Annotated in this window: 54 protein-coding genes and 2 pseudogenes (1 of these 56 running past the window's edge); 17 read left to right on the top strand and 39 right to left on the bottom strand. The window is 36.5% G+C overall.

What is annotated here, in order from left to right; translation table 11 throughout:
* From GX497_02735 to GX497_02720, 4 genes are all read left to right on the top strand, one after another.
* Positions 1 to 98, top strand: the 3' end of a protein-coding gene (locus GX497_02735; protein ID HHY72144.1) for an undecaprenyl-diphosphatase. It extends 502 nt beyond the left edge of the window; the window shows 98 of its 600 coding nt (coding positions 503–600); the start codon falls outside the window, past its left edge; its stop codon occupies positions 96 to 98.
* Between the two features lie 126 nt (positions 99 to 224).
* A complete protein-coding gene (locus GX497_02730) occupies positions 225 to 1,127 on the top strand; it encodes a sulfite exporter TauE/SafE family protein (GenBank protein ID HHY72143.1) in 903 nt (300 codons plus the stop codon).
* 70 nt (positions 1,128 to 1,197) lie between these two features.
* Positions 1,198 to 2,529: a selenium metabolism membrane protein YedE/FdhT gene (gene yedE, locus GX497_02725; GenBank protein ID HHY72142.1), complete on the top strand. Its 1,332-nt coding sequence runs from the start codon at positions 1,198 to 1,200 to the stop codon at positions 2,527 to 2,529.
* 92 nt (positions 2,530 to 2,621) lie between these two features.
* The gene (locus GX497_02720) at positions 2,622 to 2,801 is read left to right on the top strand and encodes a hypothetical protein (GenBank protein ID HHY72141.1); all 180 of its coding nucleotides are present in this window, start codon (positions 2,622 to 2,624) and stop codon (positions 2,799 to 2,801) included.
* Positions 2,802 to 2,901: 100 nt separating this feature from the next.
* On the opposite strand, the gene GX497_02715 is transcribed toward GX497_02720, so the two are convergent.
* From GX497_02715 to GX497_02705, 3 genes are all read right to left on the bottom strand, one after another.
* Positions 2,902 to 5,328: an AAA family ATPase gene (locus tag GX497_02715; protein HHY72140.1), complete on the bottom strand. Its 2,427-nt coding sequence runs from the start codon at positions 5,326 to 5,328 to the stop codon at positions 2,902 to 2,904.
* A 119-nt stretch (positions 5,329 to 5,447) separates the two neighbouring features.
* Positions 5,448 to 5,858, bottom strand: a complete 411-nt coding sequence (locus GX497_02710; protein ID HHY72139.1) for a transcriptional regulator Spx — start codon at positions 5,856 to 5,858, stop codon at positions 5,448 to 5,450.
* Between the two features lie 20 nt (positions 5,859 to 5,878).
* Positions 5,879 to 6,493, bottom strand: a complete 615-nt coding sequence (locus GX497_02705; GenBank protein HHY72138.1) for a TetR/AcrR family transcriptional regulator — start codon at positions 6,491 to 6,493, stop codon at positions 5,879 to 5,881.
* 235 nt (positions 6,494 to 6,728) lie between these two features.
* Between GX497_02705 and GX497_02700 the strand changes: the two genes are divergently transcribed.
* The 3 genes from GX497_02700 to GX497_02690 all read left to right on the top strand — a co-directional run bounded on the left by GX497_02700 (position 6,729) and on the right by GX497_02690 (position 9,706).
* On the top strand, positions 6,729 to 8,294 hold the full coding sequence (locus tag GX497_02700) for a GGDEF domain-containing protein (protein ID HHY72137.1): 1,566 nt from the start codon (positions 6,729 to 6,731) through the stop codon (positions 8,292 to 8,294).
* A 6-nt stretch (positions 8,295 to 8,300) separates the two neighbouring features.
* Positions 8,301 to 9,182 carry a LysR family transcriptional regulator gene (locus GX497_02695; protein HHY72136.1) on the top strand — a complete coding sequence of 294 codons (882 nt, stop codon included), beginning with the start codon at positions 8,301 to 8,303 and terminating at the stop codon, positions 9,180 to 9,182.
* Positions 9,183 to 9,334: 152 nt separating this feature from the next.
* Complete coding sequence (locus GX497_02690; GenBank protein HHY72135.1) at positions 9,335 to 9,706, top strand: hypothetical protein; 372 nt, start codon at positions 9,335 to 9,337, stop codon at positions 9,704 to 9,706.
* 30 nt (positions 9,707 to 9,736) lie between these two features.
* On the opposite strand, the gene GX497_02685 is transcribed toward GX497_02690, so the two are convergent.
* A complete protein-coding gene (locus GX497_02685; protein ID HHY72134.1) occupies positions 9,737 to 10,660 on the bottom strand; it encodes a DEAD/DEAH box helicase in 924 nt (307 codons plus the stop codon).
* 18 nt (positions 10,661 to 10,678) lie between these two features.
* Here GX497_02685 and GX497_02680 point away from each other — a divergent pair.
* Positions 10,679 to 10,820 (top strand): annotated as a pseudogene (locus GX497_02680) (branched-chain amino acid transport system II carrier protein).
* A gap of 122 nt (positions 10,821 to 10,942) precedes the next feature.
* On the opposite strand, the gene GX497_02675 reads toward GX497_02680, so the two are convergent.
* The 7 genes from GX497_02675 to GX497_02645 form a co-directional block, all read right to left on the bottom strand.
* Positions 10,943 to 12,784 (bottom strand): SLC13 family permease, encoded by a 1,842-nt coding sequence (locus tag GX497_02675; GenBank protein HHY72133.1) that lies wholly within the window; start codon positions 12,782 to 12,784, stop codon positions 10,943 to 10,945.
* Between the two features lie 601 nt (positions 12,785 to 13,385).
* Complete coding sequence (locus GX497_02670) at positions 13,386 to 14,126, bottom strand: amino acid ABC transporter ATP-binding protein (protein HHY72132.1); 741 nt, start codon at positions 14,124 to 14,126, stop codon at positions 13,386 to 13,388.
* Positions 14,127 to 14,143: 17 nt separating this feature from the next.
* Positions 14,144 to 14,926: an amino acid ABC transporter permease gene (locus GX497_02665; protein ID HHY72131.1), complete on the bottom strand. Its 783-nt coding sequence runs from the start codon at positions 14,924 to 14,926 to the stop codon at positions 14,144 to 14,146.
* An 81-nt stretch (positions 14,927 to 15,007) separates the two neighbouring features.
* Positions 15,008 to 15,862: a transporter substrate-binding domain-containing protein gene (locus GX497_02660; protein HHY72130.1), complete on the bottom strand. Its 855-nt coding sequence runs from the start codon at positions 15,860 to 15,862 to the stop codon at positions 15,008 to 15,010.
* A gap of 325 nt (positions 15,863 to 16,187) precedes the next feature.
* Positions 16,188 to 17,465, bottom strand: coding sequence for a cation:dicarboxylase symporter family transporter (locus GX497_02655; GenBank protein ID HHY72129.1), 1,278 nt, complete (start codon positions 17,463 to 17,465; stop codon positions 16,188 to 16,190).
* Between the two features lie 173 nt (positions 17,466 to 17,638).
* Positions 17,639 to 18,526 carry a response regulator gene (locus tag GX497_02650; GenBank protein ID HHY72128.1) on the bottom strand — a complete coding sequence of 296 codons (888 nt, stop codon included), beginning with the start codon at positions 18,524 to 18,526 and terminating at the stop codon, positions 17,639 to 17,641.
* A 2-nt stretch (positions 18,527 to 18,528) separates the two neighbouring features.
* Positions 18,529 to 19,821 (bottom strand): ATP-binding protein, encoded by a 1,293-nt coding sequence (locus GX497_02645; GenBank protein ID HHY72127.1) that lies wholly within the window; start codon positions 19,819 to 19,821, stop codon positions 18,529 to 18,531.
* A gap of 177 nt (positions 19,822 to 19,998) precedes the next feature.
* On the opposite strand from GX497_02645, the gene GX497_02640 reads away from it, so the two are divergent.
* Complete coding sequence (locus GX497_02640) at positions 19,999 to 20,697, top strand: Crp/Fnr family transcriptional regulator (GenBank protein HHY72126.1); 699 nt, start codon at positions 19,999 to 20,001, stop codon at positions 20,695 to 20,697.
* A 47-nt stretch (positions 20,698 to 20,744) separates the two neighbouring features.
* On the opposite strand, the gene GX497_02635 is transcribed toward GX497_02640, so the two are convergent.
* The 3 genes from GX497_02635 to GX497_02625 form a co-directional block, all read right to left on the bottom strand.
* Entirely contained in the window at positions 20,745 to 21,068 is a 324-nt protein-coding gene (locus GX497_02635) for a hypothetical protein (protein HHY72125.1), read from the bottom strand.
* A gap of 130 nt (positions 21,069 to 21,198) precedes the next feature.
* Positions 21,199 to 22,134, bottom strand: coding sequence for an HPr kinase/phosphorylase (locus GX497_02630; protein ID HHY72124.1), 936 nt, complete (start codon positions 22,132 to 22,134; stop codon positions 21,199 to 21,201).
* Positions 22,135 to 22,136: 2 nt separating this feature from the next.
* Positions 22,137 to 23,030: a radical SAM protein gene (locus tag GX497_02625; protein ID HHY72123.1), complete on the bottom strand. Its 894-nt coding sequence runs from the start codon at positions 23,028 to 23,030 to the stop codon at positions 22,137 to 22,139.
* Between the two features lie 145 nt (positions 23,031 to 23,175).
* Between GX497_02625 and GX497_02620 the strand changes: the two genes are divergently transcribed.
* Positions 23,176 to 24,534, top strand: coding sequence for a diguanylate cyclase (locus tag GX497_02620; GenBank protein ID HHY72122.1), 1,359 nt, complete (start codon positions 23,176 to 23,178; stop codon positions 24,532 to 24,534).
* A 14-nt stretch (positions 24,535 to 24,548) separates the two neighbouring features.
* Here the strand turns inward: GX497_02620 and GX497_02615 are convergent, their stop codons facing one another.
* On the bottom strand, positions 24,549 to 25,370 hold the full coding sequence (locus GX497_02615; protein ID HHY72121.1) for an alpha/beta hydrolase: 822 nt from the start codon (positions 25,368 to 25,370) through the stop codon (positions 24,549 to 24,551).
* Positions 25,371 to 25,603: 233 nt separating this feature from the next.
* Here GX497_02615 and thiS point away from each other — a divergent pair, with 233 nt between their 5' ends.
* The 4 genes from thiS (at position 25,604) to GX497_02595 (ending at position 28,415) form a co-directional block, all read left to right on the top strand.
* The gene (thiS, locus tag GX497_02610) at positions 25,604 to 25,807 is read left to right on the top strand and encodes a sulfur carrier protein ThiS (GenBank protein ID HHY72120.1); all 204 of its coding nucleotides are present in this window, start codon (positions 25,604 to 25,606) and stop codon (positions 25,805 to 25,807) included.
* A gap of 66 nt (positions 25,808 to 25,873) precedes the next feature.
* Positions 25,874 to 26,641 (top strand): thiazole synthase, encoded by a 768-nt coding sequence (locus tag GX497_02605; protein HHY72119.1) that lies wholly within the window; start codon positions 25,874 to 25,876, stop codon positions 26,639 to 26,641.
* Position 26,642: 1 nt separating this feature from the next.
* Complete coding sequence (gene thiH, locus GX497_02600) at positions 26,643 to 27,797, top strand: 2-iminoacetate synthase ThiH (GenBank protein HHY72118.1); 1,155 nt, start codon at positions 26,643 to 26,645, stop codon at positions 27,795 to 27,797.
* A 33-nt stretch (positions 27,798 to 27,830) separates the two neighbouring features.
* Positions 27,831 to 28,415: a thiamine phosphate synthase gene (locus GX497_02595; GenBank protein ID HHY72117.1), complete on the top strand. Its 585-nt coding sequence runs from the start codon at positions 27,831 to 27,833 to the stop codon at positions 28,413 to 28,415.
* Position 28,416: 1 nt separating this feature from the next.
* Here GX497_02595 and GX497_02590 read toward each other — a convergent pair whose 3' ends face one another.
* The 10 genes from GX497_02590 to GX497_02545 all read right to left on the bottom strand — a co-directional run bounded on the left by GX497_02590 (position 28,417) and on the right by GX497_02545 (position 42,058).
* The gene (locus GX497_02590) at positions 28,417 to 29,814 is read right to left on the bottom strand and encodes an amino acid permease (GenBank protein ID HHY72116.1); all 1,398 of its coding nucleotides are present in this window, start codon (positions 29,812 to 29,814) and stop codon (positions 28,417 to 28,419) included.
* 174 nt (positions 29,815 to 29,988) lie between these two features.
* Positions 29,989 to 30,672 (bottom strand): respiratory nitrate reductase subunit gamma, encoded by a 684-nt coding sequence (gene narI / locus GX497_02585; GenBank protein HHY72115.1) that lies wholly within the window; start codon positions 30,670 to 30,672, stop codon positions 29,989 to 29,991.
* A complete protein-coding gene (narJ, locus tag GX497_02580; GenBank protein ID HHY72114.1) occupies positions 30,665 to 31,243 on the bottom strand; it encodes a nitrate reductase molybdenum cofactor assembly chaperone in 579 nt (192 codons plus the stop codon). Before narJ ends, narI begins: the two co-directional genes overlap by 8 nt.
* Positions 31,203 to 32,720, bottom strand: coding sequence for a nitrate reductase subunit beta (gene narH, locus GX497_02575; protein HHY72113.1), 1,518 nt, complete (start codon positions 32,718 to 32,720; stop codon positions 31,203 to 31,205). The genes narJ and narH overlap by 41 nt, the downstream gene beginning before the upstream one ends.
* Positions 32,710 to 36,396, bottom strand: a complete 3,687-nt coding sequence (locus tag GX497_02570; GenBank protein ID HHY72112.1) for a nitrate reductase subunit alpha — start codon at positions 36,394 to 36,396, stop codon at positions 32,710 to 32,712. The genes narH and GX497_02570 overlap by 11 nt, the downstream gene beginning before the upstream one ends.
* Before the next feature lie 25 nt (positions 36,397 to 36,421).
* The gene (locus tag GX497_02565) at positions 36,422 to 37,645 is read right to left on the bottom strand and encodes a NarK/NasA family nitrate transporter (GenBank protein ID HHY72111.1); all 1,224 of its coding nucleotides are present in this window, start codon (positions 37,643 to 37,645) and stop codon (positions 36,422 to 36,424) included.
* Positions 37,646 to 37,690: 45 nt separating this feature from the next.
* Positions 37,691 to 39,040 (bottom strand): NarK family nitrate/nitrite MFS transporter, encoded by a 1,350-nt coding sequence (locus tag GX497_02560; GenBank protein ID HHY72110.1) that lies wholly within the window; start codon positions 39,038 to 39,040, stop codon positions 37,691 to 37,693.
* A 215-nt stretch (positions 39,041 to 39,255) separates the two neighbouring features.
* Complete coding sequence (locus GX497_02555) at positions 39,256 to 40,149, bottom strand: GAF domain-containing protein (protein ID HHY72109.1); 894 nt, start codon at positions 40,147 to 40,149, stop codon at positions 39,256 to 39,258.
* Positions 40,150 to 40,158: 9 nt separating this feature from the next.
* Positions 40,159 to 40,815 carry a response regulator transcription factor gene (locus GX497_02550; protein HHY72108.1) on the bottom strand — a complete coding sequence of 219 codons (657 nt, stop codon included), beginning with the start codon at positions 40,813 to 40,815 and terminating at the stop codon, positions 40,159 to 40,161.
* Positions 40,816 to 40,825: 10 nt separating this feature from the next.
* The gene (locus GX497_02545; protein HHY72107.1) at positions 40,826 to 42,058 is read right to left on the bottom strand and encodes a sensor histidine kinase; all 1,233 of its coding nucleotides are present in this window, start codon (positions 42,056 to 42,058) and stop codon (positions 40,826 to 40,828) included.
* Between the two features lie 245 nt (positions 42,059 to 42,303).
* Between GX497_02545 and GX497_02540 the strand changes: the two genes are divergently transcribed.
* Entirely contained in the window at positions 42,304 to 44,493 is a 2,190-nt protein-coding gene (locus tag GX497_02540; protein HHY72106.1) for an EAL domain-containing protein, read from the top strand.
* Positions 44,494 to 44,573: 80 nt separating this feature from the next.
* Here the strand turns inward: GX497_02540 and GX497_02535 are convergent, their stop codons facing one another.
* The 7 genes from GX497_02535 to GX497_02505 form a co-directional block, all read right to left on the bottom strand.
* Positions 44,574 to 45,401: a hypothetical protein gene (locus tag GX497_02535; protein HHY72105.1), complete on the bottom strand. Its 828-nt coding sequence runs from the start codon at positions 45,399 to 45,401 to the stop codon at positions 44,574 to 44,576.
* Positions 45,402 to 45,414: 13 nt separating this feature from the next.
* Positions 45,415 to 46,113 carry an ABC transporter ATP-binding protein gene (locus tag GX497_02530; protein HHY72104.1) on the bottom strand — a complete coding sequence of 233 codons (699 nt, stop codon included), beginning with the start codon at positions 46,111 to 46,113 and terminating at the stop codon, positions 45,415 to 45,417.
* Positions 46,110 to 46,475 carry a GntR family transcriptional regulator gene (locus GX497_02525; protein ID HHY72103.1) on the bottom strand — a complete coding sequence of 122 codons (366 nt, stop codon included), beginning with the start codon at positions 46,473 to 46,475 and terminating at the stop codon, positions 46,110 to 46,112. The genes GX497_02530 and GX497_02525 overlap by 4 nt, the downstream gene beginning before the upstream one ends.
* A gap of 403 nt (positions 46,476 to 46,878) precedes the next feature.
* Positions 46,879 to 48,624, bottom strand: coding sequence for a two-component sensor histidine kinase (locus GX497_02520; protein ID HHY72102.1), 1,746 nt, complete (start codon positions 48,622 to 48,624; stop codon positions 46,879 to 46,881).
* A 92-nt stretch (positions 48,625 to 48,716) separates the two neighbouring features.
* The gene (locus tag GX497_02515; GenBank protein ID HHY72101.1) at positions 48,717 to 49,211 is read right to left on the bottom strand and encodes a hypothetical protein; all 495 of its coding nucleotides are present in this window, start codon (positions 49,209 to 49,211) and stop codon (positions 48,717 to 48,719) included.
* Positions 49,212 to 49,320: 109 nt separating this feature from the next.
* Positions 49,321 to 49,503 (bottom strand): hypothetical protein, encoded by a 183-nt coding sequence (locus tag GX497_02510; protein ID HHY72100.1) that lies wholly within the window; start codon positions 49,501 to 49,503, stop codon positions 49,321 to 49,323.
* Positions 49,504 to 49,610: 107 nt separating this feature from the next.
* A complete protein-coding gene (locus GX497_02505; GenBank protein ID HHY72099.1) occupies positions 49,611 to 50,990 on the bottom strand; it encodes an MFS transporter in 1,380 nt (459 codons plus the stop codon).
* A 626-nt stretch (positions 50,991 to 51,616) separates the two neighbouring features.
* Here GX497_02505 and GX497_02500 point away from each other — a divergent pair.
* Both GX497_02500 and GX497_02495 read left to right on the top strand, forming a co-directional pair.
* The gene (locus tag GX497_02500; GenBank protein ID HHY72098.1) at positions 51,617 to 51,718 is read left to right on the top strand and encodes a YjcZ family sporulation protein; all 102 of its coding nucleotides are present in this window, start codon (positions 51,617 to 51,619) and stop codon (positions 51,716 to 51,718) included.
* Positions 51,719 to 51,957: 239 nt separating this feature from the next.
* On the top strand, positions 51,958 to 52,074 hold the full coding sequence (locus GX497_02495) for a YjcZ family sporulation protein (GenBank protein HHY72097.1): 117 nt from the start codon (positions 51,958 to 51,960) through the stop codon (positions 52,072 to 52,074).
* 795 nt (positions 52,075 to 52,869) lie between these two features.
* Here GX497_02495 and GX497_02490 read toward each other — a convergent pair.
* From GX497_02490 to GX497_02460, 7 genes and pseudogenes are all read right to left on the bottom strand, one after another.
* Positions 52,870 to 53,271, bottom strand: coding sequence for an arsenate reductase ArsC (locus tag GX497_02490; protein HHY72096.1), 402 nt, complete (start codon positions 53,269 to 53,271; stop codon positions 52,870 to 52,872).
* 17 nt (positions 53,272 to 53,288) lie between these two features.
* Positions 53,289 to 54,341 (bottom strand): ACR3 family arsenite efflux transporter, encoded by a 1,053-nt coding sequence (gene arsB / locus GX497_02485; protein HHY72095.1) that lies wholly within the window; start codon positions 54,339 to 54,341, stop codon positions 53,289 to 53,291.
* A 5-nt stretch (positions 54,342 to 54,346) separates the two neighbouring features.
* A pseudogene (locus tag GX497_02480) lies at positions 54,347 to 54,876 on the bottom strand (DUF2703 domain-containing protein).
* The gene (gene arsA, locus GX497_02475; GenBank protein HHY72094.1) at positions 54,869 to 56,641 is read right to left on the bottom strand and encodes an arsenical pump-driving ATPase; all 1,773 of its coding nucleotides are present in this window, start codon (positions 56,639 to 56,641) and stop codon (positions 54,869 to 54,871) included. The pseudogene GX497_02480 and the gene arsA overlap by 8 nt, the downstream one beginning before the upstream one ends.
* A gap of 1 nt (position 56,642) precedes the next feature.
* Positions 56,643 to 57,002, bottom strand: a complete 360-nt coding sequence (gene arsD / locus GX497_02470) for an arsenite efflux transporter metallochaperone ArsD (GenBank protein HHY72093.1) — start codon at positions 57,000 to 57,002, stop codon at positions 56,643 to 56,645.
* Between the two features lie 13 nt (positions 57,003 to 57,015).
* Entirely contained in the window at positions 57,016 to 57,351 is a 336-nt protein-coding gene (locus GX497_02465; protein HHY72092.1) for a winged helix-turn-helix transcriptional regulator, read from the bottom strand.
* A gap of 169 nt (positions 57,352 to 57,520) precedes the next feature.
* Complete coding sequence (locus GX497_02460) at positions 57,521 to 57,667, bottom strand: integrase (protein ID HHY72091.1); 147 nt, start codon at positions 57,665 to 57,667, stop codon at positions 57,521 to 57,523.
* Positions 57,668 to 57,671: the final 4 nt, after the last annotated feature.

The raw sequence follows: 57,671 nt of genomic DNA, 5'->3' as shown, positions 1-57,671 counted from the left end.
TCGTACCTAATTTAGAAATTACAAAAAAAGCACTTGCACTATATGAAAAAGGTGAAAGCTTTATCCTGCCAACAAAGGATAAGGCTAGGGATTTATAAAGGCTGACTCCTTGAGTCGGCCTTTTTCCATGAGCCATGATAACAGCCCTTTTTAGTTAAGACAATGAACCCACCCATGGGTATTAACATAATTTAATTTATATACTTTAAAGGGGAGAGGTAATTTTGAGACGGTTGGTTATCCTTGCTTTCATTGGCCTGGTGGCACAGTTAGTTGATGGTTCTTTAGGTATGGCATATGGAGTAACATCTTCTTCATTATTACTAATGTTCGGAATCGCACCAGCTGTTGTCTCAGCATCCGTTCATATGGCTGAAGTATTTACAACAGCTGCATCAGGTGTAGCACATATACGCTTCGGAAATGTCGATAAGCAAGTTGTCTATAAATTAATCATCCCCGGTTCAATTGGAGCTTTTTTAGGCGCCTGCTTTTTAAGCAGTATTCCAGGTGACATCATTAAACCATATGTATCTTTTTTCCTATTATTATTAGGGGTTTTTGTAATCTACCGCTTTCTTTTTAAATTTAACCAACCAAAGCAGTTCTCAAAAACTGCGACAATGTCAAAAAAACAATTCATCCCACTTGGCTTTATAGCTGGTTTTTTTGACGCTACTGGCGGGGGCGGTTGGGGGCCCATTTCCACTCCAGTATTATTAACGAGCAACAAGATGGAGCCAAGAAAAGTAATCGGATCTGTTGATACAAGTGAATTTGCTATTGCCGTTTCTTCTACGTTAGGATTTCTTTTAACATTAGGATGGTCCCAAATAAATGTCCAATGGGTTTTAGCTTTAATCATTGGTGGTGTTATTGCCGCTCCAATTGCAGCGTGGTTAGTCAAAATCATTCCAACAAACTTATTAGGCACTCTTGTAGGTGGGCTTATTATTATCACAAATATCCGGACTTTATTAAATGTATTAGACGTTTCTTTTACAGCAAGCCTATATACTTATGTCGCGCTAACAGTATTATGGATAATTGCTGTTGGAAATGTAATTTGGAAACTGAGAAAAAGCAGCAATACTCACCAACAAGTGGCTAACTCAAAAGGGCTCTGACTCCCACAGTGATTATTATCGGGGAGTCTAGCCCTTTTTTATTTGAGTCATTTTTGTCGACAAATAAAAAATGTTTATTATAATTATAACAATAGTTTATACTGTATATATTGTATTAGTTACAAAATATCTCGACAGAAGGGGGACACAAGAGGTGATTAAAACAATATATAAAAAAATATTCGGTGATTATTGGAACCCGTATCTTGCAGTGGGCCTTGCTGGAGTGCTTAGTGCTTTTTATTTTGCACTAACGGGAACTGTTTGGGCAGTTACAGGTGAGTTTACCCGGTTTGGAGGGCATTTTCTTCAACTTTTCGGTATTGATATTTCAGATTGGGCTTATTTTAATCTTGTAAAAATGGATGGAACAACATTCACCCGTACAGATGGGTGGATTATTATTGGAATGTTTGCTGGGGCGCTAATTACTGTTTTACTCGGGAAAAATTTCAAAATTCGTATTCCGCAGCAAAGGAGACGCCTTGTGCAAGCCTTCATTGGTGGTATTATTGCTGGTTTTGGAGCGCGGTTAGCATTAGGCTGTAATTTAGCAGCCTTTTTTACAGGAATCCCGCAATTTTCATTCCATTCTTGGATTTTTATGGTTACAACAGCTATCGGGACATACTTAGGAGTTAAAATTATTAATACCGCTTGGTGGCGTGGGAAGCCTAATTTACAAAGGAAAATTTCTATAGCGAAGCCAGCGCAAAAAGTAGTCAAAAATAAAAATAGCAATCTACAAATATACTTAGGCGTTATCTTAGCCATAGTTTTTGCTATTATTCTTGCAAGCTATGTGTTAGACGGCAAAACCATCCTTGCCGCTGCTGCTTTGTTCGGCGTCGGCTTCGGTATCCTTATTGAAAGAGGACAAATCTGTTTTACATCTGCTTTCCGTGATTTATGGGTTAGTGGACGTGCTGTCATGACAAAGGCTTTAGCAGTTGGTGTCGGTATTAGTGTTGTTTTAACATTTATCTTCCTTCAATCTGGAATGGAGGCTGTTATTAAACCCGCTGCCCCAAGTACATTTATTGGCGGACTTTTATTCGGTCTTGGAATCGTTCTTGCTGGAGGCTGTGAAACTGGATGGATGTACCGGGCGATGGAAGGACAAGTGCTTTTTTGGGTAGTTGGTATCGGCAATATTATTGGTGCAACCGTTTTGGCTTACGCTTGGGATCACCTCGGCTTTTACAGTGCTTTAACAGAAGGCTGGCCGAAATTAAATCTTATTGATGCTTGGGGGCCATATCCTGCCCTAATTGGCACAATTGTAATGTTAACAGCATGGTTTTTCTTGTCTGATTGGTGGGAGAAACATTATCGCTATGGCAAAGGATTAAAAGTGGAAATGAAGGAAACGCTTATACTAAAACAGCAATCTGCTAAATAACAATAATATTCGTTTGAAGGTGAAACAAGATGATGGAAGAACATATTGATTTTATCCTTGATATTCGTGGTGAACCTTGACCATACCCTGTTATGTATGCGCTGGATGCGTTACAAACAATGAAAAAAGGCGAGACATTGCAAGTGATTGCCGACTGTCCGCAATCATTCAGAAGTGTTCCGGAGGAAGTTGTCAAACATGGCTATGAATTAATGAAGGAGCCGGAAAAGCAAGGCCCCGATTTATACTTTTTTATTCGTGTTCCAAAATAGGGATGGGAAATAATGAACGTCTTACAGTTGATACGGACATCATTATGTTGTTAATGCAATCGGCGGATCAAATGCGACCCGCCGATTTCGTTATGGAATCTTATGATTTTTCTACTTTTTTTGCTGACTCATACATTTTCGTAAAACGATCCTCAACTTTGGCAAATATTGTATTTTCTGGATATTTACCATGTTCGTTACGAATATTCCCGGCACTAACGCCTGTCAAAATTTCAATCCCTTCCGCAATATGGCCGATGGCCCAAATATGAAAACGTCCTTGTTTGACTGCTTCAACCACTTCATCCTCAAGCATTAAGTTCTGTACATTTTGTTTCGGAATAATCACACCTTGTTTGCCCGTTAAGCCTCGTTCATTACAAATATGGAAAAAGCCTTCAATCTTTTCATTCACGCCGCCAATCGGTTGAATTTCTCCCCATTGATTGACTGAGCCGGTAACAGCAATTCCTTGGTTAATTGACACTTCGGCAAGAGATGAAAGCAAGACATATAACTCAGTGCTTGATGCACTATCACCATCAATCTGTGAATAGGTTTGCTCAAACGTTATACTGGCAGACAATGGAATTGGGCGATTTTTTGCAAATTCACCAGAAAGAAAACCGGTTAAAATCATCATCCCTTTATTGTGGATTTGTCCACTTAAGGCCGCTTCTCTTTCAATATTCATAATGCCGCTTTTCCCAACAAAAGTTTGGGCGGTAATTTTTGTTGGGATACCAAAGACTGCATCCCGTGTACCCAAAACAGCTAAACCGTTGATTTGACCAACACGAAAACCATCTGTCTCAACCATTATCGTGCCATTATTAATCATTTCCCGGTATTGTTCTGTTACATGATTGGAGCGTTGATTTTTTTCCGAAATTGCTTTTGCTACATGCTGCGCATCAACAACAGATTGGTTGTCAACTTTAGCCCAATAGCTTGATTCTACTAAAACTTTAGTAATCTCATGAAAATCCGTTGATAGCTTTGCTTGTTCATCAACTAAACGAGAGCTATAATCAATGATTTTCGCTACTGCTTGACGATGGAATGGCAGCAAGCCTTCTTGGTCTACAAATTTTTTCACGAAGCGAGCCATTTTCCACCTGTTTTCTTCATCCTTGTCCATCACCGTGACAAATTCAACCTTTACTTTAAAAAGCTTATGAAAATCTTCATCTAATTCTGAAAGTAAATCGTATAAATAGTAGGAACCGATAATAATAATTTTAATATTTAACGGGATTGGCTCTGGTTTAATTCCACTTGTTGGAATCACTCCATTATCCTCATAAGAATTCTCGATTTGAATACTTTCCGTTTGCAATGCTCTTTTCAAGCGATTCCAAGCATGTGGTTGCTGCAGTAGCTCTGTAGCCTGTAAAATTAAGTAGCCGCCATTTGCCAAATGAAGTGCTCCTGGTTTTACTAAAGTGAAATCAGTAACCCAACTTCCTAACGCACCATGATATTCTACTTTTCCAAACAAATTTTGATACGTTGGATTTGTTTCATAAATAACAGGAGCACCCTCCAAGTTTCGGTGGCTGACAAATAAATTAACAGTATAACGATGAAGATACTGTTCCTTTGAACCTATCAATGCATTCATTATATTTTGCTGTTCATCATTTTCATCCTCAATAAAAAAAGAATAATGTGTAACAACATCATGAAAATAAGCTTCTAAATATTCGATAACTTTCTTGTTCTCTTCGTAAGATTCACGAAGCGGTTGAAAAAGTCCTTCAATAGAATTAGCAACTGTCTCCATCATAAATTGACTGACGCCTTTTCTAAGCTGATCCTCTATTTTTAAAATCTGATAGATTGTTTCATCAATCTTATTTTCTACTAAGTTTTCCCGTTCTCTAACTAGTTTTTTATTTGCATCTGGAAGCTGTTCGAACTCTTTTATTTCCATCGGTCTACCAAAAAACAATGGTATTGTCTCTATTCCTGCTTGTGTCCGTTCAATTTTGATTTGATTTTCCAATGCATAGGCATCTGTTTTTCCCCAAAGTTCTTCTATTTCTGCCCGAAAGTTATCAAGGATTTTCCGCTTTTCCTTCTCAAAAACTTCGCTTGTTAAAGCTGAGCGAATTTGTCTTTCGATATCTATTAATAAAACTTCTATTTCACGTTGGAACTTTTGTCCCTTTCCAGCAGGAAAAGGGATAACCAATGGCATGTCAGAATCATCAAAATTATGGACGTAGCACCAGTCATTGGGAACAGCACGTTGTTTAGCCACATTCATTACGCTATCTTGGGCGTATGTCATTCTCCCAGTACCTGCCGGGCCAACGACAAACAAGTTATAGCCTTTTTGCTCAACGGCTAAACCAAAATTCATTGCTTTCTCAGCGCGTTTCTGCCCAATCATTTCATTTGGCAGCTTTTCAAGATCATCTGTTGTTTCAAAAGTCAATTCTTTCGCATCAAATTCTGAGCGCAGCTGTGAAGCAGGTACTCGGTAAATCGATAAAACATTCTCATATTCTTCAAAATTCATAGTCAAATCCCTCCCTTTCCTTTCCCTTTTCCAAATTCTATCATAATTTCATATATTTATTTAGACAAAAGTGCTTAGGAAAATATTCCATCAATAAAAAACGGATGGCCAACATCAAGTTAACCATCCACCATTGAAATACGCTCCAAATGAAATTGCAACCATTGGCGCTTTCGCACCTTTCTAGGAAGAAATTTACGGATATCATCCTCATTATAGCCAATGACCATCTTTTTATTATCGATAATGATTGGATTTCGCAATAACCCAGGGTGTTTCTCAATTAAATGGAGCAATTCGAATAAAGATAGATTATCAAAATCTAAATCAAGACCTTTATATATATTAGACCTTGTAGCAATAATTTCATCTGTCCCTTCAGCAGTTAAAGCAAGAACCTCTTGGAGTTCATGAACTGTTAATGGGTTTTTAAAAATATTTCTCTCAATATAAGCAATTTTATGCTTTTCAAACCATTCTTTTGTTTTACGGAATGACTCACTTGGGGATCCATAAATCGTTGCGGTCATTAACACACTCCCTTTCCCATTCAATTTTTTTGCAAGCCCTTTTTTAGCAACCCCATTTCAATCGTATAACCGTTCATCGCTTCGTCTACTGTTAAATTTTGCGCTAATTTTTCAGCTAAATTGCGAAATGTTACAGTAATGACAATTTTCATAAGGTGGAATAATTCTTTATCACTCGTGATGTTCAAATTACTTTTATCAATGAGCAAACTAATGTTACGAAACTGTTCAACACCTCCACTAGCATTAAAAATATCATTGAATTTACTCTCAATTTCATGGTTCATATTCAAAAATGTATTTTTCAAGAAGTTAATATTTTCATCTTTCGATAATTCCTTAATTGTTAATGCAAACATAGCAATCATGGCAGCAAACAAATCGCCATTATGTATTTGTAAGCATAAAACAAATTTTTCTTTATGATTTTTAATCTGCTCCTGTAATAAAAAGAAATAAGCATCCTCTTTATCATCAAAATATTGGTAAAAGCTGCCGCGTGGAATATTAGCAAATTTAACGATATTTGCAATTGATGCATCATATAATGGTACTCTTGAAAATTCTTTTTCAAGCGCTTTTATCAATATTTCTCTCTTATCATTTGCTAAATTAAAAAATGTGACCTTTGGCAACCTTTTCCTCCTATCACTTTTCTATTATTTACATTATGACAACATGTCATACGCCTTACGTTTTATATTAGATGACACTATGTCATATGTCAAGAAGCAAGATGACTTTCCTATGTTTATCTTTCTAATATTCTGTCACAATTATCATTTATTCATACTATTAATCTTTGCTTTCTCTTGGTAAAATTATACTTATAATATAAAAATAATCGTTATCGCAAAAGGAGATAAACAAATGTTTAATAAAGGAATAAAGCTAAAATTTGCGATAAGTATTTTAGTTGTTTTTGCAGTTTGCGCCACAACAACAATCAACTGGTATTTATCAAATCATGCATTAAAAAATACGTTAACGGTAAATCATCTTGAGGATAACTATCGTTACGCAAAGAAAATTTCTTTAAGTACGAACGATTTGCTTGAAAATACGCAACAAAATCTAAGTACTTTGGCAAAAATAATCGGGAACCAACCATTTACTCAAGCGGATTTAGACAATTGGAGAGCTGGCAATAGTGGCTATTTTAATTCCCTATTCACTACCGATGCAAACGGTGTTGTCCAGCTAATAAGTCCACAAGTCGTTCCCAATAATAAAGGTGGGGTGCAACCAGGAACGAAAATAAAGTCAAAGCTGATGGAAGAAGCTTTAAAAAATAAAAAACCGTTTATTTCCGATCCCTATTTAGCACAAACGGGAAACCTTGTCGTCCTTATATCAAACCCTATTTTTGATGATAAAGGAACGTATAAGGGTGTTATTGATGGCACTATCTATTTGCAAAGTGATAATTCTCTCAAAAGGATACTAGAGCAACATGAATTTTTAGATGAATCATCTGTTTTTGTTGTTGACCGTTCAGGCCAAATCATTTATCATCCAGATTCTAGCCGAATCAACGAATCGCTCGCAAATCATCCACTTGTAAAAAATGTGATGCAAGGAAAAAGCGGCTCCGCGCAAATCATCAATAACGAAGGCATTGAATATTTCGCAGGTTATGCCTTTGTCGAGCAAACAGGTTGGGGCATTATCACGCAAACACCTACATCAGTAATAAAAGAGCCGCTTCGCGCTCTAACAGTAAAAACAATGATCCAATCGCTCCCTTTATTACTACTTATTTTGGCGCTTGCTTGGATATTTACTAATCCTATTACGAAGCCAATTAATAGATTGGCAAAGTTTTCAGAAGAGGCCATTCTTCCAAAAAACGAGGCCCTATCGATACAACGATTAGAAATGAAGTCTTATATATACGAAGTTCGCCAATTATACAAACATATTCAACAATATTTCCAGCTGTTAACGTATCAAATTCAAAGGGATGGCTTAACAGGACTTGCCAATCGAAGGGCGTTTGATATAGAGATTGAAAAATGGGTAAAAAAGAAAGTCCATTTTTCTTTGATTATGGCTGACATTGATCGATTTAAAAAAGTGAATGACGAATATGGACATTTAGTAGGAGATGAAGTGTTAAAATTTCTTGCAAAAACGATGCATGATGTTATTCGTGAAGATGACTTATGTTTTCGCTATGGTGGTGAAGAGTTTGTGATTCTTTTAAAAGATAAGAATGAGGCAGATGCGTTTGCACTCGCAGAACGGTTGAGAATAAAAGTAGCGGAAACAATAAGTCCTACGGGGAAACCCATTACAATTTCTTTAGGCATCTCCTCTTTTCAAAAGAAAGACCAGTTACCCGAAATGGTCATTAAGAGAGCCGATGCTGCTCTCTATCAATCAAAAAATGAAGGAAGAAATAGAACTACCGTTTACAAAAATGACTACAGGTGAAGCAAATTGGATATTAAACATTTACTGTATTTTATCGAGGTTGCCAAAGCGAAAAGTTTTTCGCGCGCAGCTGAGAACTTATATATTACCCAGCCAACAATTAGCAAAATGATAAAAAACCTTGAAGATGAATTAGGTGTTGCTCTTTTTGACCGTTCAAGAAAGCAATTAGTGTTAACAGATGCTGGAAAGATTATTCTTGAACAAGCAAAGCTTATTGATTTTGCCTTTCATAATTTAGAAACAGAATTGGACCAGCTTCTAGGATTAAAAAGGGGGCATATTCGGATTGGATTGCCCCCGATTTTTGATGCTCATATATTTCTCAAGATCGTTAGTGATTTTCATGAAAAATATCCTGGAGTTACCTTCCAACTCGTTGAAGAAGGCTCGAAAAAAATTTCAGAAAATGTTGGCAACAATCTTCTTGATGTAGGGGTCATCGTTCTACCGACGAATGATGAACTATTTGAACATTTCGCATTTCTAGTAGAAGACCTTAGGCTAATTCTGCATGCCTCCCATCCGTTAGCAGAACGACAGGAAGTAGAGTTAAAAGAATTGGCAAATGAGGCCTTTATCTTGTTTAATAAAGACTTTGTATTAAATGATCGAATCATTGATTCTTGTATAAGTGTCGGTTTTAATCCAACAATCATCGCTGAAAGCTCACAACGGTCTTTTATCGAAGAAATGGTTGCCTGGAAACTTGGCGTTGCCCTTTTGCCAGAGGGAGCATGCAAGCATTTAAATAATCAAATCAAGTCGATTAAAGTAGTAAATCCTACTATTGCATGGAAGCTCGCAGTAATCTGGAGCAAAAATCAATACCTTTCCTATGCAGCAAAGGAATGGCTCCATTTCGCTCAAAAAAGATTAACTAACTAATACAATATTCATTGCTGGAAACCCTTCCATTGATTTTATCTATACGATGGATGAAATATAACCATTTTACTTTCATTCCAAACAGGCGTACAATTTTAATATAGAGATAGGGTTTTCATATTTTTCCAACAGAACTGAAGGAGGAAAAAGCAATGATTATTTATACAAATTTAAACGAGTTAATTAGTGCGAAACAAGCGATTGAAAAAATGAAACAAGACTATCCAGCCCTTTATGCAAAACTAGTTCATACTATTTATCTAACACGTGCATTGCAGTTTAAATATCATTACATGGGATGTTTATTAATGGATAAGGATTCTGGTGAAGCTTCACCACATTTCGTTTATGACTCTGTATTGCAATTGTATAAAAATGAAATTCAAAAACTAAAGGATGACAAAGACTTCGAAGTGCTGAAGCAATTAATCGCAAAAGTGAGCAACACAAACTTCTCAAAACTATGCCTATTAATTCTTGGCACAAAACCAGAATCATTAGTAGGTGTATCAAACGTTATTTAAGGGAGCTGGGGAATTATCTCCCCTGCTTCCTTATTCAATGGCCTTATGTACTTTTAATCGCTTACCTTTTACGGTCGTTTTCTTCATTGCCTGTAGAACGATTGGCCCCTTACCATTTAATATTTCAACAAATGATTCATTTTCATGGATTGTTATTATTCCAATATCTTCCGCTGACACACCTTCAATTTTCGCAATTGTACCTACAAAATCTACTGCTCTTATTTTCTTTTTCTTTCCACCATTAAAATATAACTTCATAATATCCTGATTTAATTGTGCATTTTTATCCTCTTTTGGAGCTGGGCTTGCCTTTATTTTTTCTTCAAAGGCAGCCTTTCCTCTTTGAATCGCTTCCTTTGAAGGTGGGTCAATGATCGGAATTTGAAAACGTACATAATCCTCAATTTCAGCTAAATACTTTTCTTCATTTTCCGTTATTAATGTGATTGCCTTCCCTGTTTTACCAGCACGGCCTGTTCTTCCAATTCGATGCACATAGCTTTCTTTTTCTGAAGGCATGTCAAAGTTTATAACAAGATTAATATGCTCAATATCAATTCCTCTTGCTGCCACATCTGTTGCCACTAAGTAGCGGAAATCCCCCTTTTTAAAATCATTCATGACTGCAAACCGGTCTTCTTGGTACATCCCTCCATGAATCTTTTCACACGGATAGCTGAAATTATTTACCTGTGCAGCAAGCTCTCGGGTCGGAGTAAGGATTAGGGCTTGAGGCTTATTTTCCTCCCACTCTACCATTTCGCAAATTGGAATACCAAATGAAGCTGTTTTTCCACTACCTGTTTGTGATTTTACAACTAAGTCCTTCTTCTCCAACGCCATTGGTATTACTTCACTTTGAACTTCTGTTGGATTTTTATAGTTCAAACAAGCAAGTGCTCTATTTATTTCCTCACTTAATTTATAATCTTTAAAGCTTTTTTTAGCCATGAAGTCACCCCATATTAAATGAACAAAACATTCATATTATTATGTACTGTTTTATTTTTCGCTCTTGTTTATGTAGTTAGCTTAAACCCTTCTAAGATGGAAAAATATATGGGACATTTTTACAGGATTTCTAGAAGGGTATAATACGATGGATGCACTTGTTGGTACTGGTGTTGGTTTATTGCTTAGTACGGTTGGGAACAAAGCTCCAGTAGTAGAGGAATTAGAAGCAAAAGCTTCGTAAAAAGAAGGAAGCAGGAGGGGAGAACCGCCCCCTGCTTCCTAAAATGAAAATAAAAGTGGAATTACAAGCATCATAACGATAAACATGACGATTTGCATTGGAATACCGATTTTTACGAAGTCACTGAATTTATAACTACCAGCTGTCATAACTAAAGCATTTGTCGGTGATGCTACTGGTGTAGCAAAAGCCATGCTTGCGGCAACGGCAACAGCTATTAAAAACGGATAAGGGCTCACACCAATTTTCAATGCGGCGTTCATCGCAATTGGAGCAAACAAGACAGCTGTCGCCGTGTTGCTAATAAATTGCCCAAATACCATTGTAACTAGATAGATACCAATTAAAACACCGGTTGGACCATAGCCGCCAAGTAATTTGATAATCCCTTCTGAAAGGTAGACCATTCCGCCTGTTTTTTCTAACGCTGTTGCTAAAGGCAACATACAGGCTATTAAGACAATACTTTCCCAGTTCATCTGACCATAAGCATCATCCATATTTCGCAAACAACCGGTAATAATCATTAAAACAGCACCGATTAAAACAGAAATAACAGTCGGAAAAACCTCTAAAACCATTAATAAAATCATAAAAAGCATAATCATCCCAGCTATTGGTGCCTTCCCACTGGCTGAAGCCATGCTGGCATGAACCTTCGGTTGACCAACGACGACGACATCTTTTGTTTCTTTTGAAAGAAGATCAATTTCGTCCCATGACCCTTGCACTAAAAGTGCATCTCCGAAACGGAGGTGGACATCTGACATTTCTTTTAAAATATAGTTTCCCTTTCGATTAATCCCAATAATATTCAAATTATATTTTTCACGAAAATTAATGTCGCGAATCGTTTTGTTAACTAAACTAGAATAAGGTGTTAAAAGTACTTCTGCAACCCCTAATCGGCTTGATACAAGTTCATTATTATCCATTTTTTCAGTTTCAACGACAAGCTGATAATCAGTTACTAATTTCTCTACTTGTGGTCGTAACCCTTGAATATATAGAATATCCTTTGCTTGAATAACACTTGTTGGCCCTGCCATCTCTTGATACGTAATCGGCAAAAGACTTCTACCTTCGCCAGCTTTTCGGTCAATTTTCAAAATACATAATTGATAGTTTGCAGGAATTTTCAAATCTGATAAAAGCTTTTCAACCATAGGGGACCCTTCAGGCACTTGAACACGATGTAAAATATCTTCTAAATGATAATTCTGGATAAGATCCTTTGGTGATAAGTGCTTATGATCAACCCGTTTTTTGTTTTTACGATTTGGCAGCAATATATTTCTAACTACAAATAAATATGTAATCCCTGTTATCGCTCCTATAATCCCAATCGGCGTAATGTCAAAAAAACCTAGACGCTGAAACCCATGGTCTACGAGGGTTTGGCTAATAATTAAATTAGGTGGCGAAGCAATTAGCGTCATCAGGCCTGACAAACTAGCTGCATAAGACAATGGAATTAAAAACTTCGAAACATCTGTTTTTATACTTAAAGCAATACTAATAACAACAGGTAGCATAATCGCAACGGTACCCGTGTTACTCATAAAAGAACCGATAAAAACAACAATGCACAATAATAATACAAAAAGTTTTTTCTCACTATTGCCTGACCAGCGTAATAGTAGATTGCCTGCCTTTTGGGCCAGACCAGTGCGTAGTATGCCTGCTCCGACAACGAACAACCCTGCAATCATAATGACAACTGAGTTTGAAAAGCCTGCCAATGCCTCAGACGGCTCCAAAATCCCTGTCAAAACAAGGGCTAATAAAGCTAGTAAACTAACAAAATCAGCACGAACACGATTGCTCATGAAAAGAATAATCGTAATACCAAGAATTAAAAATGTTAAAATTAACTGCATGAATTGATAATCCTCCAACTTACACTGTGGTATAACTTCTTACCACTATTTTTACTATATTCCCAAAAATAGATGTTATTCCCTACATTATACCATAAAAGAAAACAGCCCACCCAATATGAGCAAGCTGCTTCACCTTCTTCTTATAATCATCCAAGTCATTCCACTTACATTCAAGCAACTATTTGTAACTTATGTTTGCCTCTCTAAGTAAAGATTTTTGCAATTGTTTTTGTTCTTTAATGTGGGACTTGATAGTCTTTAAGACTACTTTATTTAATTTCTTTTTTGTCATAACCATTCCTCCGTTTTCTCATCTATGGGATTTTCATTATTCATTCCGCTAACTTCCAAAGGACATTTTCCACAAAAATCCAAACTACATACCTCCTTTAAATTTTCAAACAGGAGTTAATTCGACATTGGCTAGTATTACCACACAACTTTACCCTTACAATTTTGTGTCTTGAATAACATCTTTCGATGACTTGCCATTACGTATATTTTGCAATTTGGAAATTCCCATAGACGAATAAAGAAGAAGGTATTAGGAATAATTATATTAAATTATTTTAATTTTCGCAATATAATTTTTGAAAATTCAAATATTTTTCAAAGTCCGCTTTAAAAATTCCCTTGTCCGCTCTTGTTTTGGGTTATTAAAGATTTGCTCTGGGCTTCCTTCTTCAGCAATAACCCCTTTGTCCATGAAAACGACACGGTTTGATACTTCTTTAGCGAACTCCATTTCATGTGTTACGATTAGCATGGTTAAGCCTGATTCAGCAAGCTCTTTCATTATTTTTAATACTTCGCCGACCATTTCGGGATCTAAGGCAGACGTTGGTTCATCGAACAAAATGACATCCGGCTCCATTGAAAGCGCTCTAGCAATTGCAACCCGCTGCTTTTGTCCGCCAGATAATTGTCTCGGCTTCGCGTTCACATACTTGTCCATGCCAACAACCTTTAAATATTTCGAGGCCACTTTTTCAGCTTCATCTTTGGTGCGGCCTAAAACCTTGACTTGTCCAACTACACAATTTCCTAAGACATTGTGATTGTTAAATAGATTAAATTGTTGGAATACCATCCCAAGCTTTTGGCGGTAAGCAGGTATATTATGTTTGTCATCCAAAATATTTTCACCTCGATAAATAATCTGGCCGCCACTAGGTTTCTCTAACAGATTCACACAACGAAGTAGCGTCGATTTACCAGAACCAGAGGAACCGATAATGCAAACGACTTCTCCCTTATTAACTGAAAAATTAATATCTTTTAATACTTCATGGGCTCCAAAGGATTTGCTTAAATGTTGAATATCAATTATTTTTTTCATTTTCCCTCCCCCTTCACCTATTTATTCCCATCATATTTATCAATTCTGCGCATTGCATCCTCAGCGGTTTCCACTTGCATTTGATTTCCCGGAACGATTATGTAACTATCAGGGCCTTCCAATTTCCGTTCAATAAAGCGAAGAATTCTTGTTACAGTAAATGTCATGATAAAATACAGAACGCAGGCTACAAAGAATGATTCGAAGTAGCGGAAGTTGTTTCCAGCAATCGATTTAGTGGCAAAATATAACTCAGATACTGAAATTACATTTAAAACTGAAGTATCTTTAATATTAATAACAAATTCATTTCCTGTTGCTGGTAAGATATTACGAATCACTTGTGGTAAGACAACATGAACCATCGTTTGGATATGGTTCATCCCGATAGCTTGTGCTGCTTCAAATTGCCCTTTTTCAATTGAAACGATACCACCGCGGACAATTTCGGACATGTATGCACCTGTATTAATAGATACTATAAAAATCGCAGCAGCTATTCGATCCATATCGACCCCAAATGCTAAGGCGGAACCATAGAAAATAACCATGGCCTGAACTATCATTGGTGTTCCACGAAAAAATTCGATATAAGTAGAAAGAATAGCATTAATTACTTTAAGTAAAATTCTTTTAGCTCCCCGTTCAGCCATTGGAATCGTTCGGATAACGCCCACTACTAATCCAATGAAAGAGCCTATAATAGTACCTATAATTGAAATATAAAGGGTAATACCTGCCCCACGAAGGAACATCGGCCAATTATCCCGTATAATGTTAACTACCCATTCAAAGGTCATAGTTCCCCTCCTCATAATTTTTAACAGTTTAAAAAGAGGTTCTCTCGCGTAACTTTTGAGACAACCTCTTTCATATCATCTTTATTGTGCTGCTGGTTGATTCTTAATAGCAGCATCCATAATACTAGTCTGTTCGTCCTCCGATATACCTGCTAATATCTCATTAATCTTCTCTGTTAATTCACTGCCTTTTTGCAATCCGACAGCAATTGCTGTGTCATCATCTGAAGTAATAAATCCGTCCGTAAACTCTACCATTGCGAAGTTGTTGTTTGCACTTGAAGCACTAACAGCTTCTGGGCGTTCGGTAACGTAACCATCGATCACTCCTGATTGAAGCGCAACTCTCATCGCTGGAAAGTTATCCATAGCTGGTTGCCTTTTTACGCCATTAATCTGATCAATTACTGAATAATGGAATGTATTTAGCTGTGCACTTACTTTAGCACCTTTGAAATCTTGAATAGAAGTAGCCCCCTCATATTTTCCGCCTTTTTTGACAACCATTACTAAATCTGATTTATAATAATTATCCGAAAAATCAATTGTCTTTTTGCGTTTTTCCGTTGGTGACATCCCTGCAATAATGGCATCAATTTTGCCTGAAGTTAACGCTGGTACGAGTCCATCCCATTCCGTTTTCACAATCATCAATTGTTTGCCTAAGCCTTCTGCAAGTCTTTTGGCAATTTCAACATCATATCCCCCCGCAAATTCAGAAGATCCTTCAATCGGCACCGCACCATTTGAATCATCCATTTGCGTCCAGTTAAATGGTGCATATCCTGCTTCAAGTCCAATCTTAAATGTTCCCTGTTCTGATGAAGCCGGTGCCTGGACGTTTTCCACTTGTTGATTATTTCCGGTCCCACAACCAGCTAATAAAAGAATTAATGAAAAAGATATAGCTACTACTAAGGATATTTTTCCCCTCATACTATCCCTCCTCTTAAAACAATTTTATTATTACAGTATTGCTTGTATTACAAAAACAAATACACTCTATCAAATAAAATACTGCAATAACAAAAAAACAACCCGAGATAAACCCAGGTCGTAGTACTAGCCCAAATTTCTCCCCATTTCCCAAATGAGATAGCACACCGCAATAAACTGGAAAAGTTTATTGCGACAGTCCTAGACAAAAGACTGCTAATTATCACGCCTCTACCTCACTGTTTAATAGCGAAGTTGTTATTTAATTATACTATATTTATATAGCACCACTGTAAATATTTCAAGATCCTATACTTACCTAGTATTAAGCTGCTTTCTTTAAGGATGCAATGTACTTCTCTTTTTTCAAATAGTCAAATCGACCTTCCCACTTAGCCATGACAACTGTCGCCAATGAATTTCCCATTACATTTACAACTGTACGAGCCATGTCAAGAAGTCTATCAATTCCAGCGATAAAGGCTAGACCTTCAAGCGGAATACCAACTGTTCCCAAGGTTGCTAATAAAACAACAAAGGAAACCCCTGGTACACCTGCAATACCTTTCGATGTTACCATTAATACTAAAACTAATGTAATTTGTTCGGTAATACTTAAATTAATGCCATACATTTGCGCGATAAAAATGGCCGCAATCGCTTGGTATAATGTAGACCCATCCAAGTTAAAGGAATAGCCTGTTGGGACAACAAAAGAAACAATATCCCTTGGAGCACCAAACTTCTCCATTTTATCGATTATTTTCGGCAATACGGTTTCAGAGCTGGATGTTGAATAAGCCAAAATTAGTTCTTCCTTTAATACCTTCATAATATGGAAAATATTAATACCTACTAACTTTGCAATACCACCTAATACGACAATGATAAAGAAAATCATCGCTGCATAAACAAGGAGCATTAGCTTACCAAGTGGAACTAATGATGCTAATCCGAATTTCGAAACGGTAACTCCTATTAATCCGAATACACCAAATGGAGCAAACTTCATAATTAGATTCGTCACCCAGAACATCGCATCTGCTACACCTTCAAAAAAGGCTAGCACTGGTTTCCCTTTTTCACCAACCGCTGCAACCCCTAGTCCGAATAGTACGGAAAAAAAGATAATCGAAAGCATATTCCCATTTGCCATTGCTTGAACAAAATTCGTTGGTACAATATTAATAATAATGTCAAAAAATCCATGGCCATGTTGGACTTGCTCAGTAGTTTCAACATACTTACCAATATCAGTTTTAGCAAGTGAGGACATGTCAATGCCTACACCAGGTTTAAATATATTAGTTACCAATATCCCGACGATAATTGCAAGCGTTGTCACGATTTCAAAATAAATAAGAGTTTTCCCACCAAGCTTACCTAATTGCTTAATATCTCCAGTACCTGCAACACCAATAATTAACGTAGAAACAATGATTGGCACAACAATCATTTTGATCATATTAAGAAAAATGGTACCTAATGGTTGTAAATAAGTTTCGACCGCAGGATTCCCGTAAAAAACCGCGCCTACGATAATACCCAAGACTAAACCAACAAGAATTTGATAAGCTAAAGGAAATTTAAATTTTTTCTTCATTGACAAGTCACCCCTTTTTTATATAGAAAACGTTTCCAACTTTTTAGAATTAGCTTATACGTTTATTTTAAGGGTAACCTATTTAATCCGACAAAATCCGACATTAAATTCATTTCAGTATTTTAAATTTTTTTATACTTTTTTTAAAATATTTTGTACTTTTAGCATAAATATTATTCTTGATTAAGTTTTTTCATTGTTTCAAGATACAGCACTTGTACGAATTTACGAATGTTAATTTTCACTTTTACTTGCTCGAACTTTCCTTCTTCAATATTTATCATCTGTTTTCTTACCTCTTTTAGGTCAAAATAACGCGGGGCATAATACTCAAACTCTGCATTCGTATAGTCAATGACCCCGATTGAAGCTAAATTATGAATTGCCGCAAGAATAGTTCTCCGAATACGCTGTTCCATTGCTTTACTTTCCTTTACTATATCCGCATGTTCAGATTTCATTTTCATTGCAATTGCTTCATACAAATCTTTTAGAGGAGGCAATTGAACGCTACTATCATCCTGATTCATTAAGAATTCAATAATGGAAACAATATCGTCACTTCCTGTCTCACCAGAAATTCCCATATCACTTAAAATAGAAAGGACAATTTCTCTCACTGTTCTTAGCTTTTTACTTTTGTCCAAGCCAATATTTGTTAGTGATTCTTGAATCGTTAGTAAAGAGTTTCTTAATCGCAGTTGTTCAGAAACCTTACCCAATATGCTCTTAACTTCAACGCTGTTAATAGGCTTATGGATGAAAAACTCCACCCCTTTTTCATAAGCTTCTGCCACCATCTCTTTATTCACGACTTGAGAAATCATAATAAATTGACCTTGAAAACCTTCCTTTTTCAACTGTTCAATCGTTTCGATTCCGTCCAATTCGGGCATTAAAAAATCAATCAATACAATGTCGGGGTGCATCGCTTTAATCGGCTTAAGACTTTTGACGCCACTTTCAGCCTCACCAATGACGACGCCAAGTTCACCATCTATAATTATGTTTTTCAACATCGTTCTACTAGCCTTATCATCATCTATAATATAATAGCGCAGCTCTACTCAACTCTCTTTCGTAACATTTCAGTTGGTATACAAATTCGAAAAACAGTTCCCATTTCCATTGTGTCAATTTCAATATTTCCTTTTAGCATCTGGACAATCTCTTGTACATGGGATAAACCAATTCCTGTAGCAGCAACTCCTTCTTCATTAAATTTTGTTGTATAGCCAGCTTCAAAAATAATTGGTAAATCTTTTTTTCGAATGCCTTTACCAGAATCCTCAATTATAAAACTAGTATTGGCTGAATCCTGCTTTATTTCAATATAAATTTCCCCTTTTAAATCAATCGCTTCTACTGCGTTTGCTACAAGATTATTTAATAACGCAAGAAGCGGGATTTGCTGCTCCGTTTCATAATCAATCGTAATCGTTCGATGAATTATAATTTTTTTCTTTAAAAGTTCACTATAGTTTTCATTTGCATGAACAACAAGATTGAGCACATCTGAAAGAAAAAAAATAGTTTCTATTTTTTGTTCAGCTATTTTCAAAAGCCCCGATAAAATTCGCTGCGAATCTTTCTTCACCTCATGAATTTCTTGGGCGATAAGCAACGCTTGTACACTCAACTCATGGGATTCTGTCTTTCTTAACTTTCGATAAAGATCGTGGCTTTCTGCTGTGATTTTTTCAATATGGTTCATCGATTTTTGTAAATAAAGGGTTTCACCATATAATTCTGAGCCTACCTTTACTATCTCCTGCATCCGTTTCTTATGCTCCGAAACCGTTATAGATGCATATAAGCCAACAACAAAGTAACTTCGGAGCAAAGCAACTCCAATAATGATTGTCCATTCTGTAAATCCCAAAAATGCTTGATGCAATAATAAATGCCTAAGCAACTGTTCTGCACTATTCCCTATAAATTCAAAAAGAGATGCCCAAGCACCTAAAATAAAAGGATATGTTTTATATTTTTCAACTTTAATTATATGTAGTCCAAGAGCATAGAGTAAATAAAATAAAAAAGCGGAGCAATGATTAATAAAACTTGTAGAAATATGGATTTCATAGAGGGAAAAGTCAAGAAATAAGCGAAAACCAACGACTGTGACGCCTGTAACAATACCAGTCCAAATAAGTGAAGCAGGAGGCCAAATCAAAATTAGTAAAAAAAAAGCAACACCCCCTAACCCAAAACGAAACGTTTCTCCTTCAAAGGGCACTAAACGAATTTCGCTGGCTAATGTCGCTAATAGAGCAATAAGAAACAATTGAAGTAGGACTGCCACTTTCTTATTTTCATTATTCAATTTCCGCCAAAAAACAAATAGATTTTCCATTAGCTTTTTTGAAGCATCGGATTATGATCGTGCTTCATACCTCCATGAAGATATTTTTTCGACAATAACATTTAAAATAATGCTGAAAAGTATGATATTTATCACATTTTAATATATAATGAAAACAATTACAAAGTGTGTTTATGATTCTTATTAACTTAAAGGAGGTCCAATTGTATGCATGTAGCGTTTTTAAAAAGCATTCCTTTTTTTAAGGACTTACCTGACCATTTAATAGGCTCTTTAAGTACAAAGGTTAAAACGGCCACATATAAAAAAGGGGATTTTATTTTTCATGAATCAGATGAAGCTAAGGCGACTTTTTTTGTAAAAAATGGTGGCATCAAAATTAAAAAAACTAACGCTCAAGGAAGAGAATTAATTGTTTGCATAAAACGACCAGGAAACATTTTTGCAGAAGCCTCCTTGTTTAGTGAACCAGACTGCTGTTACCCTGGGGCAGCACAAACATTAATGGATAGCGAAGTCCTTTATATATTATCCTCTGATTTGGAGGAATTTATCGCATGTAATCCTGAGCTTTCAATCGAAATGATTCGTTTTATGGGTGGACAACTTCGTTCTTTCACTACCATATTACAAGATATTGCGCTTTTAGACGTTTACAGTAAAACTGTCAAAACAATCGAACGGCTCGCACGTGATTTCGGAAGTAAGACGAACTGCGGTTTAAAAATTGAACTTCCAATAACAATTCAGGACCTAGCTAACACAATAGGCTCTACACGTGAAAGCGTAAGCCGCATCGTTTCAAAGCTGAGAGAACAAGGACTTATTTCGATTGACAGTAAATATATTATTATTAATAATTGGTGTGATTTCTGTAAAATGTTTGTAGAAACTGTAGAAACTTAAAAAGGAAACGCAGGAACGGTTTAAACCGCCCTTGCGTTTCCTTTTTTCTAGCATAAAGTCCGCCACATTTTGCTGCTATCTGTTACAGAGTTTCTCTCAATAATTGAATAAGCTGCATTCGTAATCGCTTGAGCCAATGTTTCGCCAGTTCCTTTTGCATCATTGAATGCTGCTTCCGATACTCCGTTTGTTTCATAAGTAAATCCGAACTTTTTCATCTTTTCAACGATAATCATCGCATGGTCAAGATTATGTTCTGGCTGGAACTCAGAATCATGGATGAACAGGCGATTCTCATGATCATACCATCGATCCCATCTATTTAACTTCCAACCTAAAATTCTCCGGGCAATCGCATCTATTTTTGTCATATCCGTTTAACTCCCTTTCACCATTTTTTAAAGTTTTATTGGATATTTTCCTTTGTTATATAACAATTAAGTTTATTATTTATAATTATATAACAGTATGAAACAGATTGCCACTAGTTTTTTAAAATTTTCAAGGCATTTTTGATTCCGAAAAATCACCTTCAAGTCTGCTCAGAAATTCCTCTGCAGCACTGTATCCTTGCTGCCTTAAATACCAGTTATTTGCAGCTGCCTCAATCAACCCTGCTACATCACGTCCTGGTTGAAGTTGAATTTCGATTGAAGGGATTTTAATGCCCATATACTCAACATACTCAAGCTCTTGTTCCAACTCATTGTTCAAAGCATCCTTCTGCCATTTGGTCAAGTGAATATCAAGGGCAATTCTTGTTTCATCCTGAAAAGCCTTGCGCCCATACATGCGCACTACATTTAATAACCCAAGGCTCCTGAGAGCCAAGAATTCCTTTGTTTTTACATCATGTGTGCCAAGAAGTGTTTGGGAACTAAGCTTTTTTAAAACAACAACATCATCAGCCACTAGGCGGTGCCCCCGGCCAATTAACGTGTGAGCCGTCTCACTTTTCCCAACACCTGAATTACCACGAATAAGAATGCCAATTCCAAATACATTCATACAAACACCATGAACAGTCATTTCTGGAGCTAACTCTTTTACCATAAAAGCATCAATTTTTATAATAAATTCTGAAGTTTTTTCGGGTTTGTTCGTAAGTAGTAAAGGAATTTTTTTTTCTATACAATGATTTTTCAAATGTGTAAGTCCTTCTTCCCCAGCCGTCACAATAAAACATGGGGGATGGTAACTAACAATATTCCCAAAACGGATTTTCCGTTCATCTTCACTTAACTTTAGTAAATAATTAATTTCCTTTTTCCCCAAAATTTGCACTCTCTCAGTTGGGAAAAAATCGAAGTGTCCAACAAATTCCAATCCAGGACGATGTACCCTTGGTTGTGATATTGTTTTTTGCAACTGGTCGCCACCAGCTAATACTGTTAAAGAAAACCTTTTAACTAGCTTTTCTACTGTTATTTTTTTCACTATCATATGAGTTCCCTCCCTACTGTCTCAAATTTTTTTCTATATCCGCATTTTCTACACATTTCCTCAACAGCCTCTCTTCTCGAAAAACCATCGTAAAGTTTATTCGCTCTTTCTCCTTCTACTATTTCTGAGAAAGGAGTTTTATAGATATTCCCTAAATAAATAACCCCTTCCCCATCAAGACAACAAGGAACAACTGTACCGTCAACAAGTATAGCTGCTTGCGTGCGCAGCGCATGACAAAATCCTTTGCCATCATCTTCTTGTGCATCTAGACTAGGCCATTGAAATTCATAGTCCTGATTAAGATAAATTCGCTCTGCAATCTTAAGACCGCTACCTGGCACGACTTTTTCCTCAATTTTATATTCAAGGTTAAACTCCTTTTCAATCATTTCTAAAGTTTCACGGTTTCTTCGCCTTTCAATATTCGTTATGTTTTCCCGTTGTAAATTCCATAATCGAAACGAGATAATCACACCCGCTTCAGCTGCTTTTCGAGCAAACGCAAGAATAGAAACCAAATATTCCTCCCTGTTTACTGCCCCCTCATTTCCATCAAAACTATGAAGAGAAAAATTCATTTGGCGAAGCGCTGGCTTTCCTAAAAGTTTATCCCAGTTTTTATTTATGAGTGTTCCGTTTGTCGTTATATTCACCTTAAAGCCTTTATTATGACTGGCATCTAACAATTCATCGATGCGTGGATGAAGAAGGGGTTCTCCTTTGACATGAAGGTAAATGTATTTTGTATGCGCTTTAATTTGTTCAAGTATATGATTAAATGCTTCAAGTTTAATAAAATTAGCCGTACGTTTTGTTGGCGGGCAAAAACTGCAAGCAAGATTACATACGCTCGTAATTTCTACATAGACTTTTTTAAATTTTTTCAAGGCTTGTTCACCATTCCATTTTTATAATAAGCGGCTCACTCTATTTTAGCAGAATTCTTAAATCTGCTACAAACTCACTTTCTTGACAATAAATTATAGCATATAATTAAATTATAGAATGAACAGTATGAAATGGGTGTGAAGAATGGAAGAGCTTTGTTTTAAAGAATTCTTTAATAAGTCTCCTATTGCGTATTCATGTCATAAGATTCGATTTGATGATTATGGAGTACCGTATGATTACAAATTTTTATTAATCAATAGGGCTTTTGAGAATTTGATGAACATTAAAGGTGCTGATTTAATAAATAAAACACACGATGAAGTGTTTCCACATAGTTTAGAAGGAGAAGATCAATGGGGAAAACTTTTTCAAGATTTTATCGTAAATCCTACACCTGTACAGCTAGATATCTATCACCCATCACTTCAAAAACGGATACGGATACAAATATTCCCTTTATGTCGTGAAATTTTTGGTTGTATCTATCACGATGTAACGGAATTATACAAAAATAATCAGAGCCTTACAGAGCTAACGAAAATATTAGAGCGAAAAAATAAAATTTTAAACGATCTTGCAATTAGGGATGAATTAACAGGCCTTTACAACCGCCATTTTCTAGATCGGTGCATTGAAAATGAAATGAATCGTGCCGACCGTGAGAATCAGCCTCTTTCCATGGTTATTTTCGATTTAGACCGTTTTAAGCGAGTAAATGATATTTGGGGCCATCCTGTTGGGGATGAGGTATTGAAGCAGACAGCTAGTTTAGCGAATAGTTTAATCTCTGACCCTGATTTTCTAGTACGGCTTGGCGGCGAAGAATTTGTCATCATCATGCCAGACAAGAGTATTGAGGAAGCTTATACTATAGCTGAGAATATCCGTCAAACAATGGAAAAATATAAATATCCAATTATCGGTCACTTAACAGCTAGTTTTGGTGTTGCCGAAAGAATAGAATCTGAAACATATTATAGTTGGTATAAACGGACTGATAAAGCAATGTACCGTGCCAAGGAATGCGGCAGAAATCGCGTTCATTGTTCTGAGGAACAAGAACGACTACTAAACGCTCCTATGAAAATTGAATGGAAGAAGGAGTGGGAAAGTGGGAATCCGGAGATTGATGTAGAACATCGCGAACTAGTAGAAAAAGCGAATACTCTCATTTATTTATCTCTCTCAAACATAGAAAAGGAAAAAATCATCCATCAAGTCGATATAATTTTAAATGATATCATTAACCATTTTCGTGATGAAGAGCAGATCTTGTTAGAGATTGGGTACCCAGACTATGAAAAACATGCTGAAATTCATACCACTTTACTAGATAAGGTTTTTCAATTTAAGAAGGCGTTTCAAAACGGGGAGCTTAAACTAACAGAATTCTTTTCCTTTATTATTAATGACATTATTGTCGGCCATGTACAATATTCAGATGCAGAATATTTTCCATATACTCGAAAAGCAATACTATCAGCGAAAAAAAGAGGCTAACTTTAGCGACGAGTTCAGCCTCTTTCAAATATAAACGATAAGACTTCTTTAAACACCTCTTTCGGTTTTTCTTCTGAAATTAAATGCCCCGTCTTTTCGTATGTTAGGAGCTTTGCGTTAGGCAAGTCTTTTGCTAATCTATGTCCTACTTCGACAGGAACGACTTTATCTTCTTCACCCCAAAGTAATAAAGTTGGGATGTAAATATTTTGTAGCTCCCCACTTGATAAGTCCCCTTCACGATGCCTTAATAACCTCATTAGCGATGTATAAAATCCTTCTTCCTTAAGCGGGTTTCCGAATTCCTCAATATGCCGATTCGTGATAAGAGAAGGATTATAAAATACATTTTTTAACACATCCTTTACCTCTTTTTTAAGGACCTCCCTTTTTATAAAATATTTAAAAAAAGGGAGATAAGTACAGTAAATGAGCGCTTTGTTAGCTGGCTTTAAATAACCAGAACTCGCCAACAATACTAATTTGTTTATTTTTTCTGGGAATAATTTCGCTGTATATAAGGCGATTTGACCACCCATGGAGTGTCCTACAATAGTTACATCTTTTAATTGAAAATACTCGATAAAACTTTGAACAACCTTAGCGTAATTTTCAAATGAATATACAAAAGAGGATGACTTCTCGCTTCGACCGAAACCAGGCAAATCAACAGCTACGATTGAAAAATGATCCTTTAATAATGGCATAAGTGCATTAAATGTATAAATTGTAGCAGCAACACCGTGAATTAACATAAGCGGTGGCTTATTATTTAAGGAATATTCACAATAAACTCTTATATTCTCAAGTTCTATATACGTTTTATTTAACGCCATTTTTTACATCTCCAACAAAGTGTTTAGAAATATTATGCACTTTTCAAAGCTCAATCATTACATTACATTTTCACGGGCAACGCATGACGGCTGTCGGTAGCCTCTTGACAACTGTATGACACTTGTGTATATTTTAAGTAATTTAAAAAATAAAGTGAAGCACAAAATGGGGAGCACCACCGAAAGGGTGTAAGGGCCATTTTGTGCTTTTTTTGTGAAAATCTTTAGAAAGGATGAAAAAAGTGAAGGTAAATGGCAATTTCATAGAATTTGAAAAAGAGAAAAATTTATTTGATTTTTTAACTGAGAAAAACTTCGATATCGGCTTAATCGTCGTTGAACGTAATGGAGAAATTGTTCCAAAAGATAATTATAAAGATGTTCTGCTTCATGATGAAGATGTGCTTGAGGTTGTGACATTTGTTGGCGGGGGTTGATTGTCGTTCACTTTAAGGTTTAGGGTGTGTGCGATTAAAAAATTGATAGGGAGAGGTTTTTGCAAAATGAATGATAAATTAATTATCGGTGGACATGAGTTTGGATCAAGGTTTATATTAGGCTCTGGGAAATTTTCGTTAGAAATTATGCGAGCGGTTATAGAGCATGGGGAAGCGGAAATGGTGACTTTGGCATTAAGACGTGCCAATACAGGTGGTGAGGAAAATATTTTGCATTATATTCCGAAAGAAATTACCTTGCTGCCAAATACTTCAGGGGCGCGAAATGCCGAGGAAGCAGTCAGAATCGCTAGGCTCGCAAGAGAGCTTGGCTGCGGCGATTTTGTCAAATTAGAGGTCATTTCTGACTCTAAATATTTGCTGCCTGATAACTATGAAACAATGAAAGCGACTGAAATGTTAGCAAAAGAAGGCTTCATCGTCATGCCGTATATGTATCCAGATTTATACGTGGCAAGATCATTAGTCAATGCCGGTGCAGCCGCAGTTATGCCTTTAGGAGCACCAATTGGGAGCAACAAGGGGCTTTGTACAAAGCATTTTATCCAAATGTTAGTTGATGAAATTAATCTTCCGATTATTGTCGATGCTGGTATCGGCCGCCCTTCCCAAGCATGTGAAGCAATGGAAATGGGCGTTGATGCCATTATGTGTAATACGGCAGTTGCTACCGCTAGTGATGTGGCTTTAATGGCGAAAGCCTTCAAACTAGCAATTGAAGCAGGACGGGCCGCTTACCTTGCCGGCTTAGGCCGTGTATTAGACTTTGAAGGAGAAGCTTCCAGCCCTTTGACTGGATTTTTGGAGGATTAACATGGCAATTAAAAGAGTAGACCATATGCAATATATGCCTGGCATGGAAGCCATTGAGTCAGACTTGATGGAGAAAGTATTAAGAGCGGTAGATAACTATGATCATGAAGTGTTTTCCAGTTATCATGTGGAAAAGGCTTTAAATAAGGACCATCTTTCTATCGATGATTACGCAGCAATCCTTTCTCCTGCTGCCTTACCTTATTTAGAAGAAATGGCGAAAAAGGCTAAATTAGAGACGAGAAAGCATTTTGGGAATGCTATTTCCTTATTTACTCCCTTATATATTGCTAATTATTGTGAAAATGAATGTGTTTATTGCGGCTTTAAAGCAACAAATAAAATTCAACGGGCAACACTTTCCAAAACGGATGCAGAAGCTGAGCTTAAAGCAATTGCTGCGACTGGGTTGGAAGAGATTCTCTTGCTCACAGGGGAATCCCGTTATAAATCTGATGTTGAGTATATTGGCGAAACTGTTACACTCGCGACGAAGTATTTTTCAACAGTTGGAATTGAAATCTATCCATTAAATACAGATGAATATGCATTTTTGCGTAGTTGTGGTGCAGATTTCGTGTCGGTCTATCAAGAAACATACAATCCTAATAAATATGCAGAAGTTCATTTATGGGGTTCAAAACGGATTTTTCCATACCGTTTTCATGCCCAAGAGCGAGCTTTGTTAGGCGGAATGCGCGGCGTTTCTTTTGGGGCATTGCTTGGGCTCGATGACTTTCGCAAAGATGCCTTTGCCGCTGGGTTACATGCCCATTTGATTCAGCAAAAATATCCGTATGCAGAAATTAGTTTCTCTGTTCCGCGGTTACGACCTTATAAAAACAATGCAGACAACAACCCGAAAGATGTGTATGAAAAACAGCTTTTACAAGTCATGCTTGCCTATCGCTTGTTCATGCCTTACGCTGGCATTACGATTTCCACAAGGGAACGAGCTGGATTCCGAGATAACGTCATTGGATTAGTTGCTACCAAAATGTCAGCAGGCGTTAGTGTCGGCGTGGGCGGCCACAACGAGGAACAAAAGGGCGACGAACAATTTGAAATTTCCGATGAACGGACTGTAGAGGAAGTTCATCAAACAATTGTTAAGAAAGGGCTGCAGCCTGTATATACGGATTATGTTAGAGTTTAGGCGAACTTACATTAGAGTGCTAGGAGATAGACGATGCTTATTTATGTTACAAGTCGTAAGCTATGTAGAGATGACTTTTTCCAGAGGATTAATCATTTAGCAAAGGGTAAACCTTCTGCAATCATGCTAAGAGAAAAAGACTTAGACTTATCAGAATATGAAGCCTTGGCTATAAAAGTGAAAGAACTCTGTCGTGCGCATCATGTTCCGCTAATAATTAACCAAAACTTTTCCGTTGCGGAAAAGTTAGAGCTACCCAATATTCATTTTTCAATGGATAATCTAAGAAAATATAAATCTGAACTGCGGCCATTTATTGTGGTTGGGGCCTCCGTCCATTCGGTTGCTGAAGCAGAAGAGGCTTTTAAGTTGGGAGCTACCTACTTAATTGCCGGGCACGTCTTTTCAACAGATTGCAAAAAGGGAGTCCCTCCACGAGGGCTTCCCTTTCTTAAAAAAATATGCGATTTGGTTCCAATTCCAGTATTCGCAATTGGTGGCATAACAAAAGATAAAGTAACTGATATTAAAATGACAGGCGCCAAAGGCGTGTGTATCATGTCCGAGGCAATGACATGCCGAAATCCTGTCGTGCTTGCAAATGAATTTCGGCGATGAGCTAGATAGCCTGCTCATCACGCATCGCCACGGCCTTTGTACTAACAACCGCCGTTTTAGCCTTGTCCTTTTTCACTATAAAAGAAACAATAATAAGCACAGCAACTGTTAGTAAACAAACAGCGGTACCAATAATATTTTGTTTATTAAAAATAAACGTAACAAAGATGCACATTAATGACACAATTGCAACTATAGTTGTGTACGGATATAGTATGACACGAAAGCCCTTCAGTTTTTCCACATATTGTGGGCGGAGCTTCAATTGGGCACAAGCAATGCTAGCCCAAATTAATAAAACAGTAAATCCTGGTATGGTCATCAAGTAGCTAATAACTTGGTCTGGTGTTAAATAAGCTAGAAACACGCCAACTATTATAAATGTTGTTGTTAAAAGGATACCATTTAGCGGAATTCCTTTTTTCGTTATTTTTAAAAATAATTTCGGAGCTTCACCGTTTTGCGACATCGTAAACAATGTTCTTGACGTTGCATATATGCCGGAATTGGCTGCAGAAAGAACAGCTGTTAAAAGTACGAAATTCATAACATTGGCAGCCCCCGGTAACCCTGTGAGGCTAAATACTTGTACAAAAGGACTGTCTGCTGCAGTCACTTCGTTCCAAGGGATGATTCCGCAAATAATAAGGATTGGCAAGACATAAAAAAGCATGACACGCACTACAGTGCTTTTAATAATTTTCGGGATCACTTTCTCACTATCTTTCGTCTCAGTAACAGCTACACCAATCAATTCTGCGCCTCCATAGGAAAACATTACAACTAAAAAGGCTCCAAGCATACCGCTCATTCCGTTAGGAAAAAAACCACCATTTGCTGTTAAATTTGAAATAGAGACATTCGTGCCGTGAGGTACAATATTAAATAAAATCAATGCCCCTAGGACAATAAACGCAACTAAAGTAATGATTTTAATACTCGCAAACCAAAACTCCATTTCCCCATAATGCTTAACTTGAAATAAATTGATACTAACAATAAAGGCCCCACAAAGAATACTTAACAACCATAACGGCGTATCCGTAAACCAAAATTTCAAAAAGCTTCCTGCAGCTAGTAATTCCACAACTGTTACGATAATCCAGTTAAGCCAATAAAGCCAGCCAACAATAAAGGAAGTCTGAAACCCAAACGCTTTATTAATAAGATGCTGGACATTTAAATTTGGGTAAACTGTAGCCATCTCACCTAAAGCAGCCATTACAATAAATAGTAAAAGCCCACCAATGATATAGGAAACGACAACACTGGGCCCAGCCATATTTAAAGTATCGGAGCTTCCCTTAAATATTCCCGTTCCTATCATCCCTGCTAGAGCAATAAACTGTACATGCCTTGGCTTCAATCCTCTTTGCAAATCTTGATGTTTGTCTTTCATGCTGTTCACACCTTGTTATTTTTATATATTTTTTATTCTTCATATTCAAAAGTTCTCTTTTGATTAAACGCTTTTTAGTATTAAAGTAATACTCTTTTAATATATCATTTTTTGTAGCGCTGTCAATTTGAAATAATCGACAAAAAGAAGCAAGGGAAATCTCCCCTGCTTCTACTAGCTTGCTCTTCTACGATATAGAATATAGCTTCTTTTAAAATAGTTAAGCGGCACGCTCCACACATGGACAAGACGTGTAAATGGCCAAATTCCAATGAGAGCAAATGAAAGCAAAACATGCAGCTGAAAACCGAGCGGCACTTCACTCATTAAGAATGGGTCTGGAGTGAAAGTAATTAAACCTCTAAACCACGGACTAATTGTTTCACGGTAGTCAAAATGTGGGTTTAGCGAGTTGCCAATGACTGTATTGTACATTCCAACTGCTACGATTAGAAAAATCAATATAATCGTTACAAAATCACTACTATCACTCGTACTACGCACCCGCTTGTTCGTAAAACGGCGATTTAATAGAATTAAAATTCCGACTAGTGTAATAATCCCAGCCAGACCTCCACCATAGACTGCACCAGCATGATACAATGACTCACTAACTCCCATACTTTCCATCATCGTATTCGGAATCAAAAGACCAACAACATGGCCTGCAAAAACCATCATAACCCCAACGTGGAACAGCATGCTACCCCATTTTAAACTTTTTTTCTCTAAAAATTCACTAGATTTCGCTGTCCAAGCTAATTGATCGGAATTGTAGCGGTAAAAATGGCCAACGACAAAAATAGTAACCATTAAATAAGGGAATATAACCCATAAGAATTGTTGCATGCTACCCATTCCCCCCCATTAAAATAAAATTTTCAAGCGCTTCTGTCCCAGCTAGACAGGCCTCTGTTAAAAATACATATGGACTATTCAATCTTTCCAATTCGCTTTTTAATGTTTCAATCGGCTTTCGCACACTTTTCATTAAATTTGCTGAAATTTGTAAAGGGGCAACTGCTGCGAACTCTAATACAACTGGCAAATAATCGGAAAGCTCCTCATCTGTCATTTCAAATCCATATTCTCTATACGTTGACTTCAATTCTAGTAAAATTTGTCCGCGCTCGCGTTGTTCACCAGCTTTTAAGTAGCTTAATGAAAGCGAGCAATCAGCATTAAAGTCAAATAAATTAACATAATGTTGCTCTAAATCATCTAAAGAGAGCTTGCCAATCGCCTCAAGAAAAGAAGTCAGCGACTTTTCCACATATGGATTATTAAATTGCTGAACGGTCTCAACGAGCTCCCCCCATTGTAGCCATCGTTTATCAGGATATTGGAAGAGGTAGGAAATCATTTTCAATGATTCCCTTATCTCTTTCTCAATATTTGAGGAAATGGAATTGGTCGTTTGTTCCATCATATCCACCTACTTCGCATGTACTACAGTCATAGCTATAGCCTGTTGACCCTTGTTTCTCATACAAGTTTTCAAATTCCTCTTTATGAGCCGTCGGAATAACAAATCGATCCTCATACTTAGCAATGGAAAGAAGGCGATACATTTCCTCAATAACTTCTGGTGCCATATCTACTTCGTTTAAAAGATTAGCATCTGGCTGTTTTCCTAATGTTTTTTCACGCATATATTGGCGCATGATAACCATTTTCTTCAAAACACTCTTAATGACTTCAGTGTCGCCTGCAGTTAATAAATTCGCCAAATACTCCAATGGAATTCTCATTTGACTAATTGCTGGGAACATCTCTTCAAACGTACCGTTAAATTTCGAATTTTTCCCTTCAATTTTTGAAGTAAATGGGCTAAGTGGTGGTACATACCAAACCATTGGCAATGTCCGATATTCTGGATGAAGCGGTAAAGCAATTTTATATTTTACCGCCATTTTGTAAATCGGCGATTTACGTGCTGCTTCTAACCAATCTTCTGAAATGCCATCTTTTCTAGCCTGCTCAATTACTTTCGGATCAGATGGGTCTAAGAATAAACCTAGTTGCGCCTCATATAAATCCTTTTCATTTGGAGTAGAGGCAACTTCCTTCACTCTATCTGCATCATATAAAAGAATGCCGATATAACGAAGGCGGCCTGTACATGTTTCAGAGCAAACAGTTGGCAATCCGGCTTCAATTCTTGGGAAGCAAAATGTACATTTCTCCGCTTTTTGTGTCTCCCAGTTGAAATAAACCTTTTTATAAGGACAGCTTGTCATACAATGTCGCCAACCACGGCACGCTTCTTGGTCAACAAGAACAATTCCATCTTCATCGCGTTTGTAAATCGCTCCTGAAGGACAAGAGGCAACGCAGCCTGGATTTAAGCAATGCTCACAAATCCGCGGCAAATACATCATAAACGCTTGCTCAAATTCTAATTTTATATCTTCTTCCATTTGAATCATATTTGGATCTTTTAAACCTGTTATATGGACACCAGCTAAATCATCTTCCCAGTTCGGCCCCCATTTCAAATCCATTGTTTCTCCAGTCACTAGTGACTTTGGCCTTGCAACTGGTTGATGCTTACTTTGTGGACTGTTTGTTAACTTTTCGTAGTTATAAGACCATGGCTCATAATATTCATCCATTGTTGGTAAATCTGGATTGTGGAAAATTTTCCCCAACGCTAGTTTATTTAGCTTACTACCAGACTTTAATTCTAGTTGACCATTTTTTAATACCCAACCACCTTTATGCTTCTCTTGGTTTTCCCATTCAACCGGGTAGCCAACACCCGGTTTTGTTTCAACATTGTTAAACCACATATATTCTGCACCTGGACGGTTCGTCCATGTATTTTTACATGTCACACTACATGTATGACAGCCTATACATTTATCTAAATTCATTACCATTCCTACTTGCGCTTTAATCTTCAAGCCAAGCCACCTCCTTCATCTTCCGTACAGAAACATAAATATCACGTTGATTCCCGATTGGACCATAGTAGTTAAAACCATAGCTAAGCTGCGCATAGCCACCGATAAGTTGGGTTGGCTTCACATGAATTTTCGTCGGACTATTATGTGTACCGCCTCGTTCACCTGTTATATTTGTACCTGGAGTGTTAATATGCTTGTCTTGCGCATGATACATAAAGAGCGTACCTTCTGGCATTTTATGACTTGTAACTGCCCTTGCAGCAACAACACCATTGCGGTTGTAAACTTCAACCCAGTCATTATCTTTAATCCCTGCTTTTTCAGCATCCTTTTCACTCATCCAAACATTCGGTCCACCACGGAAAAGGGTGAGCATCATTAAATTATCTTGATATGTGCTATGAATATTCCATTTTCCATGTGGTGTTAAATAGCGAAGCGTGATTTCATTTTTCTCTTTAGTTGGTGCTTGATCGCGATCCGCAAAAACCATTTCTGGCAATGTTGGCTTATAGATTGGTAAATTTTCCCCGTATTCTGTCATGATTTCATGGTCAAGAAAGAAGTGTTGTCGCCCTGTTAATGTTCTAAATGGAACTAATCTTTCAATATTAATTGTAAATGGTGAATAACGTCGTTCACCTTTATTCGCACCTGTAAATACTGGTGTTGGAATAACTTTACGTGGCTGCACAGTAATATCATGGAATGTTTGATGAACAGCAGCTTGATCCTCAGCAATATCTTTTAAAGCAAGACCAGTTTTCGCTTCTTCAGCTTCCCATGCTCTCATCGCAACCTTTCCGTTTGTCGCACTTGATAGAGTCATCATTGCTTCTGCAGCTTGTCGTCCTGTTTCAATACTTGGCATTCCTTTCGAAATACCTTCATTTGTAATAATTCCATTCATTTCTTTTAATTGCTCATATTCCTCAGCAACTGAGAAAGAAATACCATGGGCACCAACAGGATTTTTCTGTACTAATGGGCCAAGACCAATAAATTTTTCATAAAGCTTTGTATAATCACGCTCTACAAACGTCATTTTTGGCATTGTAAGACCTGGCACAGGCTCTGTTTCGCCTTTTTTCCAATCAACTACTTTACCAAATGGTTGGGCAATTTCATCTTGTGAATCGTGTAAGAGCGGCATTGTCACAAGGTCCTTAACAGGTCCTGTAAAATGCTCTTCGGCCATATTTGAAAATGCCTTCGCAATGCCTTTAAATGTATCCCAATCCGATTGCGCTTCCCATGGCGGATTAATCGCTGGATTAAACGGATGAACAAATGGATGCATATCCGTACTACTTATATCATGCTTTTCATACCAAGTTGCCGCTGGCAAAACAATATCTGAATACATTGCATTTCCTGCCATCCGGAAATCTATGCTCACAAGTAGGTCAAGCTTTCCTTCCGCACCTTCTTCACGCCATTTAATTTCTTCTGGTTTCATTGCCGTGTTTTCTTCCCCAAGTACACCGTTCGATGTACCAAGAAGATGCTTCAAGAAATATTCATGCCCTTTTCCTGAACTCGAAATTAAATTAGAACGCCAAACAAATAAGTTTCTTGGGAAGTTAACTGGATTATCTGGATCCTCAATTGCAAACTCCATCTTCCCTGTTTTCAATTCATTGACCGCATATTTAACTGCTTCTTCCGGTGTCGTTGCCCCAGCTTTCTTCGCATCTTCAAACAATTCAATTGAATTCCGATTAAATTGCGGATAAGATGGCAGCCAGCCTAAACGGGCCGCAAGCACATTATAATCTCCTGAATGCTCATATCTTGCTTTCCCGATAAGTGGTGAAGCAAGTTCATTTAACTTTGTTTCTTCATAACGCCATTGGTCTGTTGCAAAGTAATAGAATGATGTTGCATTTTGTAAACGTGGTGGTAATGACCAATCACGGCCAAAGGCAATTGTTCCCCAACCTTCAGGAACACGGCATTTTTCTTGACCAACATAATGGGCCCAGCCGCCACCATTAACGCCTTGCGAACCTGTTAACAGTACAAGGTTTAAGATGCTTCGGTAAATCGTATCGCCATTAAACCAATGGTTGATGCCAGCCCCCATGATAATCATCGAGCGCCCTTGACTATCAACCGCATTTTGGGCAAACTCCCTCGCAATTTTCGTCACTAGCTTTCTATCAATTCCTGTATATTTTTCTTGCCATGCAGGAGTATATGGCTTGTCATCATCGTAAGAAGTTGCTCCATTCTGAAGTCCGTCGCGGCTTACCCCATAATGTGCAAGCATAATATCAAATACGGTTGTAACAAAGATTTTTTCTCCCGCTGCATTCGTTACTTGTTTTACAGGTACAAAGCGTGAGACTGTCCCTGTTTTTGTATTATCAAAATACGGCAGCCTAATTTCAATGATGTAATCTTCTTGGCCAAGGACTGTTAATTCAGGTTCGAATGCATTTCCTTGTTCATCCTCCTGCTTAAGATTCCACTGCCCTTTATTACCCCAACGGTGTCCAATACTTCCATTTGGAATCATAATTTTCTTCGTCTCTTTATCAATAACGGCTGTTTTCCACTCTGCATTTGTAACTGGCATTCCTAAATCACTTGCTGTTAGAAAACGGTCTGAAACGAAGCTATTGCCACTTTGTTTAAGCGTAATCAAGTATGGTAAGTCCGTATATTTCTTCGCATATTCATAAAAATATTCTGTTTGTTGATCAACATAAAATTCTTTCAAAATAACATGTGTCATCGCTTGTGCTAACGCGGCATCTTCACCAGGGTTAACTGCTAACCAATCATCGGCAAATTTCACATTTTCCGCATAATCAGGGCTGACAGTAACAACCTTTGTTCCTTTATAGCGCACTTCTGTCATAAAATGCGCATCAGGTGTTCGCGTCATTGGAACATTGGAACCCCACATCATAATGTAAGTTGAATTGTACCAATCACTACTTTCTGGAACATCCGTTTGCTCGCCCCATATTTGTGGTGAAGCAGGAGGTAAATCTGCATACCAGTCATAAAAACTTAACATCGGTGCGCCAAGCATTGACAAAAAGCGTGATCCGGCAGCATAACTAACCATTGACATCGCAGGAATCGGTGTAAAGCCAGCAACTCGGTCAGGACCGAATTTTTTTGTCGTGTAAATGAGCGATGCGGAAATTAATTCATTAACTTCTTCCCTTGATGCACGAACAAAACCACCTTTGCCACGAGCTGCTTTATACGCCTTTGCTTTTTCCGGGTTCTCAACAATGCTTGTCCAAGCTTTTACAGGGTCGCCTTCTGCTTTTAGCGCCTCACGGTATAACTTCAAGAGCGCACCGCGAACATACGGATATTTCACACGAAGCGGGCTATATACATACCATGAAAAACTTGCTCCACGAGGACAACCTCTTGGTTCAAACTCTGGCATATCTGGTCCACAGCTTGGGTAATCGGTTTGTTGATTTTCCCAAGTAATAATCCCATCTTTTACAAATACTTTCCAACTACAAGAGCCTGTACAGTTCACACCATGGGTTGTCCGAACAACCTTATCATGCTGCCAACGCTGACGGTAAAGTTTTTCCCACTCGCGATTTCCTTCAGAAAGTTGACTCCACCCATCTGATAACGTTTCAATCGGTTTAAAGTAACGAAGTTTTTTGAAGAAATTACTCTTTTTCCCCATTTTAATCCCCCTTTTCCTCTCTTTCTTAATTCGAAATGGCCCTAACAGTAGACGAAACTGACTCTGTCTCTTCCTTCCTTTTCCACGACTTTTGTAACCAAACAACCAAGATAAATGCTGCTACATAAGTAGCGCCAATCCACCAAAAGCCGAAAGAATAAGATCCTGTCATTCCTTTAAACGTCCCTAATATATTTGGTAAAAAGAAGCCTCCAAGACCACCAGCTGCTCCAACAAAACCTGTAAATAAGCCTACCTCCTTAGGAAACCTCGTTGGGATCACTTGGAACAACGCACCGTTTGCTATTCCAAAAATAAGCATAGCCATAATAAAGAATGTCAGTGCTATATATAAAGATGGAAGGAGTCCCACAAGACTAAGCACAATCGCAGCCGAAAGGTACAATTTCGATAACAAATTCATACCACTAATCCTATCTGCAATAAAACCACCAATCGGTCTGACAAAGCTTCCAGCAAAAACAACAATTGTTACGAAATCACCAGCCGTAACTTTACTAATTCCATATTGGTCAACAAAAAAGATAGAAAGATAACTTGTTAAGCCAACAAAACCACCGAATGATAAACTATAAAAGAAACTAAAAATCCATGTTTCTTTTAGTTTGACAATTGCTAAATACTCAGAGATTTTTTGTGGTTTTGCCGCATATGGACTATCTTTAGCAAAGATGACAAAAACGATAAATGCTACTAATAAAGGAATGAGCGCAAATCCGAATACGGCATGCCAACCAAAGTTTTCTGCAATTCGCGGTGCAAACAATGTTGCTAAAACCGTTCCACTATTACCTGCACCTGCAATTCCCATTGCTAACCCTTGATGCTCTGGAGGATACCAGCGGCTTGCAAGCGGCAAAGCTACAGAGAAGCTTGCTCCAGCTATTCCTAACAAAAATCCAAATGCTTGAACTTCAGTTAATGAGTTACCATACAACCAACCCCATAGAAGTGGAATCATTGTTAAGAGCATGCCGATAATTCCCATCCGTTTCCCGCCAAAACGGTCTGCGAGTAAACCCATTGGGATACGCAGTAGGGATCCACCCAAAACGGGAATCCCAACCATTAACCCTTTTTCTGCGGGTGACAAGCCGAAATCTTGAACAATAAATGTCGATGTGGCACCAACCATTACCCAAATCATGAAACTAATATCAAAGTATAGAAATGATGATAATAGTGTAGGCATATGCCCACTTTTCAGAAACCCTTGTTTACTAACCATCCTTCTTCACTCCTTACCAATTTGGCGTCAGACACTTCTATTTAGTTAGCATTTAACCTCAGCATTTTTGCGAGAATAGTAGTACCAACAAATCATAAGACTAATGACGTAATAGCCAATAAATAAGTAAAGTGCTAAGTTAGCAGCGCCTGTGCTAGAAATGGACCAACCGAAAACCTTCGGAATTAAAAATGCCCCATAAGCTGCAATCGCGCCTGTAAAACCAAGAACCGGTGCCGCTTGCTTTGGCTCGAAAATAATCGGAATCATCCGGAATGTTGAACCATTGGCAATTCCTGTTGTGAAGAAAAGAACAATAAACATAATTAAAAATCCAGTGAAATTATTTTGATTTAAAAAGTAAATAACACCAACTGTTGCCGCAATCATGATGATAATATCCCAAAATGTTACGATTGCCCCGCCAATCTTATCGGCAATCCAACCACCAATCGGCCTTACAGATGCACCGACAAGCGGACCAAGAAATGCTAATTGAAGTGCGTTCACTTCCGGAAACTCAGATTTAATTAATAACGGAAAAGCTGCGGCATAGCCGATAAAAGAACCAAAACACATTGTATAAAGCCATGACATAATCCATGTATGCTTGTTTTTGAAAATAATTGATTGTTCTTTAAATGATTGCTTTGCATTCGGAAGATTATCCATTCCAAAAAGCGCAATAATTGCTACAAGTACAATCGGAATAACCCAAATAAATGCTGCGTTTTGAATCCAAACTTCAGTTCCGTTCTTCATTAATTGCCCAGAACCAATGATTCCGGCAAAAGCCCCTGTTGTAATGACAATCGGAGTTAAAAATTGAACGGCACTTACACCTAGGTTTCCAATTCCTGCATTAATACCATTTGCTGAACCTTTTAATTTTTTTGGAAAAAAGAAGCTGATATTTGCCATTGATGACGAGAAATTCCCCCCACCAATACCGCAAAGAGCTGCTAAAATGACCATTGTTGTAAAAGATGTTGCAGGGTTTTGAACGGCAATTCCAATACCTATGGCTGGTAGTAATAGTAAGGTTGTACTAATAACAGTCCAGTTTCTTCCACCAACGACACCAGGCATAAATGTAAAGAAAATCCGTAATGTTGCTCCAACTAACCCTGGTAATGCTGCTAATGTAAAAAGTTCGCTTGATGAAAAACTAAAACCAACATCATTCAGTTTTACTGCAACTACTGACCAAATTTGCCAAACAACAAATGCTAAAAAGAGAGCTGGTACTGATATCCACAAATTACGATTCGCATGACGTTTTCCTTCAGATTCCCAAAATCCGCTATCTTCCGGGTCCCAACGCTTTATTCGCCCTTTGCCTTTAGACTCCACGTACGCAGGTTCTCCTGGATTTATTTTTCTTACACTCCCCATTCCGTTTCACCCTTTCTTAATTTCTGACTTCATTGTATAAGATTCGACAATCGTCTCCTATCAGGGAAATACCGTAGTTGAAGTATGGGAAAATACATATTTTTAACAGAGTGTTAACCATTTGTTCACAATTGGTCGGTAATAGTCACAATTTGTCGGCAATATTTGTTTCATCAGTATAAAAATAGACCTATTCAGCAATTTGAATAGGTCTATTAAAGAAGGGAGTTATCCCATAATTGATTACTTACTAACAAGTTTAGGAAAAAATTCATTGTTAATACTGTTCTTTCATTGTCAACAGCAATTTCAATACTACCATTTAATTTTCTTACTTTATCAGCAAGACCGGAGAAGGCCTCTTCAGAAATCTTCAAGCTTGCACTTGTATCAATTTGCATAGCAACTTGCTGATCGGATTTTCGCTCAATAATAACTTTAATTTTGGAATCATCAGCTACGCTGGCTACACACCCAAAAAGAAATTTAAAAATGGAAATCAAATCTTGTTGAATTTCATCTGACAATAGTGTAATTCTTTGATCTAATAGGATAACCTCAAATTTATTACCCCTTTGTGTTTTCTCATTAACAAAATAACGGTAAAGCGCGGATTTTTCAATTTCTTTGTTTTCTTCTGGATGGATTTGTTCTGCTTCACGCTCTTGAATATAATGTAACAGTATTTCTGCTGCAGCGTCCTTTATTGATGCAACATCAGAAGCATCAAACTTTCTAGATGTTCTTTGACCGATGAGAAGCACACCTATCATCTGTGATTGGATAAGTAACGGTACTGCTACCGCCGATTTTAGTTCTTCAATAATGAAAATCGGAAACTCAAGAGCCTCATCTTGTAGCTCCTCTGGAAAATTCGTAATGATAAATTCTCGCTTTGTTTTTAACGTTCGTCCAGCTATCCCTTTCCCGCTTCTGACAACAATACTAGTATAGCGGTTATTTAGTGAGCCTACGGCAAGACGCCAACGAAACTCAAGATTAATAGGGTCATAAAAGGCAATCGCTGAAAAATCAGCATTAAGTTCTGTAACGAGTGATTGAAGCTTTGAATTTAATATTTCTTTTAAACTATATTTTTGATTTATCATCTTCCTCACCTAATTCTCAAGTAGGCCTCTTTTTAATGCAAACTGCACAAGGTCCCTTCTTGTTGTAAGTTGAAGCTTCTCCATTATTTTTGATTTATGTGTTTCAACTGTTCTGGGACTAATATTTAGGAGCTCTCCTGTTTCTTTATTTGTATAGCCTTTGGCCACTAGACTTAAGATTTCTTTTTCCCTCTCCGAAAGGAGATCGAACGAATCGTTGTACTCATCTCCTGTATCAAAGAATACATGTTCAATGACTTTTTTCTGAGCGCCCGGATAGAGGTATGCCTGCCCTGAATACACTTGCCTGATAGCTGTTACAAGCTCTTGTCCTAACGAGGATTTCAACAAGAATCCAGATGCCCCGGCTTTTAATGCCCGAAACAGCGAATCTTGATCATCATGCATAGATAGAATAAGAACCTTTATATCCGGAAAGTTTTGGGTGATTTCACTCGTTGTCGGCAAACCATCCCTCCCGTTTGGCATACTTAAATCCATAATCACTACATCTGGTTTTGTATGCGGAATTTTTATTATTGCTTCATTTCCTTCCGCTGCTTCTCCAATAACAATCATGTCCGTTTGCGCATTTAAAAGCAAGTAGAGGCCTTCCCGCACAACAGCATGGTCATCCACTAAAAAAATTCGAATTTTATTATTCATCTTTACCACCTTATGCAATAGGAATTATCACTTGAACTTGCGTTCCTCTGCCAATCTCAGAGACAATAGAAAACACGCCACCAAGCATGGAAGTTCTTTCTTCCATACTATAAATTCCAACACCTTGCCGCGTCGAAGGATTCAGTTCAAATCCTTTCCCAAAGTCCGTGATCGTTAATGAGATTTGATTAGCATTCTTATCAACATCGAGAACAATGTCAATCCGCTCCGCACTTGAATACTTTACTGCGTTAATTAAAGCTTCCTGGGCAATTCTATACAATGCCGTTTCAACCGTTGATGGAAGACGTTCATTGCTTCCTTTATATGTTATATTAATTTGCATTCCAAATTGGTTGCCTAAATCGCGGATGAAATTTTTTAACGTTGTAATGAGCCCATGATCATCAAGAGTAGAAGGCCGCAAAACCGATGATAAATTCCGAACATCTTCAATTGTTTGCTTAATCATAAGCTGTAATTTGTCAAGATGGGTTTCCATTTCCTCTTTATTTTTAGGAACAGATTTAATAATATCCGCTTGAATAAGAATCCCAAATAATGATTGACCAATCCCATCGTGCAACTCCCTAGAGATTAATTTTCGTTCTTTTTCTTGAGCTTGAAAAATGGAATGAGTAATTATTTTTTGAATTTGCTTATGCTCCTCTTTCCGCTTTTCGCCAATCTGCTGTAACGTAATAACTGTTCCTTTTTCCTTTTCTGGAGTTGTGTAATAGGAGGTTGTGGCCACTACAGGGATCAATCCCTTTTGTGGATTTTTTATATATAACTCTACTGGATTTTCCTCATCATTCGCCAAAAAACACTTTGTCACATCACAAATTTTATTAGCACCAGGATAATTAGCACACATTGCACAAAAATTTTTTTGTTCATTATGTTGCAGTCCAAGAAGTACTCTTCCTGCTTCATTCAAACTAATAATCTTTTTATCTTGATCAAGGATTAATAGACTTTGTGTACTATTTTTAATAACAGCAAGCAGCTGTTCCTGTTGTGAGCGAATATTTCTTTCTTGCAAAAAAATAACAACAAAAAAAACAGTAATGATAATAAGTACGAAAAAAAATAATGGCAACTTTCCTAAATAATCAATGTCAATATTAAGCATATAAACTAATGATTGGACGATTACGATTGAGACGATGATGCTGATAAATCCATTTTTCAAATGAAACAATAAAAAAGAAGTAAGCTTATTCTGGTTGCGTGAATTCATCCCAATCCTCCTCACATGCATACAATTCAAGCGGCTATCATGAGCAATATCTTATTATCCTTTTTACATTATTGTAACAAGTTAAGCTGTGATATATATCACAGTTTTTTCGTTAGTTTCCTACTTTCTTGTGAACACAGTTTTCCGCTTAAAGACTTTTAAAAAATATACTCAAACTAAGTGTATTTGTACTAGGAATATAGTATTATATAATCGTAATATTCCAAAAAGAGGGAGAATTCCAAATGATAAGTTCAAAAATTAATTCTAATGTTCTCTTCAATATTTATAAATCTCTTTTTGATAATAACCATGATGCTTGTTATGCCCTCGATCTTGAAGGTAATTTTATCCTATGCAATAATGCTACGACGAAAATTTTCGGATATACACAAGACGAGGCCCACGGAATGTCTATTGCTTCTATAATACATGGAAAGGATTTAAAAAAGGCCCTTTATTACTTTAACAGTGTGAAAGATGGGAATTCGGAGAATTTTGAGATAGCGATAATAAATAAAAACGGCATTAAAGTTGACCTGTACATAACAATAATACCTATCATCATTGAATCTCAAGTTTGTGGTCTTGTAGGTATGGCAAAGGATATTTCTAGCAAAAAAAATCTAGAAACCTTGTTAAACGGTCAAAATAAAGCCCTTGAGATGATTGCAAAGGGCGCCCCTTTTAAAGATGTATTAAATACCATCATAGAAGATATAGAAAAGACTTCTGATGGTGGCATTTGTTCAATTCTATTAGTAGACCAAAACAAAAAAGTACTTGTCAATGGGGCATCTCCAAATTTACCTAATAAATATATTGAAACTATTAATAAAGGCATTAAAATTGGGCCAAAAATGGGATCCTGTGGTGCAGCTGCATATTCGAAGCAAATTACTATAGTTTCTGATATTGCTAATGATAGAAGGTGGAAAGGATTTGAATACATTACATCAAAATATAACTTAAAAGCTTGTTGGTCTTCTCCTGTTTATGATAACCACGATAATGTACTTGGTACTTTTGCAATGTACTATAATGAAGAACGTACACCAAATGAATTGGACTTACAAATAATCGAAAAGGCGACTTATCTAACATCCTTAGCGATTCAACATTATCAGACAGAAGCAAAAGTGAATTTCATGGCATACCATGATTCGTTAACAGGATTACCTAATAGAAGACTATTTCACGAAAAGGCTACTGAAGACATGAACAAGATTTCGGATGATAAAGCCGAAACACTTGGTCTTATGTATATAGATTTGGATCGCTTTAAAATCATCAATGATTCACTTGGACATATTGTTGGTGATATGCTGCTCGTTGAAATCGCAAAGAGATTAAAAAAATGCGTACAAGAAGATGATATTGTCTCAAGGCTAGGCGGCGACGAATTTGCCATTGTTTTAAACAATGTAACAAAACAAAATGTCTCACATATTGCACAAAAAATTCTTAATTCATTATCACAACCATTCATAATTGAAGGGCATGAAATATTTATATCACCAAGTATTGGTATTAGTCTTTATTCACGAAAAGAAGAAAATATAACTGAGCTTCTCAGAAAAGCAGACGTTGCAATGTATCAAGTAAAGAAGGATGGCCGAAATAATTATCGGTTTTATGATATCGTCTTTGACAAGGAGACTTTCAATAAATTAGAAATAGAAAACCAACTAAGAAAGGCATTGGAGAGGAACGAATTTCATTTAGTTTATCAACCTATTATAGACTTATCAGAAAAAAGAATTACAGGCTTTGAGGCGTTAATACGTTGGGATCATCCATTTCTCGGACAAGTTCCTCCATGTTCCTTTATCCCTATAGCTGAAGAATCAGGGGTTATTATTTCTATTGGAGAATGGGTACTCCGAACAGCATGTCAACAATTAAAACATTGGGAAAATAACGGATTTCCCCCTTTAACTGTATCCGTGAATATTTCTATTCGCCAATTTTATCAGCCTAACTTTATCGATACGATAACTAGGACAATTAATGAAACGAAGATTAATCCAAATCATCTTACAATTGAAATTACTGAAAGCATGACGATGGATGTAGAGACAGTCACTACTATTTTAAATAAATTTAAAAAGATTGGTGTTGCTATTTCAATTGATGACTTTGGAACTGGATATAGTTCTCTCAGTTATTTAAACAAATTGCCAATTGATACGTTAAAAATTGATAAATCGTTTATTAATGATATAACGAACAGCAAAAATGATAAAAACATTGCAATTACAATCATTCATATGGCAAAAAGTCTTGGTTTAAATGTGATAGCTGAAGGTGTGGAAACGAATGAGCAAATCGCTATCCTAAAACAACATAGCTGTAACGAAGCTCAAGGTTACTTAATAAGTAAGCCTTTACCCGTCGATGAAATAAAGTCATTCCTAACCACATTCTCATTTTGATGAAATTGTAAGTGCTGTTCATAAAACCGAAGTTGACTCTGAAATAATCGACAAGTGCTACTGGCACTTGTCGATTAAAATTATAAATCAATCTTCTTTTCAATTAAATAACCTGTACCGAAAAATAGAGCAACCGTTGTTGCGATGTTGAATAGACTACTTGCTATATTTACTAGTAACATACCGGCATTTGAGCTTAATATAATTCCAATTCCATTATTATACATAAAGCTACTTGTAGAATTCATCTTATCCATCATTTCAACATTAAAGGTTTCAATATTTAAATAATATGGGAATAATCCCCCAACCGCAAACTGTCCAAATGCAAACACTCCGTTTAATACTAGGAAAATAACAAACCATAAGCCGCCAATCCGTTTACTTCGAAAAGTTGCCTTTCCAAGAGCCATCGAAAAGTAAATAAGGACGAGAAGATATACTCCACTAAGAACGGAAGTAATTATAAAAAAGGCGATTTCTGTAATATTTACTTGGTCAACGAGCGAGAAAAGTTCTGAAATATTCAATTCAACCGGGATAAAACTCAATACCATTAAAATGTTATATGTTGCAATAGCAAACCCTAAAATGAAAAACCATAGCAATGCTACAATCAATTTAGAGGCAACAATTTGATTTCCTGTCAAAGGCAAGGTAAATGTTAAATATCCTCTGTCTTCATATAATTCCTTCCTAAAAGAGCCGACAATAAATAAGAAAGTAACTAATGCTGTTCCGAATAAAATCATAACTGATAGGAATATAAATAGATTTCCACCTATTGAGCCTTCATTTCCTCTGCTCCCATAGGCATATAGACCTGTAATCAATAGTAGCACTAATGCTAAGATACCAAAGATATACTTGTAAGTACCCTTTATTTCATATTTCATATATTTAAGCATTCCATCATCCCCCCTATTCACCAAATACTTCTTTGTAAATATCATCTATTTGTTTGCCTTTTTCTTCCCGTAAAGCCTCTGCATTGCCAGTCAAAACAACCGTACCATCCTTAATAAAAACAACATCATCCAGCATATTTTCCATGTCCCTAACAAGGTGAGTTGTTATTATCATTGAACTATCTTCATTGAAGTTATTAATAATGGCATCTAAAATCTGATCTCTAGCCACGGGATCAACTCCTGCTATTGGTTCATCTAAAATATATAGTTTCGCATTCCTTGCTAACACTAGAGACAAATTAAGCTTTTCATGCATCCCCTTTGAAAGACTATCAATTTTCATGCTCTTTTCCAATTTCATAAAATCCAATAGTTCTGCAAATTTATTCTCATCAAAGTCAGCATAAAAATCTTTATATAGATGAAACGCATCTTCAATTCTCATCCACTTGTATAGAAAATTGCGGTCTGGCAAATACGAAACAATTGACTTCGTATCTACTCCAACCTTTCGTCCATCAATAAGTACTTCTCCACTTGTTTGTCTTAATAATCCAGTTATTATCTTAATTAGGGTTGTTTTTCCACTGCCATTCGGGCCAAGGATTCCAACAACCTTTCCTGCTTCGATGTTCAAACTCAAATGGTCTAAGGCTGTTTTACTTGCATATTTTTTCGTAAGATTGCTTATTTCCACAATAGTATTCATTTCTTCCCCTCCTCAAACCGTCCTGCTATCATTTCCTTTATTTCATTAGATGTAAAACCCAATTTTTCCATTTCCTTTAAAAATTGATCCATCAATTCTGTGGCCATACTCTTTTTTAAGTTTTTAATCATGTCGATATTTTCAGTTACAAATGTTCCCATTCCTCTTTGCGTAAAAACAAACTCTTCCCTTTCCAATTCTTGATACGCCCTTTGAATTGTATTTGGATTTACTTTTACTTCTTTTGAAAATTCCCTTACAGATGGCAATTTATCCCCTCCATTCATTTCCCCAGAAACGATCTTTGTCTTGATTAAATTCATGATTTGAACATATATTGGAAGATTATTGCTGAATTCCATTTTTTCACCTCCATAAATCTAGTGTATCCGTGTATTAATTACATAGTACACTAACACTTAAATACTGTCAATAAAAAAAGACCCCTAAACAGGAGTCATAGTTTTAATCTGTAATTAAAATTGGCATTATTTAAATCAACAGTTACAACATTAGCCTGAATCGTTGCACTGCCAACTTTAAACTTCTTTGCGGTACTTGTAATCGATTGATTAGTGGACTTGGCGTTTGCTGATTGATCTTTTTTAATGACTGGTAGATTAATAACTTGGTTATCTAGTTCGAGTTTAACCGTTGATGTACTGGCAATCCAATTTGTTCTGGCACCAAATATTTCACTAATAAATCAAATTGGCAGTGAAAATAGCAATCTACTATTCAATCCCCTAATCCCCCCCTTTTGATTCAGTCTGTTATAGATGATAAAGGTAATGTCACTGAAAATGTCGTTCCAACCCCTTTTTGGCTAGAAACATTGATTTCTCCATTATGATTCCCAATGATTTTGTAGCAAACCATTAACCCTAATCCTGTTCCTTTTTCTTTAGTTGTATAAAAAGCTTCCCCTATTTTGGCTAACATCTCTGCTGACATCCCCTCACCTTGGTCGACAATATCGACCTGAACTTTATCTTTCAGTTTGTTTACATGTAGTGAGATACTCCCTTTGTCCATTACTTCAATCGCGTTTTTAATAATATTTATGAAAACTTGTCTAATCTTTGTTTCTTCACAGTCTATGAAAATTTGTTCTTCCTTTGTTCTAAGCTCAATATCAATATTCTTCAAAATGGCTTGTGTTTCAAGTAAAGTTTTTACATTTTTTATAAGCGTTACAATGTTTGTCGTTTTCAAAACGTCAGAATGCGGTTTAGCCAACATTAATAGTTCACTAGAAATTTGTTCAATTCTCGAAATCTCATCATTAACAATCTTTAAATAGAATTCATTGCTTGTATTTTCTAACAATTTAATAAAGCCTTTGATAGCTGTTAATGGGTTACGAACCTCATGGGCAATTCCAGCAGCTAATTCGCCTGCAATACTAAGTTTCTCGGAACGTACGATAAGTTTTTCGTTCACTTTTTGCTGTGTTAAATCAATTAATACGTGTAAGATAGCATTTTCTCCTTCAAACCAGACCGGAATTGATTTTATATCGAAATATTTTTCTTTTGTATCATCATTATTTAGTGAAAGTTTGTATTCACTTAATCCGTTAGTGGCGGTTGATGATAGTTTGTTAAAAATCCGCGAAAATGCTCTTCCTTTTAAGTATTTGCTATCTAAATTCATTTTTCCTGTTTGATTAATATAAACGATATGATCATTTTTTGTAATCAGAATGGAAATGGGAAGTTCGTTAATTAGATTCCGATAAAACTTTTCACTCTCAGCAATGACTGCCTTTTTTAATATAATTTCGTTATTTATTTTCTGTAATCTTTTATTTTCTATTTGCAAAAGTGTAATCTCTTTATCAAGTTTTTGCAGCTTTTGCAATTCCTCAATTGAAGGGATGTTTAAACCTTCTTCTTTTTCATAAAAAGGAGATAATCCGATTTGGTCGTCTGTCATAAAATATGGGTGTGTTTTGAGCATCTCATTTTGGATGTAGGAAGGTACGGTTAAACCATTATAAGTGCAAACTATAATAGCTTTATGTTTTTCGACCACCTGATCACAGCCACATTCATATAATCTTAACTTTGACAACACAGGCTCATCTACTCGGAATGACACTTGACCCCATGCACGAATAAACCAATCATTCTCAATGCATTCTTTTAATTTCACCTGAAAATTTCGCACACTAGTTTTCACACTAAACTTATTATTACTAAGATAAAATTTATCATTATCAACAAAAATAATAGAATCTAAGTCATTTTTACTATACCCTCTGGAAGCTAGTCTTGCTAAAACTTCTTCAAATATCTCAAGTTTTTCGATAAAAATTACTTTATGCTCTCTGTCAATTCCTTCCCTAATAAAATTCATAGCATTGTTTATATATTTTTCTTTTTCATAAAAAGCATAATAAACATGTACGCCGTTTTGTAAAACTTCTCCATTATTTGCGAGATTTGATATAATACATTGGTCGTCAATACCTTCAAATTTTTCCGCTAATGTTGAGTATTGAATCATAAATATACCCCCATATTTGCGACGTAATCGCAAACTATCATTGGAATATTATACCTTATTCCCCTATTATCGAGTAGTACAACTTACTACTTTCATTGTTTTTTCCAATAGTCATAGATGGCTTCTTTAAATATTTCCTGCAAATCCTTACTTTTTTGCTTCTTTAGCCATTCTGTTTGCACAATCGGCAAATTTAATTTTAAGGTAATTTTTTCATCAGGCATTTCATATTTTCTTATTTCCTCTAGAGTGATTCCTTCCTCTATATTCGGGAACAAAAGGTCGTTTTCATTTACTATGTAAAAATCTTTATATTCATCAATATCATTCAATTCACAGAATAGATTCAGCTGTGGCAATCCTCCTGATAAACTTTTAAGGTTCATATAGGAAGTTATCATTCTGCCATCTTGTAATTCAATCTCTACAATTAAGTTTTCCAAACCTTTATATTTTTTGACAGCAACCTCGCTTACAATCATGTCCAGCTCCAACATATATCCCGAATTTGACTCAAAAATATAGATTGCGCTATTAAATATATGGATGCTCTCGCCGTCAATTTTTACCGCTTTAACCTTGACCATAAGCTATTCTCCTTTCAAGTATTATTTCGATAAAAACGGGCATTAACCTGCAAAACAAAAAAACCGAAGGACATACTCCCTTCAGTTTAATTATAGCCAAATATAAAAATCAATGCATTCCTCCCCATTCTCCTTGGTTTTTAGAGGCCTTTTCCTTTTTAGCCTTTTCTTTGTGGGCACGGTTCGCGCTTGCACTACCAATTTCTTTGGAGAATTCAGAATCTGTTTTGCTGGAATCAAATCCTTGCTTATTTTTTTGGTCTGCATCGTTTTTCTTTGTCCGTTTTGCCATAAACTATCCCTCCTTCATTTCTTTAGTATAAGAAATAGGGATGGAAATATACATTTCAAAAGAGGAACATCTATTCGAAATACGGAAACCGTCCCCGAATTTCCATCCTATCCTATGGAAGGCTCGTTTCCTTTTTTGCCAAAAAGCATTGCAGCAATAGCTAGTGCACTAATGGCTAATATGACTAATAGAATAAATACTGTGTGCAAGCTTGCTTCTAACACATGCCCCTTTAGCTCATCGCTTAACCATATGCCTGAAACTGCAATTCCAATCGCTTGTCCTAAGTTTCTCATCAAATTATTTGAACCTATAGCAGCTCCTCGCAATTTCCAGTCAACTGCGGATTGGACAATCACTGTAAATACAGTAAATGCTAATCCAAAACCAAATCCAAGAATAGCTGTCGCAACCATCATGGCTGGCATCGTTGTGTTCGCATGAAAGAAAACTAAGCCGATACAGCCAGCAGCATTAATTGCAATTCCTATAAATGCCAGACGCCCAATTGAGGTTTTGCCCAGCCATTTACCTGTTAAAAATGCTCCGATTGGCCATGTTAGCGACATTGGCATAAGCGTTATTCCTGAGAAGGTTGCATTTAAATTCGTAACCCCCTGAACCCATAAAGGTATATAAAAAGTAACGGCCACAAGGATAAAACCTAGCAAAAATCCCACAACATTTGCCACCATAATAGATTGGTTCTTAAATAAAGAAAGTGGTAGCATCGGTTCTTTTCCTTTTGCTTCGATCCAAAGAAAAAGGCATACACTTATAGCCGCAATCGTAAATAAAGTTAAACTACTGCTTGTTACATGCTTTTCTTGTTTCAATAAAGTTAAGGCATACAAGAAACTAGTCATACTGATTGTAAATGTGAAAATACCGGCATAATCAATAATTTGCTTCTTCTTTTCCACTTGTTCATGCAAGGAAACCGATAAAAGAATAAAGGAAATGATTCCAAATGGAAGATTCAAAAAGAAAATCCAATGCCAGGTGATTTGGTCAACAATAAAACCACCGGCAAGTGGTCCAATGATTCCGGCAATACCCCAGACACTGCTAATCAATCCTTGTATTTTTGCACGGAGTTCAAACGAAAAAACATCACCAATAATTGTAAACGGAATCGTCGTCAACGCTCCTGCTCCGATTCCTTGAATTAATCGGAATATGACCAGTTGTTCCATCGTTTGTGAAAAACCAGAAAGCATGGAACCTATTAAAAAAATAATAACCCCTATCGTAAACATCTTCTTTCTACCATACAAATCTGCCAATTTACCAAAAATAGGGGTGCTTATAACTGTTGCCAATAAATAAATCGAAATGACCCAAGTATACAAATGGCTACCACCTAAATCCTCAACAATTTTGGGCATCGCTGTACTTACAATCGTTCCCTCAATCGCTGTTAAAAACGTGGCAATTAATAGTGAAATAACGACATATTTTTTATTCGTCTTAGTTTTACTATTCATTTCTTTCGCTCCTCATTCTACGGTGATTGCTTTGCAATGCTTTGGAGTTAAATTCCAAACATACCTTTTCTAATTTAACACTTCTTTAATATTTAGTTGTTATTTTAATTCCAACGAGGCGACATTTTCTACATGATTACTTTTGGGATGATATCCCACAAACAAATGTTCGTATTCGTTTTCCGTTTGCAAATCATTTTAACCTTTACGCATATTAATTTCAATTTTATAGATTTTCTATTTTTTTTAGAACATTTGTGGTCAATTATGTGGTCAAATTTATCTCAAATCAACGCACCCCTTACATGACTTGTTTATGAATAAAAAATAACCATGCAAAAATACATGGTTTCATAGTTTAAGCTCTAGCTCACATACTTTAGTTCCAGATTCTCTTTTTGACTTTATTTTGATGTGCAAAATTTCATTCAACTTGTTTTTCACCCAACGCAATTAGTGTGGCCCAAGGTTGTTTAATAGTAATAGCTTTCATGTAATCACCTTCTCATCGTATTGCTTAACATCAAAATGATTTTTCTGTCTAAAATAATTTACATACTTGTCCATTTCGAACAAGACTCGTAATTCATAAAATATATTAACTTCTAACAAAGGCGGTGATACTTATGTCTGGTGGTTATGGAATGGGAAGCAATTTCGCCTTAATTGTTGTTCTCTTCATTTTATTGATTATCGTTGGAACAGCTTTTGTTCACGGAGGCTATTAAGAACAATTTAAAAATCAACATCAGCCCACTCATTTCACTTCTTGGAAGCACTAACACCGAGTGCTTCCTTTTTATCAAGAATGTGTATGATAAATAGTTATGATCTAAAACATATTTTGATCAGAATGCGTAACATCAAAAATGAATTTTCAATCTGAAATATTTTCCATGTTTATCCGAGTCGAGTAAGCCAAGTATTTCATAACATATACTATCTTAATAAAAAGGTGGTGATACTGATGCATTGTTGTCAAACTTATAGCGGCGGTGGAATGGGTAACAGCTTTGTTTTAATTGTTGTGCTTTTCATTTTATTGATTATTGTTGGTGCAGCATTTGTTGGCGGAGGTTATTAGTACTATGTTTTAAAAATTAACATCGATCCATTCCGAACACGTCTCATGGAAGCACTTAGCGTTAGTGCTTCCTTTTCGTTTTTATCATGATAAAACTACACCACAATATATAAATACCAACAATACCTACATTTATATTGGTGATAATGGTATTACTAAACCTTACCTCATTTTTGAAATTCGATATGCAGCTGAAGATTAGTTATTCATTGAAAGTTATACGATAAAAACAGATGAAGGCAATTTTACAATTAATCCATCATACGGAGAAATTAATACAGATCATAATGCTGACATATGGGAATGGTACTCAAAACCTATGAACAATGATTTATATGCTATTGTTAAGGCAATCATTAATTCCAAAACAGCAATTATAAGGCACCATGGCCAACAATATAACAAAGATTGCGAAATTACATCAAACGAGAAGAAAGCCTTCAGAACGTTTTAGATACATATGAGGCATTAGGTGGTGGATTGACTTTTTAAAACATTATGTATGAAGAAAAATCTGTGGATTTGTTTGAAAAACACATTTCTAAATAATGCTTTTTGCAAGGAATGTGGTCAAAATGTGATCAAATGACACATTCCTTGCTCAAAAATACTGTTATATCAGGCTTAATAAGACTACTGACTCAATATGCAACGAGCGGGGTGGATTGATGTCTTTTACATTGTCGGTAGTCGGAAACAAGTCAAAGGCACTTTTTGCACTATCGGTAGGCGGGAACATATCGACATATATAATTATAACGCCAACTACTAGATTTGTAATTGGCGTTATAATTATTATGACTTTAGTTTTGCTTTTAACTCTTTTATTTTTGTTTCTATTGTTGATATTACTTTTTTAAATTCCTCATCACTCTTACCTGTAGGATCATCCAACCCCCAATCTTCCCTGTGTTTACATGGAAGGTAAGGGCATTCCACATTACACCCCATTGTAATAACAATATCTACTGGAGGTATTTCATCAAGCAACTTTGAATGTTGAGTTTTCTCCATATCTATATCATAAAGCTCTTTCATTAGGCGCACAGCATCCTGGTTAATTTGAGGTTTTGTTTCTGTGCCAGCAGAGTAGCTTTCAAATATATCTCCTGCAAAGTGCTTACCAAGTGCCTCGGCTATTTGGCTTCGACATGAATTATGAACACATATAAATGCGACCTTTAGTTTATTACTCATTAAGCATTACCTCCTTTCTAGCTTTTTTCTGGAAACCAGTGCCTTGTATTATTCGCTATCTTTACTAATATCAACATAACAGGCACTTCTGTTAGAACCCCTACAATGGTAGCAAGTGCAGCTGGGCTTTGTGTTCCAAACAATGCAATCGCAACGGCAACTGCCAGTTCAAAAAAGTTAGAGGCACCAATCATACCAGCAGGCGCTGCTATCTCATGAGGTAGTTTTATAACCTTGCTTGCTAGATATGCAATGAAAAAGATTAGGAAAGTCTGAATAATTAATGGTATAGCAATTAAAACAATATGAAGTGGATTATTCAGAATTACATCGCCCTGGAATGAAAAGATTATTATTAATGTTAGCAATAGACCTATGGTAGTGATATTCCCAAACTTCGGTATAAAACTCTTTTCAAAGTAATCGAGTCCTCGCTTTTTTGTGATGTAATTACGGGTAATTATACCACCAGCCAGCGGGATAACAACAAACAATACTACAGATAAAACAAGAGTGTCCCAGGGTATGGTTACACCGCCCACACCTAGAAGAAACGCAACTATAGGCGTGAAAGCTATGAGAATTATAAGATCATTTGTTGCCACTTGCACGACGGTATAAGCCGCGTTGCCTTTGGTCAAATAACTCCATACAAATACCATCGCTGTACACGGTGCAGCTCCAAGAAGTATTGCTCCCGCAAGATAGTCTTGTGCCAATTCTGCCGGAATTAGAGATTTGAAAATTACAAAGAAAAACAGCCATGCAATGCCGAACATGGTAAAAGGCTTTATCAACCAGTTGGTTATCCATGTAACAAAAAGCCCCTTAGGATTTTTGCCTACATTTCTTATGCTTTGAAAATCTACTTTTAACATCATTGGATATATCATAAGCCAGATTAAAATAGCCATAGGTATTGAAACATTTGCATATTCAAAACGCCCTAAAAACGCTGGGATTCCGGGTAAAAACTTTCCAATCAATACACCTGCAAACATACATAAAATAACCCATACAGTTAAGTACTTTTCAAAAAATCCAATTCCACTATTACGTTCCTTACTCATGTAAATCAATCCTCCTTTCTTTCTAAGCTATCGAAAAATGTAATTAAGTTTTGTGGGATTTCATATTTCTCATTTGTCAAGGGGATTGAACTATGGCCATTATAAACTTCTTTCAAAATTGCGTTAATAATCATGGATTTTGGTAGTTCCGTATATTCTATACCATCCTGCACCCAAACTCTGCAATCCACAGAGTCGCCACACAGATCCCCACATTCTTTGCAGGAAGATTCCTTAACCTCAAGAGCAATATCCCTGCCATTTACACGAATTGTTGGTGAACTCAAAAATGGTATTCAATGGCTAACTCCCTTGAATTTATATTAATCTTGTTCATAACTATATCAAACCCTGCTGCTCTTAATACCGTTGATACTTCATTAACTGCATCCTCAAGATTAGTTTCAGTTCCTTGACACCTCTTACATACACTCAGATCAAGATAAAGAAATTCTATTATAATCTGCCTTTTTTCCTGTTCTTGTCCGCAGCAACCACTGCCACAAGAGCAACAGCCAGCATCACTTTTATTCATCGCTTTTACTACCTCCAGAAAAGTCCACTATATTTTCAATTGATGCATCCTGAAACCAGGGGATTGCAACAAAGTTATCAGAACTTATTTGCTTAACTTTTTCCAGCCATTGCTTTTCAGCATCAGCGCGAGCTATTAACATACTATTTTTAGTATTCGTCAATGAAAGGCACTGATTAACCACCCACCATTTATTATTAATTCCCGCTCTATTTAGGTCATCACCCAGTCTCTGAGCTTCAAATACCGGTGTTGCTTCAGGCAATGTAACAATAATAACCTCTGTTTGTTTCTCATCCCGAAGTCTTGGAAGTAATCTTTGAACAGATATTGGCGTTTCACCTTTTGTTCTCTGAACCTCTTTATGATAACTCTGTGTAGAATCAAGCAACAGAAGCGTGTGACCCGTTGGTGCAGTATCAATAATTACAACTTCGTTTTCAGCCTTGTCAACAATCTCAGCAAAAGCTCTAAATACTGCAATCTCCTGTGTGCATGGAGAGCGTAAATCCTCTTCAACATAAGCAACATCATCTTCGCTCATTGTTTCACGAGCCTTACTTAATACCTCATTTTGATATCGCAATAGTTCCTGCTTTTCATCTATTTTACTTAGTTTAATATTTTTAGTATCTTCAACCACATATTTGAGATGATTAGCTGGGTCTGTAGATGTTAAATGTACCTTAACACCCTTTCTAGCAAGAGCCACAGCAATGGTTGCAGCAATAGTTGTTTTTCCAACACCGCCTTTGCCCATTGTAAATATCACTTTTTTACCTGCCCTATAAATATCTTCAATCAGAACATCTAGGTGTCTTAAATTTAAGGATTTGCTATAAAAATTATTTTTTGTGTAATCGTCACTATATAAAAATGTTTTAATATTATCAATACCTACAACGTTATAGGAACGAAGTGGTATAGTGAAAATTTTAAACTTTTTTAAACCCTGTGGCATATTTTCCAAAGCCTTTTGCTGCTTATCTAACATTTTAATCGAAACATCGTCAGTTGCTTCACTCAGTATACCATTGATAACTAAAACCTGATTGTTTATCCCTAGCTCACTAAGCTCATTGCTTGAACGTTCAGCTTCAATCAAAGGAGTTTCCTCCGGCCTTGATACCAATATCAAAGTTGTTTTATCTTTATCTGCAAGGTTTTCAACCGCATTCTTATACATATCCTTTTTATCTTGAAGTCCAGCGAGCTGACCTAAACATGACGCCCCATGTGTACTTTCACTGATAAAATTACTCCAGGCTGATGGTAATTGCAGCATACGAAGTGTGTGCCCTGTCGGAGCAGTATCAAAAATAATATAATCGTATTTATTCTCTGTGGATTTATCAGTGATGAAGTTCGAAAACTGGTCAAAAGCGGCAATTTCAACTGTACATGAACCTGAGAGTTGTTCCTCCATATTTACAATTACACTATCCGGCAACTTCCCCCTATATGGAGCAATAACCGATTCCCTATACTCTCTGGCAGCTTCCTCTGGGTTAAGATTCGCCACAACTAAACCCGGCACTCCATCAATCGGCACACCTTTGCCATCAAGCTCAGTATTAAAAACATCCTGCAAATTGGATGCAGGATCAGTGCTTATAAGGAGAACACTTTTTCCATTATCAGCTAAATTTACTGCCACAGCACAAGCGGTTGAGGTTTTACCTACACCACCCTTTCCTGTGAAAAACATATACTTAGTCAGATTTATCCCATCTAAACTAAATGGCTCATAATTATTCTTTAACATCTTAACAGCACCCCTTTGGTCCGCAGCAGCCGCTCTTCTTTTGAGGTTTTGTGCTTATTTCCACCCCTAACCATTCTGAAAACTCTTCGTTTGTTGGGTAGCTTTTGGTTTTTACAATTTCACCATCTGCCAGTGTTACAGGAAGAATATCTGCTCCTTCCTTTTGTAGAATTTCACTTATAACTTTATTGGAGATAAAATCCTGAGGTTCACTTGACAAACCATGCCTTTTTATAATAATCCCTTTTTCTTTAAGCGAATTAATAACAGTTGCTACTCTTAACAGCTCTGGGTCAATAGATGGTCCACAAACTCCTGTCGAGCAACACATTGCTGGGTCAAAAATCTCAATATTTTTCATTACTAAATCCTCCTTAACAACATTGATTATCAGATTTTTTATTTTTGCTCTTTTTACAAATACAATCTTCTTTATCGTTTGTTATGCATGTAAAGAAAGCTATAACCTCATCCGTTTTTTCCTTGTTTAATGTATATCTCATCCAAGCCCCATCACGTACTGCATTTACAAGACCGCTTTCAGATAATATCTTCATATGATAACTAAGAGTGGATTGAGAAATACTGAATTCTTCTAATATATCGCATGCGCACATTTCTCCACACGATAGCATATCTATAATCTTTAACCGTGTTTCATCTGACATAGCCTTAATTGCAGGAACATAATCTGCATATGAATGTTTCATAAAATTACCTCCTATATATTCATATGTATCAATGACATCGAATATTCTCGATATCTTATAACAAGAATATCAGGCATATCGATAGTTGTCAATATGGTTTTATAATAAGTTAACGACAAAAAGCGCCGACTAAGATGCCACTGCACCTCAATCGGCGGTCAAATTCGTTTTATTTTTCTATATCAATTTCTATACCAGATTTAAATTCAATAGTTAGTTTATCATCATAGACCGTTATTTTCTCTATAAGTCTCCTTACTAGTTGCTCATCATACTCCTCAAGGAGGATGGATTGTTCATTAATGAATTTTTCCATATCT

It is taken from the genome of Bacillus sp. (in: firmicutes) (assembly GCA_012842745.1).
Taxonomy (GTDB): domain Bacteria; phylum Bacillota; class Bacilli; order Bacillales; family Bacillaceae_J; genus Schinkia.
This window is presented reverse-complemented; position numbering and strand designations above follow the sequence as displayed.

Bases quoted from the DNA above. Each gene is read 5' to 3' on its own strand.
- yedE (HHY72142.1), top strand. From the start codon at position 1,198: ATGTTTATTATAATTATAACAATAGTTTATACTGTATATATTGTATTA.
- GX497_02720 (HHY72141.1), top strand. From the start codon at position 2,622: ATGTATGCGCTGGATGCGTTACAAACAATGAAAAAAGGCGAGACATTG.
- GX497_02715 (HHY72140.1), bottom strand. From the start codon at position 5,328: ATGAATTTTGAAGAATATGAGAATGTTTTATCGATTTACCGAGTACCT.
- GX497_02710 (HHY72139.1), bottom strand. From the start codon at position 5,858: ATGACCGCAACGATTTATGGATCCCCAAGTGAGTCATTCCGTAAAACA.
- GX497_02700 (HHY72137.1), top strand. From the start codon at position 6,729: ATGTTTAATAAAGGAATAAAGCTAAAATTTGCGATAAGTATTTTAGTT.
- GX497_02690 (HHY72135.1), top strand. From the start codon at position 9,335: ATGATTATTTATACAAATTTAAACGAGTTAATTAGTGCGAAACAAGCG.
- GX497_02685 (HHY72134.1), bottom strand. From the start codon at position 10,660: ATGGCTAAAAAAAGCTTTAAAGATTATAAATTAAGTGAGGAAATAAAT.
- GX497_02675 (HHY72133.1), bottom strand. From the start codon at position 12,784: ATGCAGTTAATTTTAACATTTTTAATTCTTGGTATTACGATTATTCTT.
- GX497_02670 (HHY72132.1), bottom strand. From the start codon at position 14,126: ATGAAAAAAATAATTGATATTCAACATTTAAGCAAATCCTTTGGAGCC.
- GX497_02665 (HHY72131.1), bottom strand. From the start codon at position 14,926: ATGACCTTTGAATGGGTAGTTAACATTATACGGGATAATTGGCCGATG.
- GX497_02660 (HHY72130.1), bottom strand. From the start codon at position 15,862: ATGAGGGGAAAAATATCCTTAGTAGTAGCTATATCTTTTTCATTAATT.
- GX497_02655 (HHY72129.1), bottom strand. From the start codon at position 17,465: ATGAAGAAAAAATTTAAATTTCCTTTAGCTTATCAAATTCTTGTTGGT.
- GX497_02645 (HHY72127.1), bottom strand. From the start codon at position 19,821: ATGGAAAATCTATTTGTTTTTTGGCGGAAATTGAATAATGAAAATAAG.
- GX497_02640 (HHY72126.1), top strand. From the start codon at position 19,999: ATGCATGTAGCGTTTTTAAAAAGCATTCCTTTTTTTAAGGACTTACCT.
- GX497_02635 (HHY72125.1), bottom strand. From the start codon at position 21,068: ATGACAAAAATAGATGCGATTGCCCGGAGAATTTTAGGTTGGAAGTTA.
- GX497_02620 (HHY72122.1), top strand. From the start codon at position 23,176: ATGGAAGAGCTTTGTTTTAAAGAATTCTTTAATAAGTCTCCTATTGCG.
- GX497_02615 (HHY72121.1), bottom strand. From the start codon at position 25,370: ATGGCGTTAAATAAAACGTATATAGAACTTGAGAATATAAGAGTTTAT.
- thiS (HHY72120.1), top strand. From the start codon at position 25,604: ATGAAAAAAGTGAAGGTAAATGGCAATTTCATAGAATTTGAAAAAGAG.
- GX497_02605 (HHY72119.1), top strand. From the start codon at position 25,874: ATGAATGATAAATTAATTATCGGTGGACATGAGTTTGGATCAAGGTTT.
- thiH (HHY72118.1), top strand. From the start codon at position 26,643: ATGGCAATTAAAAGAGTAGACCATATGCAATATATGCCTGGCATGGAA.
- GX497_02595 (HHY72117.1), top strand. From the start codon at position 27,831: ATGCTTATTTATGTTACAAGTCGTAAGCTATGTAGAGATGACTTTTTC.
- GX497_02590 (HHY72116.1), bottom strand. From the start codon at position 29,814: ATGAAAGACAAACATCAAGATTTGCAAAGAGGATTGAAGCCAAGGCAT.
- narI (HHY72115.1), bottom strand. From the start codon at position 30,672: ATGGGTAGCATGCAACAATTCTTATGGGTTATATTCCCTTATTTAATG.
- narJ (HHY72114.1), bottom strand. From the start codon at position 31,243: ATGATGGAACAAACGACCAATTCCATTTCCTCAAATATTGAGAAAGAG.
- GX497_02570 (HHY72112.1), bottom strand. From the start codon at position 36,396: ATGGGGAAAAAGAGTAATTTCTTCAAAAAACTTCGTTACTTTAAACCG.
- GX497_02565 (HHY72111.1), bottom strand. From the start codon at position 37,645: ATGGTTAGTAAACAAGGGTTTCTGAAAAGTGGGCATATGCCTACACTA.
- GX497_02560 (HHY72110.1), bottom strand. From the start codon at position 39,040: ATGGGGAGTGTAAGAAAAATAAATCCAGGAGAACCTGCGTACGTGGAG.
- GX497_02555 (HHY72109.1), bottom strand. From the start codon at position 40,149: ATGATAAATCAAAAATATAGTTTAAAAGAAATATTAAATTCAAAGCTT.
- GX497_02550 (HHY72108.1), bottom strand. From the start codon at position 40,815: ATGAATAATAAAATTCGAATTTTTTTAGTGGATGACCATGCTGTTGTG.
- GX497_02545 (HHY72107.1), bottom strand. From the start codon at position 42,058: ATGAATTCACGCAACCAGAATAAGCTTACTTCTTTTTTATTGTTTCAT.
- GX497_02540 (HHY72106.1), top strand. From the start codon at position 42,304: ATGATAAGTTCAAAAATTAATTCTAATGTTCTCTTCAATATTTATAAA.
- GX497_02535 (HHY72105.1), bottom strand. From the start codon at position 45,401: ATGCTTAAATATATGAAATATGAAATAAAGGGTACTTACAAGTATATC.
- GX497_02530 (HHY72104.1), bottom strand. From the start codon at position 46,113: ATGAATACTATTGTGGAAATAAGCAATCTTACGAAAAAATATGCAAGT.
- GX497_02525 (HHY72103.1), bottom strand. From the start codon at position 46,475: ATGGAATTCAGCAATAATCTTCCAATATATGTTCAAATCATGAATTTA.
- GX497_02520 (HHY72102.1), bottom strand. From the start codon at position 48,624: ATGATTCAATACTCAACATTAGCGGAAAAATTTGAAGGTATTGACGAC.
- GX497_02515 (HHY72101.1), bottom strand. From the start codon at position 49,211: ATGGTCAAGGTTAAAGCGGTAAAAATTGACGGCGAGAGCATCCATATA.
- GX497_02510 (HHY72100.1), bottom strand. From the start codon at position 49,503: ATGGCAAAACGGACAAAGAAAAACGATGCAGACCAAAAAAATAAGCAA.
- GX497_02505 (HHY72099.1), bottom strand. From the start codon at position 50,990: ATGAATAGTAAAACTAAGACGAATAAAAAATATGTCGTTATTTCACTA.
- GX497_02500 (HHY72098.1), top strand. From the start codon at position 51,617: ATGTCTGGTGGTTATGGAATGGGAAGCAATTTCGCCTTAATTGTTGTT.
- GX497_02495 (HHY72097.1), top strand. From the start codon at position 51,958: ATGCATTGTTGTCAAACTTATAGCGGCGGTGGAATGGGTAACAGCTTT.
- GX497_02490 (HHY72096.1), bottom strand. From the start codon at position 53,271: ATGAGTAATAAACTAAAGGTCGCATTTATATGTGTTCATAATTCATGT.
- arsB (HHY72095.1), bottom strand. From the start codon at position 54,341: ATGAGTAAGGAACGTAATAGTGGAATTGGATTTTTTGAAAAGTACTTA.
- arsA (HHY72094.1), bottom strand. From the start codon at position 56,641: ATGTTAAAGAATAATTATGAGCCATTTAGTTTAGATGGGATAAATCTG.
- arsD (HHY72093.1), bottom strand. From the start codon at position 57,002: ATGAAAAATATTGAGATTTTTGACCCAGCAATGTGTTGCTCGACAGGA.
- GX497_02465 (HHY72092.1), bottom strand. From the start codon at position 57,351: ATGAAACATTCATATGCAGATTATGTTCCTGCAATTAAGGCTATGTCA.
- GX497_02460 (HHY72091.1), bottom strand. From the start codon at position 57,667: ATGGAAAAATTCATTAATGAACAATCCATCCTCCTTGAGGAGTATGAT.